General features: G+C 38.8%; 47 protein-coding genes, 4 tRNA genes, 4 rRNA genes and 1 pseudogene (1 of these 56 running past the window's edge). 28 read left to right on the top strand and 28 right to left on the bottom strand.

Annotated features, from left to right (window positions below; all coding sequences use genetic code 11):
* The 8 genes and pseudogenes from IW22_RS12035 to IW22_RS12000 all read right to left on the bottom strand — a co-directional run.
* Nucleotides 1-135 carry the beginning of an energy transducer TonB gene (locus tag IW22_RS12035; RefSeq protein WP_051891212.1) on the bottom strand. Its footprint begins 279 nt before the window's first position, so the window shows 135 of its 414 coding nt (coding positions 1-135); its start codon is at nucleotides 133-135; its stop codon lies beyond the left edge, outside the window.
* 9 nt (nucleotides 136-144) lie between these two features.
* On the bottom strand, nucleotides 145-630 hold the full coding sequence (locus IW22_RS12030) for an energy transducer TonB (protein ID WP_034726858.1): 486 nt from the start codon (nucleotides 628-630) through the stop codon (nucleotides 145-147).
* A gap of 116 nt (nucleotides 631-746) precedes the next feature.
* Complete coding sequence (locus IW22_RS12025) at nucleotides 747-1,991, bottom strand: MFS transporter (RefSeq protein ID WP_034726857.1); 1,245 nt, start codon at nucleotides 1,989-1,991, stop codon at nucleotides 747-749.
* Nucleotides 1,991-3,725 (bottom strand): annotated as a pseudogene (locus tag IW22_RS12020) (thiamine pyrophosphate-dependent enzyme). Before IW22_RS12020 ends, IW22_RS12025 begins: the two are co-directional and overlap by 1 nt.
* Nucleotides 3,726-4,057: 332 nt before the next feature.
* Nucleotides 4,058-5,257 carry a diaminopimelate decarboxylase gene (lysA, locus tag IW22_RS12015; protein ID WP_175548931.1) on the bottom strand — a complete coding sequence of 400 codons (1,200 nt, stop codon included), beginning with the start codon at nucleotides 5,255-5,257 and terminating at the stop codon, nucleotides 4,058-4,060.
* 236 nt (nucleotides 5,258-5,493) lie between these two features.
* Nucleotides 5,494-6,717 (bottom strand): PolC-type DNA polymerase III, encoded by a 1,224-nt coding sequence (locus tag IW22_RS12010; protein WP_034726855.1) that lies wholly within the window; start codon nucleotides 6,715-6,717, stop codon nucleotides 5,494-5,496.
* Entirely contained in the window at nucleotides 6,702-7,022 is a 321-nt protein-coding gene (locus tag IW22_RS12005) for a hypothetical protein (RefSeq protein WP_034726854.1), read from the bottom strand. The genes IW22_RS12010 and IW22_RS12005 overlap by 16 nt, the downstream gene beginning before the upstream one ends.
* Before the next feature lie 91 nt (nucleotides 7,023-7,113).
* The gene (locus tag IW22_RS12000; RefSeq protein WP_034726853.1) at nucleotides 7,114-8,640 is read right to left on the bottom strand and encodes a helicase HerA-like domain-containing protein; all 1,527 of its coding nucleotides are present in this window, start codon (nucleotides 8,638-8,640) and stop codon (nucleotides 7,114-7,116) included.
* Nucleotides 8,641-8,777: 137 nt separating this feature from the next.
* Here IW22_RS12000 and IW22_RS11995 point away from each other — a divergent pair, with 137 nt between their 5' ends.
* The 6 genes from IW22_RS11995 to IW22_RS11970 all read left to right on the top strand — a co-directional run bounded on the left by IW22_RS11995 (nucleotide 8,778) and on the right by IW22_RS11970 (nucleotide 13,963).
* Nucleotides 8,778-9,848, top strand: coding sequence for a hypothetical protein (locus IW22_RS11995; RefSeq protein ID WP_034726852.1), 1,071 nt, complete (start codon nucleotides 8,778-8,780; stop codon nucleotides 9,846-9,848).
* A gap of 114 nt (nucleotides 9,849-9,962) precedes the next feature.
* On the top strand, nucleotides 9,963-11,372 hold the full coding sequence (locus IW22_RS11990; protein ID WP_034726851.1) for an MBL fold metallo-hydrolase: 1,410 nt from the start codon (nucleotides 9,963-9,965) through the stop codon (nucleotides 11,370-11,372).
* 1 nt (nucleotide 11,373) lies between these two features.
* On the top strand, nucleotides 11,374-11,751 hold the full coding sequence (locus IW22_RS11985) for a rhodanese-like domain-containing protein (RefSeq protein ID WP_051891211.1): 378 nt from the start codon (nucleotides 11,374-11,376) through the stop codon (nucleotides 11,749-11,751).
* 61 nt (nucleotides 11,752-11,812) lie between these two features.
* The gene (locus IW22_RS11980) at nucleotides 11,813-12,112 is read left to right on the top strand and encodes a thioredoxin family protein (RefSeq protein ID WP_034726850.1); all 300 of its coding nucleotides are present in this window, start codon (nucleotides 11,813-11,815) and stop codon (nucleotides 12,110-12,112) included.
* Nucleotides 12,113-12,431: 319 nt separating this feature from the next.
* On the top strand, nucleotides 12,432-12,698 hold the full coding sequence (locus IW22_RS11975) for a helix-turn-helix transcriptional regulator (protein ID WP_034726849.1): 267 nt from the start codon (nucleotides 12,432-12,434) through the stop codon (nucleotides 12,696-12,698).
* Nucleotides 12,699-12,700: 2 nt separating this feature from the next.
* Complete coding sequence (locus IW22_RS11970; RefSeq protein WP_034726848.1) at nucleotides 12,701-13,963, top strand: type II toxin-antitoxin system HipA family toxin; 1,263 nt, start codon at nucleotides 12,701-12,703, stop codon at nucleotides 13,961-13,963.
* Between the two features lie 55 nt (nucleotides 13,964-14,018).
* On the opposite strand, the gene IW22_RS11965 is transcribed toward IW22_RS11970, so the two are convergent.
* Nucleotides 14,019-14,771: a nitrilase-related carbon-nitrogen hydrolase gene (locus IW22_RS11965; RefSeq protein WP_034726847.1), complete on the bottom strand. Its 753-nt coding sequence runs from the start codon at nucleotides 14,769-14,771 to the stop codon at nucleotides 14,019-14,021.
* Between the two features lie 106 nt (nucleotides 14,772-14,877).
* Between IW22_RS11965 and IW22_RS11960 the strand changes: the two genes are divergently transcribed.
* From IW22_RS11960 to IW22_RS11930, 7 genes are all read left to right on the top strand, one after another.
* Nucleotides 14,878-15,318 carry a DUF6646 family protein gene (locus IW22_RS11960; protein ID WP_034726846.1) on the top strand — a complete coding sequence of 147 codons (441 nt, stop codon included), beginning with the start codon at nucleotides 14,878-14,880 and terminating at the stop codon, nucleotides 15,316-15,318.
* Between the two features lie 103 nt (nucleotides 15,319-15,421).
* On the top strand, nucleotides 15,422-16,903 hold the full coding sequence (gene rseP / locus IW22_RS11955; protein ID WP_034726845.1) for an RIP metalloprotease RseP: 1,482 nt from the start codon (nucleotides 15,422-15,424) through the stop codon (nucleotides 16,901-16,903).
* Between the two features lie 81 nt (nucleotides 16,904-16,984).
* Nucleotides 16,985-17,061: transfer RNA gene (locus tag IW22_RS11950), tRNA-Asn, on the top strand.
* A gap of 117 nt (nucleotides 17,062-17,178) precedes the next feature.
* A complete protein-coding gene (locus tag IW22_RS11945; protein WP_034726844.1) occupies nucleotides 17,179-20,181 on the top strand; it encodes a S41 family peptidase in 3,003 nt (1,000 codons plus the stop codon).
* Between the two features lie 135 nt (nucleotides 20,182-20,316).
* A complete protein-coding gene (locus IW22_RS11940) occupies nucleotides 20,317-21,036 on the top strand; it encodes an AAA family ATPase (protein WP_034726843.1) in 720 nt (239 codons plus the stop codon).
* A 136-nt stretch (nucleotides 21,037-21,172) separates the two neighbouring features.
* Nucleotides 21,173-21,246: transfer RNA gene (locus IW22_RS11935), tRNA-Asn, on the top strand.
* 1,041 nt (nucleotides 21,247-22,287) lie between these two features.
* Nucleotides 22,288-24,816 carry a DUF5686 family protein gene (locus tag IW22_RS11930; protein WP_228384038.1) on the top strand — a complete coding sequence of 843 codons (2,529 nt, stop codon included), beginning with the start codon at nucleotides 22,288-22,290 and terminating at the stop codon, nucleotides 24,814-24,816.
* Between the two features lie 108 nt (nucleotides 24,817-24,924).
* On the opposite strand, the gene IW22_RS24400 is transcribed toward IW22_RS11930, so the two are convergent.
* The 5 genes from IW22_RS24400 to rplU all read right to left on the bottom strand — a co-directional run bounded on the left by IW22_RS24400 (nucleotide 24,925) and on the right by rplU (nucleotide 26,665).
* Nucleotides 24,925-25,092, bottom strand: coding sequence for a bacteriocin-like protein (locus IW22_RS24400; RefSeq protein WP_156122772.1), 168 nt, complete (start codon nucleotides 25,090-25,092; stop codon nucleotides 24,925-24,927).
* Nucleotides 25,093-25,245: 153 nt separating this feature from the next.
* Nucleotides 25,246-25,413 (bottom strand): bacteriocin-like protein, encoded by a 168-nt coding sequence (locus IW22_RS24395; protein ID WP_165571884.1) that lies wholly within the window; start codon nucleotides 25,411-25,413, stop codon nucleotides 25,246-25,248.
* Nucleotides 25,414-25,454: 41 nt separating this feature from the next.
* Nucleotides 25,455-25,619, bottom strand: a complete 165-nt coding sequence (locus IW22_RS24390) for a bacteriocin-like protein (protein WP_165571883.1) — start codon at nucleotides 25,617-25,619, stop codon at nucleotides 25,455-25,457.
* A 200-nt stretch (nucleotides 25,620-25,819) separates the two neighbouring features.
* A complete protein-coding gene (rpmA, locus tag IW22_RS11925; protein WP_034726841.1) occupies nucleotides 25,820-26,077 on the bottom strand; it encodes a 50S ribosomal protein L27 in 258 nt (85 codons plus the stop codon).
* 12 nt (nucleotides 26,078-26,089) lie between these two features.
* Nucleotides 26,090-26,665: a 50S ribosomal protein L21 gene (rplU, locus tag IW22_RS24010; protein ID WP_072925762.1), complete on the bottom strand. Its 576-nt coding sequence runs from the start codon at nucleotides 26,663-26,665 to the stop codon at nucleotides 26,090-26,092.
* A 370-nt stretch (nucleotides 26,666-27,035) separates the two neighbouring features.
* On the opposite strand from rplU, the gene IW22_RS11915 reads away from it, so the two are divergent.
* From IW22_RS11915 to IW22_RS11880, 8 genes are all read left to right on the top strand, one after another.
* Nucleotides 27,036-27,923, top strand: coding sequence for a metalloprotease (locus IW22_RS11915; RefSeq protein WP_034726840.1), 888 nt, complete (start codon nucleotides 27,036-27,038; stop codon nucleotides 27,921-27,923).
* 118 nt (nucleotides 27,924-28,041) lie between these two features.
* Nucleotides 28,042-29,130 carry an acyltransferase family protein gene (locus tag IW22_RS11910; RefSeq protein WP_034726839.1) on the top strand — a complete coding sequence of 363 codons (1,089 nt, stop codon included), beginning with the start codon at nucleotides 28,042-28,044 and terminating at the stop codon, nucleotides 29,128-29,130.
* Between the two features lie 75 nt (nucleotides 29,131-29,205).
* Nucleotides 29,206-29,784 carry a tRNA-(ms[2]io[6]A)-hydroxylase gene (locus IW22_RS11905; RefSeq protein WP_034726838.1) on the top strand — a complete coding sequence of 193 codons (579 nt, stop codon included), beginning with the start codon at nucleotides 29,206-29,208 and terminating at the stop codon, nucleotides 29,782-29,784.
* Nucleotides 29,785-29,807: 23 nt separating this feature from the next.
* Nucleotides 29,808-30,425, top strand: coding sequence for a DUF502 domain-containing protein (locus tag IW22_RS11900; protein WP_034726837.1), 618 nt, complete (start codon nucleotides 29,808-29,810; stop codon nucleotides 30,423-30,425).
* Nucleotides 30,426-30,516: 91 nt separating this feature from the next.
* Nucleotides 30,517-31,893, top strand: a complete 1,377-nt coding sequence (locus tag IW22_RS11895) for a tryptophanase (protein ID WP_034726836.1) — start codon at nucleotides 30,517-30,519, stop codon at nucleotides 31,891-31,893.
* 243 nt (nucleotides 31,894-32,136) lie between these two features.
* A complete protein-coding gene (locus IW22_RS11890; protein WP_034726835.1) occupies nucleotides 32,137-33,216 on the top strand; it encodes an FAD-dependent monooxygenase in 1,080 nt (359 codons plus the stop codon).
* 5 nt (nucleotides 33,217-33,221) lie between these two features.
* A complete protein-coding gene (locus IW22_RS11885) occupies nucleotides 33,222-34,379 on the top strand; it encodes a pyridoxal phosphate-dependent aminotransferase (protein ID WP_034726834.1) in 1,158 nt (385 codons plus the stop codon).
* Nucleotides 34,380-34,541: 162 nt separating this feature from the next.
* Entirely contained in the window at nucleotides 34,542-36,974 is a 2,433-nt protein-coding gene (locus IW22_RS11880) for a TonB-dependent receptor plug domain-containing protein (RefSeq protein WP_034726833.1), read from the top strand.
* Nucleotides 36,975-37,018: 44 nt separating this feature from the next.
* On the opposite strand, the gene IW22_RS11875 is transcribed toward IW22_RS11880, so the two are convergent.
* Complete coding sequence (locus IW22_RS11875; protein WP_034726832.1) at nucleotides 37,019-38,236, bottom strand: PQQ-dependent sugar dehydrogenase; 1,218 nt, start codon at nucleotides 38,234-38,236, stop codon at nucleotides 37,019-37,021.
* Between the two features lie 106 nt (nucleotides 38,237-38,342).
* Here IW22_RS11875 and IW22_RS11870 point away from each other — a divergent pair, with 106 nt between their 5' ends.
* The 3 genes from IW22_RS11870 to uvrB all read left to right on the top strand — a co-directional run bounded on the left by IW22_RS11870 (nucleotide 38,343) and on the right by uvrB (nucleotide 42,633).
* The gene (locus tag IW22_RS11870) at nucleotides 38,343-38,714 is read left to right on the top strand and encodes a BlaI/MecI/CopY family transcriptional regulator (RefSeq protein ID WP_034726831.1); all 372 of its coding nucleotides are present in this window, start codon (nucleotides 38,343-38,345) and stop codon (nucleotides 38,712-38,714) included.
* Nucleotides 38,715-38,716: 2 nt separating this feature from the next.
* On the top strand, nucleotides 38,717-40,489 hold the full coding sequence (locus tag IW22_RS11865; protein ID WP_034726830.1) for a M56 family metallopeptidase: 1,773 nt from the start codon (nucleotides 38,717-38,719) through the stop codon (nucleotides 40,487-40,489).
* 152 nt (nucleotides 40,490-40,641) lie between these two features.
* Nucleotides 40,642-42,633, top strand: coding sequence for an excinuclease ABC subunit UvrB (gene uvrB / locus IW22_RS11860; protein ID WP_034726829.1), 1,992 nt, complete (start codon nucleotides 40,642-40,644; stop codon nucleotides 42,631-42,633).
* 84 nt (nucleotides 42,634-42,717) lie between these two features.
* On the opposite strand, the gene IW22_RS11855 is transcribed toward uvrB, so the two are convergent.
* From IW22_RS11855 to IW22_RS11840, 4 genes are all read right to left on the bottom strand, one after another.
* A complete protein-coding gene (locus IW22_RS11855) occupies nucleotides 42,718-42,945 on the bottom strand; it encodes a DUF3820 family protein (RefSeq protein ID WP_072925780.1) in 228 nt (75 codons plus the stop codon).
* Between the two features lies 1 nt (nucleotide 42,946).
* On the bottom strand, nucleotides 42,947-44,038 hold the full coding sequence (locus IW22_RS11850) for an AI-2E family transporter (protein ID WP_034726828.1): 1,092 nt from the start codon (nucleotides 44,036-44,038) through the stop codon (nucleotides 42,947-42,949).
* Nucleotides 44,039-44,044: 6 nt separating this feature from the next.
* On the bottom strand, nucleotides 44,045-44,782 hold the full coding sequence (locus IW22_RS11845; protein ID WP_034726827.1) for a beta-carotene 15,15'-monooxygenase: 738 nt from the start codon (nucleotides 44,780-44,782) through the stop codon (nucleotides 44,045-44,047).
* 73 nt (nucleotides 44,783-44,855) lie between these two features.
* Nucleotides 44,856-45,578 carry a hypothetical protein gene (locus tag IW22_RS11840; protein ID WP_034726826.1) on the bottom strand — a complete coding sequence of 241 codons (723 nt, stop codon included), beginning with the start codon at nucleotides 45,576-45,578 and terminating at the stop codon, nucleotides 44,856-44,858.
* Between the two features lie 47 nt (nucleotides 45,579-45,625).
* On the opposite strand from IW22_RS11840, the gene IW22_RS11835 reads away from it, so the two are divergent.
* Nucleotides 45,626-46,603 (top strand): aminodeoxychorismate synthase component I, encoded by a 978-nt coding sequence (locus IW22_RS11835; protein ID WP_034726825.1) that lies wholly within the window; start codon nucleotides 45,626-45,628, stop codon nucleotides 46,601-46,603.
* Complete coding sequence (locus IW22_RS11830; protein WP_034726824.1) at nucleotides 46,587-47,213, top strand: aminotransferase class IV; 627 nt, start codon at nucleotides 46,587-46,589, stop codon at nucleotides 47,211-47,213. The genes IW22_RS11835 and IW22_RS11830 overlap by 17 nt, the downstream gene beginning before the upstream one ends.
* Here IW22_RS11830 and menD read toward each other — a convergent pair.
* Nucleotides 47,210-48,886 carry a 2-succinyl-5-enolpyruvyl-6-hydroxy-3-cyclohexene-1-carboxylic-acid synthase gene (gene menD / locus IW22_RS11825; protein WP_034726823.1) on the bottom strand — a complete coding sequence of 559 codons (1,677 nt, stop codon included), beginning with the start codon at nucleotides 48,884-48,886 and terminating at the stop codon, nucleotides 47,210-47,212. The genes IW22_RS11830 and menD overlap by 4 nt on opposite strands.
* 84 nt (nucleotides 48,887-48,970) lie before the next feature.
* On the opposite strand from menD, the gene IW22_RS11820 reads away from it, so the two are divergent.
* Nucleotides 48,971-49,921 (top strand): isopenicillin N synthase family dioxygenase, encoded by a 951-nt coding sequence (locus tag IW22_RS11820; RefSeq protein WP_034726822.1) that lies wholly within the window; start codon nucleotides 48,971-48,973, stop codon nucleotides 49,919-49,921.
* 98 nt (nucleotides 49,922-50,019) lie between these two features.
* On the opposite strand, the gene IW22_RS24255 is transcribed toward IW22_RS11820, so the two are convergent.
* Complete coding sequence (locus IW22_RS24255; protein ID WP_131401728.1) at nucleotides 50,020-50,208, bottom strand: bacteriocin-like protein; 189 nt, start codon at nucleotides 50,206-50,208, stop codon at nucleotides 50,020-50,022.
* Between the two features lie 178 nt (nucleotides 50,209-50,386).
* Nucleotides 50,387-50,659, bottom strand: a complete 273-nt coding sequence (locus tag IW22_RS11815) for a bacteriocin-like protein (RefSeq protein WP_034726821.1) — start codon at nucleotides 50,657-50,659, stop codon at nucleotides 50,387-50,389.
* Nucleotides 50,660-50,923: 264 nt separating this feature from the next.
* On the opposite strand from IW22_RS11815, the gene IW22_RS24385 reads away from it, so the two are divergent.
* Nucleotides 50,924-51,085 carry a bacteriocin-like protein gene (locus tag IW22_RS24385; RefSeq protein WP_165571882.1) on the top strand — a complete coding sequence of 54 codons (162 nt, stop codon included), beginning with the start codon at nucleotides 50,924-50,926 and terminating at the stop codon, nucleotides 51,083-51,085.
* Nucleotides 51,086-51,505: 420 nt separating this feature from the next.
* Here the strand turns inward: IW22_RS24385 and rrf (IW22_RS11810) are convergent.
* From rrf (IW22_RS11810) to rrf (IW22_RS11785), 6 genes are all read right to left on the bottom strand, one after another.
* Nucleotides 51,506-51,613 (bottom strand): 5S ribosomal RNA (gene rrf / locus IW22_RS11810).
* A gap of 171 nt (nucleotides 51,614-51,784) precedes the next feature.
* A 23S ribosomal RNA gene (locus IW22_RS11805) occupies nucleotides 51,785-54,551 on the bottom strand.
* A gap of 157 nt (nucleotides 54,552-54,708) precedes the next feature.
* Nucleotides 54,709-54,782, bottom strand: a tRNA-Ala gene (locus IW22_RS11800).
* 101 nt (nucleotides 54,783-54,883) lie between these two features.
* Nucleotides 54,884-54,957: transfer RNA gene (locus IW22_RS11795), tRNA-Ile, on the bottom strand.
* A 215-nt stretch (nucleotides 54,958-55,172) separates the two neighbouring features.
* A 16S ribosomal RNA gene (locus IW22_RS11790) occupies nucleotides 55,173-56,689 on the bottom strand.
* Between the two features lie 865 nt (nucleotides 56,690-57,554).
* Nucleotides 57,555-57,662: ribosomal RNA gene (gene rrf / locus IW22_RS11785) — 5S ribosomal RNA — on the bottom strand.
* The 16S, 23S and 5S rRNA genes sit together here with 2 tRNA genes alongside, the layout of an rRNA operon.
* Nucleotides 57,663-57,671: the final 9 nt, after the last annotated feature.

The following is a 57,671-nucleotide window of genomic DNA, read 5'->3' as shown; positions in this document are numbered from 1 at the left end:
CCGGAAAGCCTCATCACCACCCGGAAATTCTGCTTTCTGAGTATATGATGGTGTTATTTCAACCTGTTGAATTTGCTGAGAGAAACCTTTAATTCCGATGAACAGTAAAGGCAGTAATAAAAGGTATTTTTTCATGTAATAAGTTTAGAGATCTGTGGCTATGGAGGAGAAACTCATCTTAAGTTTGATTTGTGAAGAAACGGGCTGTCCGTTGCATGAAGCAGGAACCCAGCTTTTTTTGATACGTCTTACCACATATTTCATATCATCAAAAAAGTAAGCGCTGTTGGAAACTTTAGGGCTTCCTTCGATATTGGTTACTTTTCCGGTCTGATCTATGGTAAGGGTGAATGTAAAATCTCCGTTCAGAACATAAAAATCTGAATTCAGATAATCATACATGAATTTTCGCAGTGTTTCTTTGTAAACCGCGACACCTCCTTCAAATGCGGCAGGTTTAAAATCGTCACAGTTTTTCACGGCAACCTGTAAAAGAGGTTCCTTGATATCTATCTTCAATAAGTTTTTATTGATCTCCGTGATCGGATTATCATCTCTGTCTTCAACGTCTTGCTGTGCCAATGCAAAATTGGTAACAAGGAGTGCTATAAATAATGTAAAAGCTTTCATAGAACCGTATTCATTAGTTATTAATATTACTGTAACAAAGTTAATTATTTAAATGCTTTGTTAAAAAGAAAAACTTCAGGCTTTCACCTGAAGTTGATAAATTATTTAAATTTCTTTTAAGCATTCAAAGCTTGTTCCTGTGCCTTACTTCCCGTTTCTTTTAACATAAATGAAATCAAAACTGCCAGTACAATTCCTGTGATCCAGAATAATATGGAATACTGAAAATGCATATCCCCGGATGAAGCTTCCAGACTTTTCCCAAACCACATACTGAATAGCGGACTCACCAAGGTCGTTACTCCGAAAGTAATAAAATTAATAGCACCTGTAGCACTTCCTTTTACATAATCCGGATTGGCTTCTTTAATGATAGAATACGGAATCATTGCAGCTCCGGAGCCAAGCCCGAAAATAAACATACTGATCTTCGCCGGATACAGTTCAGGAAAGTAGATCAACTGCAGAAAGCTTACAATCATCAGTATTGCCCCGCCTATCAGAACGGGTTTTCTTCTTCCAATTTTATCTGTAATAAATCCTAAAAGCGGACATCCGAATACCCAGCCAAAAGCCACCATAGCACTGGTGATCGCGGCATCATGAAATACGAAGCCTTTGTCCTTTTCAAAGAAGGCAACACCCCAGGTCATGGCAAATATCGTCGTTGGCGCAAACAGAAGTCCGGAAATAATACCGCACAGCCAGGATTGAGGATTTTTGAAAACGATCTTATACGGTTCTAAATATCCTACTCTTTTAACCGCTTCTCCAGACTGCACCTCAGATTGTTTTTCGCCAGGAATGACCAAAAACAGACAGAATGCTGTAATTACGGTAATAATCCCTGACCAAAGCCAAAAAGTATCAATATTAATACCTTCCTCAACCCATGGTCCTACCACAAACTGTCCGGCAGTTCCGCCCAGCATTCCGATGCATTGTGTAAATCCGACAGCGGTTGCCAGGGATTTGGAAGAAAAACCTTTACTTGCCAGATAGACACATCCCGGAAATGCAAAAGCACATCCTGCTCCCTGAAGCAGTCTTCCTGCTACACCGCCTGAATAGGCAGATGCGAGAAAAAGCAGACAGCCGATTCCCAGAATTAAAGCTCCGGCAAAAAGAGATCTTTTCCCTCCGAATTTATCCAGAGCTATTCCTGCAATCAAACTACAGGTGGAATACGTATAGTAATAGGTTCCGATCAGACTGACCAGCTTCAGTTCTGTTGTACTGAAATTGCTGACCAATTCCGGGATCATCACTGCCGGTGCAGAACGGACCACATAGTCCAGAAAGTAAAACACCAGCCCGAATACCCAGGCAATAATATAAAATCTTTTTAAGGAGGCACTCATTACAGCAGTCCTTTAATATGTTTGTAATTGGTTTTCACCGTATCCAGAACTTCTTCCATTTTTCCACCCAACATGAGCTGAGCCATAGATTTCGTCATGCCCAATACCTGATCGAAATCTATTTTCGGAGGAAGAGCGAGTGCATTCGGATTGGTGAATATATTGAGAAGGTAAGGTCCGTTATAGGCCAGACATTCTTTTATAGCGTCTTCCACTTCTTCCGGCTTGTGAACATTTTTTCCGGGATAGCCCATCGCCTGTGCGACCATGGCAAAATCCGGATTGATCATATCGGTTTCATTATCCGGCATTCCGCCTACTTCCATTTCCAGTTTTACCATTCCGAGGGTTCTGTTATTGAAAACAATTAATTTGACCGGAAGTTTATATTGGAAGATCGTTGCCATATCTCCGAGAAGCATAGACAATCCGCCATCTCCGCACAGGGCAATTACTTCTCTGCCCGGATGAGCCAAAGAAGCTCCGATAGCCATCGGCATCGCATTGGCCATCGATCCGTGATTGAAAGATCCCAGCATTTTTCTTTCGCCGGTTCCTGTAATAAATCTGGCTCCCCAGACACAGCACATTCCTGTATCTACCGTAAAAATGGCGTCTTTTTTAGCCAGCTGATCTAAAGTATGCGCTACATATTCAGGCTGAATGGCATCTTCCTTTCCGGAATCTTTCACGTATGTAAGCTGATTTTCTTTAACTTTTTCATAAAATGCCAGCTGCTCATTCAGGAAGTGGATATCTGTTTTTTCTTCAAGTAACGGCAGCAAAGCTTTAATGGTTTCTTTGACATCTCCTGGCCAGTCCAAGTTCAAGTTTCGCTCTTCTACCCAGTCTTTCGGGGCTTTCGTCGATCTGAACAATTTTATTTTTTACCGGCATGAATTTCTGATACGGAAAATCGGTTCCCAACATGATCAGAAGATCGGCCTCGTGCATCGCATGATACGCGGATGGAAATCCCAGAAGGCCAGTAAGTCCAACTTCATTAGGATTATTAGGCTGAATGGCCATTTTCCCACGGAAAGAATACCCTACCGGAGCTTTTAAAAATTTTGACAACTCTACTACCTCAGCATTGGCTTCTCCTGCCCCGATTCCGCAATACAGCGTTACTTTTTTGCTTTCATTAATCAAAGCTGCCAGACGTTTCAGTTCGTCGTCTGAAGGTCTGATCACAGGGTTTGTTTTAAATATCTGGGTAGAAGTAGATCCTTCTTCGGCATCAAGCTCTGACACATCTCCCGGAAGTCCGATCACGGCTACTCCTTTTTTTGAAATGGCATGCTGGATTGCTGTCTGCAATGTTCTCTGTACCTGTTCAGGTCTGGTGATCATCTGATTGTAATGGCTGCAGTCATCAAACAGCTTTATGGTATTGGTTTCCTGGAAATAATCCATCCCCATTTCGTCGCTTGGAATCGTGGACGCGATAACCAGCATCGGAACATGCGATTTGTGCGCTTCATAGACTCCATTGATCAAATGAACGTGTCCCGGGCCACAGCTTCCTGCGCAAACCGCAAAACCATCGAGCTCAGCTTCTGCTGCAGCGGCGTAGGCACCTACTTCTTCATGTCTTACATGGATCCATTCGATGCTGCTTTTTTTCACGGCAATATTAAGATGATTAAGACTGTCGCCGGTTACTGCATAAATTCTTTTCACATTGGCATTTTCGAGCATTTCAACAATCTGCTCTGCTATGTTTTTAGCCATAATTACTATTTTTTGGTGGTTATTTTAGTTATAGAATACTGAAGAAAATATAGATGGGCAGGCATTTTAAGCATGAAAAAATCCTTACCTCTCTCAAATTTAGCTAATAAATTACAATTCTTAGGTTTCTATAGTATTAAAATTTCAACAGGTTTAAGAGAAATTAAAATTGGGAGGTTAATTGGTTGTCAGTTGCTGGTTGCTGGTTCATCCTTATTAAGTTGATGAGTTATTGTTTTATCTTCATCACTAAATTCTAATGTCTAGCTTCTAACTTCTAAAACAAAAGACTCCGCATTAATCTGCGGAGTCTTTGTTATTTATAGTTGATATTAAATTACTTCTATCTGATTTCTTAACAGATCTTCAAATTCATCTCTCTTACGGATTAGAAGTGCTTTTCCGTCTAAGAACAGCACCTCAGCCGGTTTTAATCTTGAATTGAAGTTTGAACTCATTTCAAAACCGTAAGCTCCTGCATTATGGAAAGCCAGAATATCCCCTTCTCTTACCTCATTCAGTTTTCTGTCCCAAGCAAAAGTATCGGTTTCGCAGATGTTTCCTACTACCGTATAGATTCTTTCTGCTCCTTTTGGATTAGAAAGGTTTTCGATCTTGTGATAAGAATCGTAGAACATCGGACGGATCAGGTGATTAAATCCTGAATTTACGCCTACAAATACAGTAGCTGTCGTTTGCTTAATGACATTAGCTTTTACTAAAAGATATCCGCTTTTTCCTACTAAGAATTTTCCCGGCTCAAACCATAATTCGAATTTTCTTCCTGTAGATTTTGTGAAATCGGATATTACTTTTTCTACCTTCTTACCTAATGTTCTCACGTCCGTTTCTTCTTCACTGTCCTGATAAGGAATTTTGAAACCGCTTCCCATATCCAGATATTTAAGATTTGGGAAATGCTCAGAAAGTTCCAGCATGATATCCAGTGCCTGAAGGAAAACGTCCGGATCTTTGATTTCGCTTCCTGTATGCATATGAAGGCCTTCCACATTAAGGTTGGTACTTTTCATCACTCTTTCGATATGACGAACCTGGTGGATAGAGATCCCGAACTTGCTATCGATATGTCCCGTTGAAATTTTATAGTTTCCGCCTGCGAAAATATGCGGATTGATTCTTACAAGGATGGGATATGTATTTCCGTACTTATTCCCGAACTGCTCAAGAATAGAAATATTATCTATGTTAATATGAACTCCGAAAGCCATTGCTTCTTCTATTTCAGCCAGGTCTACACAGTTGGGAGTAAACAGTATTTTCTCTTTCGGAAATCCTACTTTTAGTCCTAGTCTGACTTCATTAATAGATACACAATCCAAAGAAGCACCCAAGTTCTTGACGTACTTCAAAATGTTGATGTTGGTCAGCGCCTTTGCCGCATAAAAAAACTTGGTGTGTTTTAAAAAAGAAGATGTAAGTTTCTCATATTGAACTTTGATGGATTCAGCATCATAAACATACACCGGGGTGCCAAAATCATTGGCAATCTTTAATAATTCTTTTGAATTCATAATTTCATTTTAACATAAAAAAAGGCAGATTCTTAGATAAAGAGCCTGCCACATTGATTATTTTTATGCAAGACAAGTCTTTTAAATATTCCAAACCTTAGAGAACTTTACAGTTCCCTTCTTTCCAGTTTTAATTTGTTTAAAATGTTGCATTGCTTCTATTTATTTTTTACAAAAATACTATTTATTTTTTATTTCAGGAGAATTCATTTGAAACCGTCTTCTTTTGATAAAAATTATTTCGGTAATGGTAGTGTCTCAAAATCACCGCGAAGCAGCGCCAGTTGAAGATCATTATGCAGATCTGCAGAAGGCAACGGAAGATCAATTTTCAATTTCGCAAGCTTGCTCATCGTTTGAATCTGCGTAAACAGGTCGTAAAAACCATAAGACATGACTTTTCCGTTTTCAATAATCAGGAACATTTTTTCTCCTAATTTTTTTCCCTGTCCCAGCCATAATTCATTTCTTTTTCTGAAATCAATCTTTTTCATAAAAACATTGACGTCATTAAATTCTTCATTTAGACTGATAAACTGAACGGCTTTTGTACCCTGCGTAAATGATTTGAATTTTAGGATAGGCTTTTCGCCTTTATTGAGCTTATTTTTTTCAACAATGTATTTATTGTTTTTGAAATACAATCCGAACTGAAAGGCTTCTTTTTTCTTAATATTTTTGGAGTTCAGGATCAGCTTGGCAATAATATCTGAACCTGTAAGCTCATAATTGATCTGCTCAACCTCTCTCTGAATCTCTTCCCACCTCTTGGATTTGGAATTAAAGACTTTCTTTGAAAATTTATTGATATCCTGAACGTAATCCGATAAAATGATTTTTCCTGCTTCATTCTGGAAGTAGACAAAACCTTTTTCATTAGGAAGATCCTGAGTCAGGATTTTGATTTTATTAATGTAGGTCTTGGCATTGGTTTCGTCATGCTGCTTCTGAATGATTTCATTCTCTGTATCTTTTGAGATCAGCAGTTTGAACAGTTCCAATGTTGCTCTTGCATCACCATCTGCCCTGTGGTGATTCGTTAACGGAATTCCAAGCGATTTCACCAGTTTCCCCAATGAGTAACTTACCTCATCCGGGATCATTTTCTTCGCTAAAGGAATGGTATCTAAAGTACTGGTCTGAAAATCATACCCCAGCCTTTTGAAAGACTGACGCAGCATTCTGTAGTCAAAATCAATATTATGCCCTACGAGGATGGTATTCTGAGTGATCTCAATGACTCTTTTGGCTATTTCATGAAATTTAGGAGCGGTTTTGACCATTTTAGGCGTAATACTTGTCAGTTTCTGCACAAAAGGAGTAATATCGCTTTCAGGATTTACGAGAGATATAAACTGGTCAGTAATTTTCTGGCCATCGTACCTGTAGATGGCTATATCTATAATGCATTCATTTCTATAACCTGCACCATTACTTTCTATATCTATAATCGAATACATTGAATTGTAGTTATACTGCTATTTTTTTGATTAATATTAATAATTCCCGTCATCATCAGCCCGGAACATAAACTTATGAGCCTTAGTACATAACCCATGCCATCTGTCCATCTCAGCTGCAATTGTATCTGTTGCCTGTCTTTGATATCCACAAGAACACCGTAGAACATACACACAGACTGATCAACGAAAATTATTCCGCCAAATAACTGATACAGCCATTTTTTATCCACCAGTAAAGGCAGTCCTGCTAAAATAACAAAAAATATGTCAAAAAAAGTAAAACGGGCATTGATACTGTCCATTGCCAGCTTCAAAACTGCCGATCCGATCCAATAAAAAGCTGATACTCTTCTCTTAGCAGGATTATTTTTTTATAGAATTAATTTTAAAACCTTATCTCCTTCTTCCTCCCAATCCGAACATTCCCAGGATGGCTTTTGCCCCTTCACGCATCAAAGTGCTGGTAAAAGTTCTTCCTGCTTTACTTTGAAGCACCTGTTCAAACATTCCCGGCTCTTCTTTCACCGGCTTTGTCTTTTGGGTAGGTGCAGAATTTTGGGCTGCCTGCTCCATTCTGTTCGTTAATATTTCATATGCTGATTCTTTATCAACAGGCTGTTCGTATTTGGCCACCAAAGCAGAATTTCCGGTTAATTCTGAGATTTCCGCATCACTTAAAACATCCATTCTGGATTCCGGAGAAATCAGATAGGTGTGAACAAGCGGTGTAGGAATCCCTTTTTCATCCAAAGCGGTCACAAATGCTTCTCCGATTCCCAGATTCTGGATCAGGCTTGATGCATTATAAAACTCCGTTGTCGGATAGTTTTCAACAGCTTTCGTTATTTCTTTTTTATCTTTTGCTGTAAATCCTCTCAAAGCATGCTGAATCTTTAATCCCAGCTGAGACAAAACATTTTCAGGAACATCTCCCGGAATCTGAGTGATAAAATAAATCCCCACTCCTTTGGAACGGATCAATTTGACCATAGTTTCAATTTGTGAAAGCAATGCTTTTGAAGCTTCATCAAAAATCAGGTGGGCTTCGTCTATGAAAAGAACCAATTTCGGTTTCCCACTGTCTCCTTCTTCAGGAAAAGTCATATAAATTTCAGCAAAAAGCGACAGCATAAATGTAGAGAACAGTTGTGGTTTGCTTTGGATTTCAGCTACTCTTAAAATATTTACGACTCCTTTTCCATCTCTGGTTTCAAGAAGGTCATGAACATCAAAGCTTAATTCACCGAAGAAATCAGAAGCACCCTGCTGTTCAAGGGCAACGATAGATCTTAGAATCGTACCCAAAGAAGCCGAAGCGATAGAGCCATAGTTGGCCGCCAGTTCAGCTTTTCCCTGTGCATTGTCTGTTACGTACTGCAGAACTTTTTTTAAATCATTTAAATCAATTAATGGAAGACCTTTATCATCACAATATTTGAAAACAATAGACATAATACTCTGTTGAGTATCATTCAGTTCAAGAATTTTGCTTAATAAAACCGGTCCGAATTCTGTCACGGTCGCTCTAAGCTTTACCCCTTTTCCTCCGGAAATACTCATCAGTTCTACCGGAAAGGCTTGTGGATTGTAAGGAAGCTGCGTTTTAGCATACCTTTCTTCAATGATGGGATTCATCTGCCCCGCTTCTGCAATTCCAGAAAAATCTCCTTTAATATCTAAAACCAAAGAAGGAATTCCGGCGTGAGAAAGCTGTTCTGCAAAAACCTGAAGTGTTTTCGTCTTACCTGTTCCTGTAGCTCCTGCAATAAGTCCGTGTCGGTTGATTGTTTTCAAAGGAATCGTTACGTTTACGTCCGGGACAACTTCCCCGTCCAGCATTCCTTTTCCCAGTATAATGTGTTCTCCCTTTGGAGTATATCTTGAATTCAGTTCTTCAATAAATTGTGTTTTGTCTGCCATCTGATCTTTTTTTAACTTATAAATATAAAAGTTTTTGTAAAATATTCGGGTATTAAAGTCATATTACATGATTAAATTTAGTTTTAACTTGTACAAATAATACTTAATTTAGTATAAAAAAGTACAACTTATTTAATATGCAGCATCCCATTATGTTCAGGAAAAATTTACTGATTATTTTTTCTCTTGTATTCGCAACCGTTTTCTCCCAACAAAGGACACAGCCTGCCAAGTTATCGGCAAAAGGAGATTACACCCATGAATCAACCTCCACTATATTCCCGGCGTTATGGTCAGGATTTCAGCGGGAAGCGATCTACTCTTATGATCTTAAAAACAATCATGTGGCAGTAGGCTACGTTCAGCAAACAACGAAAAAAAATAAAACAACACTTACCCTCTATATTTATCCTAAAAAAGAAATTGATAATCAGCTGTTAAGAGATGAATTTTCTACCTACGAGTATGCTCTTAACCAAAATTCCAATAAAGGTACCGATCTCAAACCTTCATTCGGGAGCGCTTCCAACGAGCACCTGAAAGTTAATTATATGTATTCTATTTTTAATCATTCCATGGGGCAGCCTGATTTTTTTAAAGGGGTAAAATACACCGACAAAAAGTCTCTTCTCGCGATCTATGAATGTGGAGGCTGGGGCTTTAAGATCAGAATATCTAGTGATGATATGACCTCAGATCAGATCGCGGAATTAAAAGACAAAACCGAAAACTATTTCGGACTGCTGAATATTGCCTCTAAAAGACCTCTTCCGATAAGCAGAACTCCGGACATCGTTCTCTCTCCTGTGGTCAAAAGAGATTCTATGATGATTAATTCTACCATCACTGCTGCACAGGCAAAAATTGAATGGCTGGCTACTCATTTGGAAAAGAAAGAACTGCTCACAGGTTTCAATGATATGAATGTTGATTCTGAGGTATTTGCCATTGAAAAAATGATAGATTTTTATAAAAAACATGAAAAAGACTGGACAATGGACCAGGATACTAAAAAGTACTTTGATGAAATGATCCGAATAGCGGACAACGGAAAAATTAAAGATCATATTTACGAAAAATACAACAGGCTGATTAATTATGAGCAGGGTGCAGCTAGGAAAGACGAGTATATTCAGTTCAGGATAGACAAAAATATTTCAGAAGATACCAATCAGATTTTATATAAAATATTTTATAAATTAGAATAAATAACGGGTAAATAGATTTATTCTATCGTTATAGTTTCTGTATAATGACCTGTTTTAAAAATAAAACCCGATTTTTGTAGATTAATATCAATAACAAAATTGTTTATAAATAAGATGAAAGTTGAACAAATATATACAGGATGCCTGGCCCAGGGAGCATATTATATTGTATCAGAAAATGAAGCTGTGATTATTGATCCTTTGAGAGAGGTTAAACCTTATCTGGATCGTCTTGAGAAAGACCATGTAACTTTAAAATATATTTTCGAGACCCATTTCCACGCTGATTTCGTTTCAGGACATTTGGATCTAAGTAAAAAAACAGGAGCTCCTATTGTTTACGGACCTACCGCACAGCCTGCATTTGAGGCTATCATCGCTGAAGACAACCAGATCTTTGAGATCGGAAACATAAAAATCAAAGTACTGCATACTCCCGGACATACGATGGAGAGCACCACTTACCTTTTGATCGATGAGAACGGAACTGAAACCGCCATTTTCACCGGTGACACCCTGTTTTTAGGAGATGTCGGAAGACCGGACCTTGCACAGAAGGCAACCAATCTTACTCAGGAAGATCTTGCAGGAATTCTGTATGACAGTCTTCATACCAAAATTCTTCCACTGGATGACAGCATTACGGTTTATCCCGCACACGGTGCCGGTTCAGCTTGCGGAAAAAATATGCAGAAAGAAACCGTGGATATTCTGGGAAATCAGAAAAAAACCAATTATGCGCTTAATCAGCCGGACAAAGAATCATTTATCAGAGAAGTTCTTGACGGCCTTACCGCTCCACCGAAATATTTCGGAATGAATGTAGCGATGAACAAAGGCGGATATGAAAGCTTGGATGTAGTAATGAATAAAGGATTAAGTCCCATTGCTGCTGAAGATTTCGAGGATTTTGCTGAAGAAACAGGCGCATTGATTTTAGACACAAGAAGCCCTGCAGAATTTCATAAAGGATTTATTCCTAATTCTGTCAACATAGGCTTAAAAGGAGATTTCGCTCCGTGGGTTGGAAATATGATTGTAGATGTAAAACACCCTATTCTTCTTGTTGCCGATGAAGGAACTGAAGAAGAAGTGATTACCCGATTAAGCAGAGTCGGATTCGACCATGTGGTAGGATATTTAGACGGAAGCTTTGCAGCATGGAAATCTACCGGAAAAGAAACTGACGAAATTAAAAGGATAACTCCCGCTGAATTCGCTGAACATTTTACAGAAAATGTTAAAGTAATCGATGTAAGAAAACTGACTGAATATTCTGCTGAGCATGTTGACAATGCATTCAATAAGCCATTAGACACCATCAGCGATTGGGTAAAAACCATTGATGATTCTGAGCATTTCTTCCTGCACTGTGCCGGAGGATACAGAAGCATGATCGCAGCAAGCATCCTTAACGCACACGGAATCAGGAATTTTACTGAAATAGAAGGAGGCTTTAACGGCATCAAAAAAACAGAAAAATTACCGACTACAGATTTTGTTTGTCAGTCAAAAACATTATAGCATGCTAAAGGGAAGGTTCTTCGGATACATTCTGATTCCCGCTTTAGCGTTAACAGCCTGTAAAACAACAGATACAGCTGACTATCCGAAAGCAGACATCAAACAAATTGTTAACAATTCTGATGTCACACTGGTAGATGTAAGAATTCCGGAACAGTATGAAGCAGGAACCGCAAAAGGTGCTGTCAACATTCCTTTGGCTGAAATACAGAACAACATCAGTTCGCTGAAAGGCAAAAAGGTGGTTGTTTTCTGCAATAAAGGAATTCAGGCTGACCAGGCCATGGAAATCTTAAAGAAAAACGGCGTGGAAGCTTACGACGGCACCAGCTGGAAAAATGTAAAAGCTATTCAGGAAGAAACAACATCCGGAAAATAAAATACAATGAGCCATCAGGATTGATCTTATGAAGCCTGATGGTTTACAAAAAACCATAACTATGTCACAAAAATTTCAGGAAATCATCAATTCGGAAAGACCGGTACTTATTGATTTTTTTGCCACGTGGTGTCAGCCATGTAAAGTACAGTCATCCGTTTTAAATACTGTAAAGGAAAATATAGGCGAAGGAGCCAGAATCATCAAAGTAGATGTAGACCAATATCCGGCTTTGGCAGCTCAGTATGGAGTGAGAGGTGTTCCCACCCTTGCGGTCTTCAAAAATGGTGAACTCTTATGGAAAGAAAGCGGTGTCCACGATGTAAATTCACTTACGGAACTGCTTAAACAATATGCTTAATGAGGTTCAGGCTGAGGTTCAGGCTTAAAATCCTACTGCATGCAACGTTGAATCTTAAATTCCTTTAAGACACATAAGCCCTATTTTTCGCTTTCAAAATCAAGCGTTTTTCATAAAACTATCAGCAAAGAGAAAGTCCGTTGGATTACATCAGTTTTTTGTTTTCGGCTGTACATGAGCGTTTTTAATCCAATGAATAACCCTTACTAATTTTATCTAAATTTTTAAATACCTTCTCAACTTAACACTAACAATTTGCGCATTATAATAATCATTTAACTAAATAATAGCTATATTTGTTTATTATAACAAACATATCATGCTCGATTTTGTTACTATTAAAGACGTTAAAAACAGTATTGGAACCTGGTGCAGAGAGATGCGTAAAGCAGAAAGTCTTACAAAACAGGAATTAGCTGAAGAGCTGGGTCTTTCCAGATTCACCATTGCTAAACTTGAAAACGGGGAAAATCCCACGCTGGAAACGGTATTGAAAGTATTACAGCATTTTGATGAAATCAAATCAGTTAATCAATTCGTTACCGAAAAAATAGAAAACATTAAAGATCATCCTTCCATGTACTAGATATGGCTAAAAATCAAATTATATCTGTTCATTTTCAGGGTTTAGAAATTGGAAAAATTGGCTATGATGAAAATCAGCGCAAATCATCTTTTCAATATAATCCTGCTTTTTTGGAAAGAGACCTGTACAAAAGAATATTTCCATACATCATCAGGAGAAGTCCAAATGTTCAGGTTTTTTCAGAATTTGAAGGTGAATCTTTCCGGGGTTTGCCTCCAATGATAGCGGATTCTCTGCCCGATTATTTTGGAAATATTGTTTTTAAAGAATGGCTGGAAGCTACTCAAAAAGATTTTATCAATATCCCTCCGTTACAACAACTTACCTACATTGGCCAAAGAGGAATGGGCGCCCTGGAATTCGCTCCGGCCAAAGATATCAGATCGAATAGCTCAATAGATGTGGAGGAAATAGCTGAAGTAGTAAAAAAGGTTCTTGATATTAAAACATCTATTCGGGAAAAGGGATTGAGCGATTTGGCATTACTCAATATTTTCAAGATCGGAACTTCTGCAGGGGGTGCGAGACCCAAGATTTTAGTTTCAGAACATAAAAAAACAGGTCTTTTAGTAGCCGGTGATTTAGAAACGTCGATAGACTACCATCATTATCTGATAAAACTTTCAGTGGAAGAAAACAAGGGATATTCTAAGGAGAAAGTAGAATTTATTTACTACCAGATTGCCAAAACATTGGGAATTGAAATGATGGATTCTAAAATAATTGATGATAAACATTTTGCCACTTTACGTTTTGACCGTCAACACGGAGAGAAACAACATATTCTTACCGCTTCGGGAATGACTGGCTGGGATTTTAAAAAGCCGGAAAATTCATCATATGAGAACCTCTTCAGATTGTCTGTAGATCTCAGGCTTCCTCACAAAGATATTGAACAGCTTTTCAGGCGAATGGTTTTTAATCTTGTTTTTGCCAATAGTGATGATCATTTAAAAAATTTCTCTTTCATTTATACTACTGAAAAAGACCGTTGGAACCTCGCTCCTGCCTACGATTTAACTTATCCGCTTGATGCTTTAAAAAATTACACCAGAGTTTCCAGAGCAATGTCAGTTAACGGAAAAAGAAATGGCATTACCAGAAAAGATATTCTTACAATAGCAGATCAGTTCACTGTCAAAAATCCAGCGCCTATCATTGATGATATCGTTTCAGCAACAAGCCTTTTCAGACAGTTTTCCGAAGAGCAGGATATCCCGTCTAAAGTTATAGACAAGATTGAATCTGAATTTATCCGTATATAACTCAAATTATAATTTCATAGCTTATCATTTGGGTTATATACACCTTAACCTACGTCTATAATTCAATTGAAAACCGGTCTCTGTCGTTCAGAAACTGAAAGTGCTTCCGGAAATCTTTTAATTCTTCCATATTCAGCTCTGCGGAGATGATATTTCCGTTCTTTTGAGAAATTTCCGTTCCGTCGGCAAAAAAGCAGTGTGAGCTTTCCTGGTAAACAAGATTATTTCCGTCTGTTCCAATTCGATTTAAACCAAAAACAAAAGACAGGTTTTCTATGGCTCTTGCCTTTAAAAGATGCTCCCAGGCTCCTACTCTTTTTTCAGGCCAGTTGGCAATATACAAGATGGCATCGTAATCGTCATTATTTCTCGCAAAAACAGGAAAACGAAGATCATAGCACACCTGCAGCAGGATCCTGAATCCTTTATAATTCACAATCATTCTTTTATATCCCGGACTATACACTTTATCTTCTCCCGAAAAGGAAAAAAGGTGTCTTTTATCATAGAAAAAACCTTCAGAATCAGGTTGCACAAAGTACATTCTGTTGTAAAAATGTCCTCCTTGTTCTACAGGAGCACTCCCACAGAAGGCTGCATTTTTTTCTTTAGCCATTTTCTTCAGAAACTCCAGAGATTCTTCATTTCTGTCCGAAACTTCAGCCGCATCCATGCAGAAACCGGTAGAGAACATTTCAGGAAGCAGGAAAATATCAGCCTCTACTTCTTTAAAGTGTTCTTCGATCAGTTGAAAATTTTTGTCTTTATTTTTCCAGACAATATCTAAATTAAGTCCTGCTATTCTCATAAACTTTGTTAAATAACTTCAATAAAAATACGATTTTCCAATGATTTCGGTTCTATTTTTGATGAGGATATTTTTCATTATTATCATTTAATAAAAAGTAAAGTTTATGAAGAAATTGTTTTTTGTGTTGATGATCGCTTTTTTCGGAACGGCTGCCAACGCTCAGGCTTATACAGGAAAAGGGGACCAGAAAATTCAGCTGGGACTGAGTGCATGGGGTTATGGAACGGGAGTTACCGGAACTTATGACTATGGGCTGAACAAGCTTATATCAGTAGGTGCCGGTCTGAATGCGTATTTTGGTGACTATAAAGATAATGACAAAGACAACCGTGTTTTTGTATTCGGGAGACTGAATTTCCACCTTCAGGAAGCGCTTGATCTGCCTTCCAAGTGGGACATCTATCCCGGTGTAGACATAGGAGTGCTGGGTAAGGATTTTGGAATCGGGGCGCACATTGGAGCCCGTTACTTTTTCACAGAGAAAGTGGGCGTTTTTGCAGAAGTAGGCAACAACGGCAGTATCGGTGTTTCTTTCAATCTGTAATATCCGCTAAATATATGACAAAGCTTCTCATTTAGAGGGGCTTTTTTATTTGGCATAGTTTTGATAATTGTTACCTTTGCAAATTAAAATCTAAAATTTATTAATGGAATTAGCAATCAAGATTTTCCAGTTCATACTAAGTATTTCTATTTTAGTGGTTCTTCATGAGCTTGGACACTTTTTACCGGCAAAATGGTTTAAGACCAGAGCTGAGAAATTCTTCCTGTTTTTCGATCCATGGATTTCGATCTTTTCAATGAAGAAGATCAACGGAAAATGGCAGTATAAATTTCTTTCCAAAAACCTTCCGGATACAGAAACTATCGTGGTAGACGGAAAAGAGAAAGAAGTTCCTATCGATATATCAAAACTTCCTGACAACGACTGGAGAAAACATCCGGAACAGACGAAATACGGAATCGGATGGCTTCCTTTCGGTGGTTATGTGAAAATCGCCGGAATGATTGACGAAAGTATGGACACCGAGCAGATGAAAAAACCTGCAGAGCCATGGGAATTCAGATCAAAACCGGCCTGGCAGAGACTGATCATTATGCTTGGAGGGGTTACGGTTAACTTTTTTCTGGCGTGGATCATTTTCGGATGTCTTTCGTATTTCAACGGGGAAACCTCTTTTGATACGACAAGAGTAGAGGCGCCGATGCATTATACCAGTATTGCAAAAGCAATGGGCTTTGAGGATGGTGATAAGATCTTAAAAGTAGACGGGAAAGTTCAGAACAACCTGGATAAACTGTCTTTAGATATTTTACTAAGCGATCAGGTAACCGTTTTAAGAAAAGGCCAGGATGTTACTTTTAACACGAATGACGATGGAAAAGCACTGGCTTTCAAAGACGAAAACCCAAGAGCATTCCTTACACCTAGATATGCACCGGTAATTGACACCATCGTGAATCCTAAAACTGCTGAGGCAGGTTTAAAAATAGGAGATCAGGTGGCTTCGGTAAACGGTCAGAAAATCAGTTATTATGACGAGCTGCAAGGTGTTGTTGTAAAAAATGCTGGAAAGACTATTAATATGGAGGTAATAAGAGCTGGCGCAGTACAGCCTTTAAGCCTTGAGGTTTCTAAGGAGGGTACTTTAGGGATCGCTTCTTATAAGCAGCTTCAGAAATATGCCAATACGCAGCATTTCACTTTCGTGCAGTCTATCGGAAGAGGATTTACGAGAAGTATTGAAAGCTTAACGTATCAGGTGAAGCAGTTTAAACTGGTATTCAACAAAAAAGTTCAGGGATATAAGAAAGTGGGAGGTCCGTTAGCGATCATCAAGAATATGCCGGTAGAGAAGTCGAAAGACGGATCGGTATCGGTGAACTGGAGCATGTTCTGGAGTTTTACCGCGATGTTCTCTGTATGGTTGGCATTCCTTAACCTGATTCCTATCCCGGGTCTTGACGGTGGTCACGTATTATTTACGCTATGGGAAGTGATTACGGGGAAACCTGTACCTCAGAAAGTCTTGGAAAACGCACAAATGATCGGGGTTATCTTCCTGTTAGGATTGATGGTACTGATCTTCGGAAGCGACATTTTCAAAGCAGTGACCGGCAGTTTATAATTTTTTTGAATTTTTTTCTAAAAAATATTTGTAAGGTATAAATATTCGTCCTATATTTGCACCACTTAAAACAAAGGACATTCCTCCTTAGCTCAGTTGGTTAGAGCATCTGACTGTTAATCAGAGGGTCGCTGGTTCGAGCCCAGCAGGAGGAGCCAACAAGACTTACAGAAATGTAGGTCTTTTTTTTGCTTTAAACTTTTCAGATTTGATAAATCAATTATATCTTAGCATTTAATTAACAGTACGATAGGGTATAAATATCAAATTTCTTCATGAAAAAACTTTATATTTCATTATTAACAGCCTTTTCCATCATTCAGATTTCAGCGCAGGAAAAATCTTACTTCTTATCAAGTCCTTCACTTAGCCCTGACGGAACAACAGCTTACTTTGCTTATGACGGAGACATTTGGAAAGTAGACTCTAATGGTGGAAATGCTTCAAGAATTACCGCTTTAGACGGAGAAGAAATTAATCCGCGTATTTCTCCCGACGGAAAATGGCTGGCATTCAGCTCCAATCAGTATGGAAATTATGATGTTTATGCAATGCCTGCAGAAGGTGGAACTATTAAACAACTCACCTTCCATACCGGAAAAGATGAAATAGAAAACTGGGGATGGGACAGCAAAACGCTTTATTTTACATCAAACAGGAATAATAATTTTGGTAGTTTTAAAACGACCATTGAGGGAAAAACTCCACAAAAGCTTTTTAACAACTACTTTAACAACACCAGTGGACTCGCCGAAACTCCTGCGGGAGAATATCTTTTCACCAGTTCTTCAGAAGCCGTCAATCAGACACACCGCAAGCGTTACAAAGGAGAAAATAACCCTGATATCTTAGCGTACAACCCACAGAGCAACGCTTTCAAACAATACACGAATTACGAAGGAAAAGATTTTAATCCAAGTGTCGATAAAAATGGTGTCATTTATTTTATCTCTGATGAGAATAACAATGAATACAACCTTTATCAACTTGAAAACGGTAAAAAGGCACCGCTGACTCAATTTGACACTTCTATCAAAAAACCGTTTGTTTCCGCAAGCGGATCCAAAGTCATATTCGAAAAGGATTATCAGCTCTATATTTATGACGTTGCCACAAAAAGCACAAAAGCTTTGAACGTCAGCCTGAATACCAATAAAACACTGGAAAAAGAGCAAAATTTCGGTGTGGAAAACAACATTTCCTATTACGATGTTTCACCGGATGGTAAAAAGATGGCTTTTGTAAGCCGCGGCGTTCTGTTCGTTTCTGACATTGAAGGAAAATTCACCCAACAAATTTCCAATGGAAAAGAGCGTGTCATGGAAGTAAAATGGCTGAAAAACAATCGTACCTTACTTTTTAGCCAGACGGATAAAGGCTATCAGAACTGGTTCAGTATTGCTGCGGACGGAAAGGACCAACCTAAACAATTGACCCAAGATTTACGCAACAATCGCAGCATCACCTTAAATCATGATCTGACAAAGGCGGTTTACTTAAGCGGCCGCGATGAAGTAAGAATAATGGATACGAAAAGCTTCAACTCCACCACGATTGTAAAAGATGAAATCTGGGCTTTCCAAAATTCCAGACCTTCTTTTTCTCCTAACAGCGAATATGTACTATTCTCCGCAAAAAGGAATTTCGAGCTGGATATTTTCATTTACAACATCAAAAAGAACCAGACCATAAACCTTACCAATACAGGCGTTTCAGAGGAAGATCCGTTCTGGTCTCCTAATGGTAAATATATTTATTTCAGCAGCGACAGAACCAATCCGTCCTACCCTTTAGGCATGCAGAAATCCAACATTTACCGCATGGCCCTGGATTGGTTTGATGAGCCTTATAAATCTGAAAAATTCGACAAACTTTTCATTGAAGAGAAAAAAGGCAAAAAATCCTCCGATACAGCTAAAGACGATAAAGATAAAAAAGACGAAGGCAAGGAGAAAAAGAAAGAGAAAGAACTCGTTATAAAGGAACTCAAAGTCAATCCGGAAAATACGCTGGAAAGGATAGAATTGGTTACCGACAGATACGGATATCAGGACGATCCTATCGTTTTTGCTGATGACAAGAAAGAGATTTTACTGTTTAATTCCAATCAGGATAATGGAAAAAAACAGCTGTTCAAAAAAGTTTTTACTGATTTTGAGCCCGCAAAATCTGAGAAAGTCTTCGATAAAGACGCTTCTAATATCACCCGAATTGAAAAAAATCTTTTTGCTTTAATAGAAGGGAATATTTACAAAATGACCCTTGAAGCATTAAAGCCGGAAAAAATTAATATTCAATATACTTTTGATAAGGATCTGGCTTCCGAATTCACCCAAATGTATGATGAAGCTTGGACAGGAGTTGATGAAAATTTCTATGATGAAAACTTTCACGGTATCAACTGGAAAGCAAAGAAGGAACAGTATGCCAAATATCTTCCGTATGTAAACAACAGAAACGATCTGCGAATTTTATTGAATGATCTTTTGGGTGAACTTAATTCTTCACACACCGGGTTTTCTTCATCCGGAAAAGAGGAAACCAGATATCTAAACTATTTTACAAGCCCGAAAAAGCAGGAGGAGCTCATTCTTACTTTCAGCCGTAACGGGAAAAATATAACAACAAAAGTACACCCGATTGCCAATACAGATCTAAAAGGACTCCTTTATGATGACTGGATATTCAACAACCGTCAACGTGTGAATAAGCTTAGCGACAACCGTATTGCTTATTCTTACATGAAAAATATGACCACTGACGAACTGGACCGCTTCCTGCTGGATATGGTAGAACAGGAAAACAGGAAAGATGCCGTCATCCTTGATCTAAGATACAACACCGGCGGAAATGTTCATGATAAAGTATTGAATTTTCTGGCTCAGAAGCCTTATCTCCAGTGGAAATACCGTGAAGGAAAAATGACCACGCAACCCAACTTTGCTCCTGCCGGGAAGCCTATTGTTTTGCTGATTAATGAAGCCTCATTAAGCGATGCTGAATTGACTGCAGCCGGCTTTAAAGCACTGAAACTGGGGAAAATCATCGGCCAGGATACGTATCGCTGGATTATCTTCACTTCAGGAAAAAGCCTGGTTGACGGCTCTTATTACAGGCTGCCTTCGTGGGGAACCTATACCCTTGACGGGCAAAATCTTGAAAAAACAGGTGTAAAACCGGACATTTACATTAAAAACACGTTCATTGACCGCCAAAAGGACAATGACCCGCAATTGGAACGGGCTGTTCAGGAAATACTGAAAGACTTAAAGAAATAGAAAACCAGGAATCAGGTTGTGGATTGCACAGACCGTAAATGAGATTCTATAAAAAATAGAGGCTGTCTTTTGAATTGCCTCTATTTTTTTGCATATATTTTGCATGATAAAGAATCATTTAATCAAATAAACATCATGCCTTATCTGTCCAGGATTTATTTAAAAGACGAACATCCTAAAGATTATCCTTTTAATCTTCCTTTTCTGAGCAACGGCTTAGATCTGAAACTTAAAAGCAATGTCACCTTCTTTGTGGGAGAAAACGGAATTGGCAAATCCACTCTGATGGAGGCTATTGCAGAAAAGTGTGACTTTAATGCAGCGGGAGGCAGCCGGAACCACCGGTATGATTTCCACAAAACCGAATCCGGCCTCTCAGATTATCTTACTCTTTCCTGGAAAACCAAGACCGCTCAGGGATTTTTCATGCGAGCCGAGAGTTTTTTCAACTTCGCCACCTATATTGATGAAGTCGCTAAGGAAGATGCAAGAGTTCTGGACGCCTATGGAGGCAAATCTCTGCATCAACAATCGCATGGCGAGGCATTCCTGTCATTATTCCACAATCACTTCCAGAATGGGCTTTATATTCTTGATGAGCCTGAGTCTGCCCTTTCGCCTCAAAGACAGCTTTCATTATTATCTATCATTCACAAACTGGAGAAGGCCGGAAAAGCTCAATTCATTATTTCAACCCATTCACCGATTCTGATGTGTTATCCCGGCGCAGAAATTTATTTATTAGATGATCAAATTCAATCGATCCATTACAAAGAAACCGAGCATTATCAACTAACAAAGAATTTTTTAGAATCTCCGGAGCACTATTTCCGGCATTTATTTGAAGATTATTAGAGTTAAATAAAAAAGAGTTGAAATATTTCTAGCTGAAATTCAACATTTTTGGTTAAAATTGACGGTAAATTGGGGATAAAATTTGCCTGATATTAATATTCCTTTTATATTTGCAGCACCTTAAACAGAGGAAAATTCCTCCTTAGCTCAGTTGGTTAGAGCATCTGACTGTTAATCAGAGGGTCGCTGGTTCGAGCCCAGCAGGAGGAGCAAAAAGACTTACAGAAATGTAGGTCTTTTTTTATGCCCTGAATTCAAACAACCTATCATTATTAAGGATCAATTTCAAAACTTAGGGAGTCGGCTTTTTTAAACATTAAGAAATTAAGATCTTAAACGATGGGTGCTTAAAGAACTTAAAAAAAATCAATTTATTGATTTCTTCATTCATAACAATAAGCATACTTCTTAAATCCTTAATGTTTAAATTAAGAAATAAACTAAAGTTTATTGAGGTTAAAGAAATTAAGGTCAATTTTAAACAGATTGTAATTATTTTACTTCCCAAGTTTGAGATTAATCTATCATTAACGAGTCTCAAAAATTGAAACGTAAACGAAAATTTACTGCTCTCGTTGATTATACGAAAGCATAAATCCGCATCATCTGATTAATCTGCGTGAGATATTTAACCCTCCCACTCCTTTCATGAGAATCAATAAAATTAATTCCTTCGTTGCTTCCTTTATAAACCTGCTCTAAAAACATCCCCATTTCTCTACTTTTCCACAAAACAGCAAAAACGTTAGTTATTTTTTCTTATTTACAACAACTATGAAATCTACAATCCAGAATCCATATTTGTGGAAAAACATTTCATACTTGAAATAATCAGCTGAAAATAAAAACTTTATCATTGTTAATAACCTGTGGAAAAACTATTAAGAAGATATGAGTACATCATGGAGAACACCTTACAAATCCGTGGAAAAAATGTTAATAGCATGTCAGAAACCTGTGAAAAGTCCATTAATAAACGATTTAAAAATGTTGAGTTCCTGTGGAAAAAATGTGAATAGCGGGAATTAACCCCATCTGTTAATCCTTATTTTACATTTTTCAGATCAGGCTTCAATAGTGTTTATTTTGTTATGAAATACATTCCTATTAAGTAATTAATTGTCACAATCTTTTACTGTTATTTTCGTTACATTTGTAGTTTTGTGATTTTTCATAGAAAACGTTAAAAAATATGATCTTTTTTAAATAAACAGCACGCTTTTTGTTTGTGCTAATTGCCTGAAGAACCAAATGATGTTAAATAACAACTCTAAATATTATAACCTTTTTTTCCTGCTTTTTATATCCACTCTTACGTATGCCCAAAACACAGCAAACGGTAGAATTACAGATGCGAAAACGAACAAGGAAATTACGGGTGTAGATATATTTATCAATGACCATACTGAACCTCTCCTGAAGACCACTTTGGGAAGTTTTACAGTTCAATCTGACAGTCTTATTACTAAACTAAAATTTTCGAAAAAGAACTATTCCTCAGAAACAGTTACAGTTACTCCGGAAAATGCTCAAAATATTTTTGTGAAGCTTTCACAGGAAAAGGTAAGCAGCATTGATGAGATTGTGATCCATAACGAAAAACCTAAATATAAAAATAAGAAGGAAAACCCTGCTTACGCGATTATGCAGGAGGTATGGAAAAGAAAAAGGAATAACGGTTTAGAGAAATTTGACACGTATACTTACAAAGAATACGAAAAGATTCAGTTTGACGCCAATAATCTGGACAGCGCTTTCATGAGCAAAAAGATTTTCAATAAACTGGATTTCATCTTTGAATATGCAGATTCTACAGCCAGCGGAAAAATAGGACTTCCCATTTTCCTGAATGAATCTATTTATGAAAACTTTGGAGAAAACAAACCCGGGAAAAAGACCAAAAGACTACTGGTCGCTCAGAAAACCTCAGGATTTCAGGACAATCAGGTGATCACTATCACTGCCAAAAACCTTTACAGAGATATTAATATTTACGATAATACCTTAAATTATTTTGACATCGGGTTTCCGAGTCCTGTAGGTTCAAACGGTTTCAGCACTTACGATTATAATTTAACGGACACCATCTCCATCCATGGGGAAAATGCTTATAAGATCAGATACCAGCCAAAAAGAAAAGAAGTTCTGGCTTTCCAGGGCTATCTCTATATAGACACAGACAGTTATGCGGTTTTGGGTGCGACTTTAAAATCCACACAGAAAATCAATGTCAACTTTATCAACAGTATTTCCACAGAGCTGGAATATGACAATCCGGACGAAAATACATTCCTTCCGAAAAAATTTATCACAGAGATAGAACTTACTCCTTTTGCAAAAAAGAGAACTTCGAAAAGTATTATTGCAAAACGATCGGTGGACTATTCACAATATGAATTCAACAAACCTATTGACGATAAAACCTTTAACCGAAAAGCAGAAGAATACGACGCAAAATTTGTGGATAAAGATGATGCCTATTGGGTAAAAGCAAGACCGGATTCATTATCCAAAGCTGAGCAGGGAGTCTATGAGATGCTTGACAGACTACAGCAGACCCCAAAATTCAACCGTATTGTAAAACTTTACGAAACGCTTGCATCAGGATATTACAACGCTTTTAAAGGCATTGACATCGGTCCTATCTTTTCAATTTACGGTAAGAACGAAGTAGAAGGTGACAGAATAAGATTGGGAGCAAGAACTTATTTCGGGCAAAATGACCCGTGGAGAGTTCAGTTTTACACTGCCTACGGATTCAAGGATCAGCAGGTCAAATACGGCGCTGAAGCACGCTATATGTTTAACAGGGTCAACAGATTCATGATCGGAGCAGGAACCAAAAGAGATATTGAGCAGTTGGGAGTACAACTTACTACTGATGACGGAATTATGGCGCGTACTTTTGCCTCTTCTACCCTTTTTGCAAGAGGAGAAAATGCATCTTTAAGTTCCATCAACAAGACAAACATTTTCGCTTCTATTGAGCCATGGAAAAACTTCCAGATTAGAGTGGACGGAACTTTACAGAGCATCAAATCTGCCAATCCTGAGAAATTCAGCCTGATGTATTTCCGTGATGGTGATTTACGTAAAACACTTAATGACTCTCACGTCACCCTTAGTTTAATCGCAAGACCAGGTGCAAAATTCTCACAAACCGGAGTAGACCGCTACGAGCACGGTACATTGGCCCCAACCATCATATTGAAATATACACGTGGAATTGAAGGCCTTTTTAATGGAGACTTTAATTATAACAGACTTCAGTTTATGTTCTATAAACCTGTACTGATCGGAAGCTGGGGTAAAACCCTTGTAAGTTTTGAGGCAGGAAAAACTTTTGATACCGTTCCATTGGGACTTCAGAACGTGATTCCAGGAAACCAGTCTTATAACCTCGCACAGAATACTTTTGCACAGCTTAATTACTATGAATTTGTAGCCGATACCTATACAACGCTTCATCTTGAGCACCATTTCAATGGAAAGATACTTTCGTACATTCCATTGATCAAAAAACTGAAACTGAGAGAAATTGCGTTTATCAGAAGTGCCTACGGAACTTTAAGCGATGCTTCTAAAGCCATCAACGTAGACGGATTTAAATATTCCGCGCCAAGCGAACAGATCTATTTTGAATACGGATTCGGAATTGAAAACATCGGAATCGGAAACCTTAGGATATTCAGGGTTGATTTTAACTGGAGAGGAAATTACCTTGACAGACCTGATATCTCCACATTTGGAGTAAAAGCCGGATTCCAGGTAGGATTTTAAAATATAAAATGGGCTGTTTCACTTGTGAGACAGTCCATTTATTTTGGTTTCAACTATAATTGATCTATTAAAAAAGCCTCATGATACAAGCTTTATTATTAGGGTATTTTAGCAAACTTCGCAAAAATCAATAACCATATTCATACATTTTCTCTTTTGCTGATCAGTCCACTGGCACCATTCCGCACACCATGTTGCCGGAACCGGACAATCTGAACCACGTCCACCATTAATGTTTTTTAAATCTCTTTTTGCTAATTTTCTTAAGTTTTTCATAGGGTATTGCTTTAATTTACTGTTTAGTTTTATTCGTAATTTTCAGATAAAAAATTCGTTATAATTAAATATTAGCGAAATATTTTACCATTAGATAAATAAAAGGTCTCCAGCTAAAACCGGAGACCTCCTTTTTCAATAACTTTATTTATGTTAACATCCGCATGGATCTGGATCCATAACCATGTTAGGACATCTAAGTCTCTGCTGCGGCGTCCATGAGCACCATTCTCCGCAGGTAGTTGCAGGCGGCGGGCAAGCCAAAGCACCTCCTTCTATTGTTCTCAATTGTTTTTTAGATAATTTTCTTAGATTTTTCATAATAGTTTTGTTTTAAATTGGTTGTGATTTTTGAAAAAGGATTAGCAGTCACAAGGCATATCAAGTACAGCATTTAAGCAATGTGCCTTTTGCCACGCACTCCATGAGCACCATTCTGAGCACCAGCTGGCCATAGGAGGACATCTTTCTGCACCTCCGTTGATGTCCTTCAGATTTCTCTTCGTCAATTTTTTCAGATTTTTCATAGTAATTTGTTTTAATTTGTTGGCCTACTCTATACGCTTTTCGGCATCCGCAAATGATTTGTTATTTGATAGTTAACAAATATATAAATATTTCACAATAATTGGAATATTAACGAAAATATTTTTACATTCGGCGCATATAGACATAAAAAAACCTCAGCAAATGCCGAGGTTTAGTTTTTTATAAAACGCTTAAATGATTATGCGTTTGCTTCTACAGATACAAAAGATCTGTTGTTTGCTTTCTTTCTGAAAACTACTTTACCGTCTACTAGTGCAAACAAAGTATGGTCTTTACCCATTCCCACGTTTTCACCTGGGTGGTGCTGAGTACCTCTCTGTCTGATAATAATATTTCCGGCAATAGCTTCTTGTCCACCGAAAATCTTCACACCTAATCTCTTAGAGTGAGACTCTCTACCGTTCTTGGAACTACCGACTCCTTTCTTGTGTGCCATTTTATTACTGGATTATTTGTTAAGTGCTTTAAATGTATCAATATTCTTAACGATAGCAGCATCTACTTCTTCGTGAGTAAGAATAGTTTTTTCTAATTCAACTTTAACTGCTTTACCTAAAGTAATTAAAGTTTCTCTGTTTTCTTTAGACTGAGACAAGTTGTTTTTCTTCAAGTGATAGTTCAGCTCGTGATCTTCACTAAAGTTAACAGTTGCGTTGTCTGAAAGAACTTCAGCTTTCACAGTTTCTTTTTTAGCAGCTTTCTTAGAACCTCCTTCAAAACCAGTAATACCAGTGATTTTAATTTGAGTTAAAGATTGTCTGTGACCGTTCTTAACTTGGTAACCTTTTCTTCTTTTCTTCTTGAAAACGATTACTTTATCAGCTTTTACGTGGTCTAGGATCTCTGCATCTACAGTGATTCCGCTTACAGCTGGGGCGCCAACAGTGATTGAACCGTTTACAGTAAGAAGAATTTTATCAAAAGAAACTTTGTCTCCTTTTTCTCCTTTCAAACGGTTTACAAACAACTTCTGGTCTTGCTCAACTTTATATTGAAGCCCTGCTATTTCTACAATTGCAAACATTGTTTATAAATTTTTAGTTATTTCGAGGTGCAAATATATGAATAAATTTCTAAATAGCTTGCAATCAGATCTGTATTTTTTAATAAAAACATTTAGGGTCTTTTGAAAAATTTCATCCACTAGAATATCCATTGGCAGACGAGCCCTTAAGAGGACCTTACTTTGTACAAACAGTTCATAATTACAGTTATTTCAATACTAAAATTAAAATTAGCTGATAAATTTCTATACAAAATTGCTATTTGGTTTATTTTTTTATCAAAAACATTACAAAAACATAAATTCACTATGGTTTGAATAATTTTTAACATCAAAGTGCTGATAATTAAAAGATAATTTTATACCTTCGTTATCACCAAAAATATTTTATATGAAAAGAAACTTCAAATTCTGCCTGTTGGCGGGAGCCATTGCCGCTTTCTCACTGTCAGCGTGCCGTGATGACAAAATGGAGGAATCCGTTCTTCCTGAATCTCAATCTGCAAGCGCCAAGCTTGAACAACCGGGAGACCTTGAAAAGAGTTGCTCCTACGTAGACCAATACTGGAGCTCATCTGCAGTTCTTAAAACCACCCTTTCCAATTCTACAGACACCAACTTCATGAATGCTCAAATGACTAAGATTGCAAGTCTTTGGGGAAGAAGTAACCCAACGCTTCGTTTTGTAGATGATCCATCCAATTTCAATTCCACTTACAATGCAATCTCGTATTCTACAGGGAAAATTTATTACGGTTACGCAATTTACGCGGATGCCAAAAACAAAGGCGGAGACATTGTCAATGCCATGATCCTTGCTCATGAATACGGCCACCAGCTACAATATATCTTTAATCTTCCTACAGTAAATGAATCCACAGCAAGACCGAATGAACTGGAAGCAGACGGTTTCGCAGGATATTACCTAAGAAGACCAAATGGGTACAACAAAACGAATTTCGCAGAAATTGCTGCTGCCTATGAATTCGCACAGAGCATCGGAGATTACCAGACTACGAGCGCCAATCACCACGGAACTCCTCCACAAAGAAGATCTGCGGTACGTTTAGGTTTCCTTTTAGGACAGTATGATCTTAACGCAGCTAATTTCGATTATAACTTCTTCTATTATTATCAAGGTGTATTAAACGGAACATATAAAATGGGCAAGAACTCTGTAAATCCGGAGATCGATGCTTATATGAGCCAGTACATGGATGAACTTAGAAAAATCCAGACCGGAGAAATTTCTGCAGAAGAATTTAAACAACTTAAATAATAAACATTCATTTTTAGCATATTTAACAAAAGGAGGCAGGCAGCGATGTCCTGTCTCTTTTCATTTTTATGAATAAATCTCCTAAAGTTTATTTACTTTTGAACCATATCCTACAACAATGAACAGAGACCTCTACATTGATTTTGCCAAGGGAATGGCAACACTTTCCATCATATTCATCCATACCGCTTTCTGGTCGGGACAGTTTTATATTCCGACAGAGGTCAGGGTATTTTCTCTGGTATTTGATGTTGCCCTTTTTTATGCTTTAAGCGGAATAACTTCCGGATCGAATGTAGAAAAGACATTCTACAGACTCTTAAAACTTCAGATCACCTATATGATCTTTGTGACCTTCCTGTTCTTTATGGATTACTTTTTCAAGTTTTTCGGACTAACTTTCTTTTCCCTGGAATGGCTGCAGAGTTTCTATTCAACCTTCGGATCAAAATACGCTACGACCGGCGTTTCTGATATCCCTCAATGGCAAAACCTTGGAAACTGGTACTTACACCAATACACCAACGCGGACACTTTCCCGGTAGTCATGGGAAGTTTCTGGTATCTGAAAGTCTATTTTATTCTGGCTGTTTTTGGAGTTTTGATCTTAAGATTTTTCCCAAAACATGTCAACTGGTTCATAGGACTGTGCATTGCCCTTACATTATTATTCAATATTTTTCCGGAAATATATCCGGCTGGCCAGGTGGGATATGTTGCTTTTTATCTAGCCATCTTTTTAATTGCCAACAGAATGCGGGGGAAACAAATTCCGGTTAAAATGATTCCTGTGCTATACGCAATCGTTGCCGCAGCTTTGATCTGGATGTTCTGGTATTACGGAAGTGAAATATTTTACAAAATCAACAAAAATAAATTTCCACCAAAAATTCCTTATATCATTTGGTCATTGTTTTCTCTGACCACCTTATTTGTTCTTTACAACAGATTAAAAATCACAAAAGAAAACTTCGTCACCCATATCGGGAAGAATGCCATCTTTTTTTACTTTGCCCAAGGACTAAGTTCATCGCTGGTGTATTTCATTGTCGTTGCTTTAAAGGAAAATATGCCCTGGTGGACACTGATGATCCTTATTTATATCATTAATATTATTCTTGCCTTCATTATCGCTGCAGGATTGAAAAAAATAGACGATTTAGGATGGAAAATTTTAGAGTTTTTAAGGCAAAAAACGGCTTCTTAACAGTTTAACAGCCAATTTGAAATAAAATAATCTTTATTATCGCAATTTATTTTAATTTTACAAAAAATTCAAAACATGTTTAAGTTGAAACTTCCTACCGATCCAAGGTGGGCAAATATTGCAGAAGGAAACATAGGAGAAATTTTAACGGATCATGCGTGGTGCGAGCAGAAAGCCACAACCAATGCCATCAGTTTAATCAATATGCTCCCAGAACACCCGGAAATCGTCACTGAACTGATTGCCATTGCGCAGGAAGAACTTGATCATTTCAGCCAGGTGCACGAAATTATCAAGAAGAGAGGATACGTTTTCGGAAAAGCGAGAAAAGATGATTACGTCAATGAGCTGGCTAAGTTTGTTGTTCAGGGAAGCAGAGAAGACTTAATTGTTGACAAACTCCTTTTTGCTGCCATGATCGAAGCAAGAAGCTGTGAAAGATTCAAAGTGCTTACGGAGAACATCAAAGACGAAGAGCTTAAAACTTTTTATAAAGAACTCATGATCTCGGAAGCCAATCATTATACCACTTTTATTGGTTTCGCAAGACAGCTGGGCGACATCGAAAAGGTAAACAAACGTTGGGAAGAATGGCTGGAATACGAAGCTAAAATCATTCAATCTTACGGAAACAAAGAAACCATTCACGGCTAAAATAAAAAAGTAAAAAATCCACGTTGAAAAAACCGACCTTCGAAAATATTGCCAATTTTTTCCTGAAAAACTTCTTTCAGGGACTGGTTATTATTGGTCCCATCGGGCTTACCATTTTTGTGATCTGGTATATTGTAAGTGCTATTGACAATATCATTCCATCCGTCGCAAAGGAAATCCCGGGTCTGGTTTTCGTTTCAACCATCCTGATGACTGCGATCCTGGGCTATCTGGGAAATAAATTCGTAGTTGGAAGGTTCTTTTTTGACACCATGGACAGCCTGCTGGAGAAAACTCCGGGGGTGAAACATATCTATACGCCTACAAAAGACGTCATGTCTTCATTTGTAGGAGACAAAAAGAAATTCAACGATCCTGTCTGGGTAAAAACCAATGAAAATCCGGAAATCTGGAGAATCGGTTTTCTTACCCAAAAAGAGATGTCGGACGTTGACAAGCACAATTACGTTGCGGTATATCTGCCCCATTCCTATGCTATTTCAGGATGGGTAATTGTTACTGAAGAAAAAAACATCAAACCTGTAGTGGGAATGACTGCGGCTTCTGCCATGAAGTTTGCCGTAAGCGGCGGTGTAGCCGGGTTCCATTCTGACGACAATATATTTAAAGCTCCGGAGTAATTTCTTCTGCTCCATTTAAATATACATTGATGAATTTGAAATTTTTTCAAACAAATTTTCTTTAAAAACAATCCAAAAAATATTTTAACGCATGAAATTACCGTACGCGGAACCATTCCGTATCAAAATGGTGGAGGAAATCCGCCAGTCTACAAGAGAGGAAAGAGAGCAGTGGCTTAAAGAGGCCAATTACAATCTTTTCAACCTGAAATCATCACAGGTGTTCATCGATCTTCTTACCGATTCAGGAACAGGTGCTATGTCCGACAGACAGTGGGGTGCATTGATGACCGGAGATGAAAGCTACGCAGGATCCCGTTCTTTCGAACAGCTTCAGAATACCGTTGAGAAAATCACCGGATTTAAATATTTATTGCCTACACACCAGGGAAGAGCTGCAGAAAACGTTCTTTTCTCAGTTTTGGTAAAAGAAGGCAACGTAGTTCCCGGAAACTCTCATTTCGATACTACCAAAGGGCACATCGAGTTCAGAAAAGCACATGCTGTGGACTGTACCATCGACGAAGCTTTTGACATCAATGATCTTCATCCGTTTAAAGGAAACATCAATCTTGAAAAACTGGAAGAAATCTATAAAAGCCATCCAAAAGAAAACATTCCTTTCTGCTTAATCACCATTACCTGTAATTCTTCAGGAGGACAGCCTGTTTCTCTAGAAAATATGAAAGCGGTAAGAGAACTTTCCAACCGTTATGGAATTCCAGTTTTCTTTGATTCTGCAAGATTCGCTGAAAATGCTTATTTCATCAAAAAAAGAGAAAAAGGCCAGGAAAACAGAAGCATCAAGGAAATCTGTAAAGAAATCTTCTCATACGGAGACGGAATGACGATGAGCTCTAAGAAAGACGGATTGGTGAATATCGGAGGATTTATTGCTTTAAACAGCGAGGAAACCTTCAGAAAAGCATCTAATTTCACCATTATCTACGAAGGTTTCATCACGTATGGTGGTATGGCCGGCAGAGATATGGCTGCATTAGCGGTTGGACTTGACGAGGCTACAGAATTCGCTTACCTTGAAAGCAGAATTTCTCAGGTGGAATATCTTGGAAACAAACTGATTGAGTATGGAATTCCGGTACAGAAACCTATCGGAGGACACGCTGTTTTCATCGATTCTCTAAATTTCCTTCCCAACGTATCAAGAGCAGAATACCCAGCACAGACTTTAGGACTTGAGATTTACAAGGAAGCCGGAATCAGAACGGTAGAGATCGGTACTTTACTGGCAGACAGAGATCCTGAAACCAGAGAAAACCGTTATCCGAAACTGGAACTGGTACGCCTTGCCATTCCAAGAAGAACCTACACGAATAACCACATGGATTATATCGCGGCAGGGATCAAAAACGTTTATGAAAGACGTGATGAAATCTCCAAGGGATACAAAATAACCTGGGAACCAGATTTACTACGACATTTCACAGTACAACTTGAAGAAGCATAAAACAAAACCGGGATTTATTTCCCGGTTTTTTGATGTATTTAGTTGGGTTAAAAATATATTAGTCCCTCTTTTTCAGAAACATAGCACATTTTATACATTTCGGTTTATTCCCAAACAGTTTTAAATCATATTCAATTATTTTTTTCAATTAGTGAGTGTTTTTAATTTACATTTGCACTTATCAAAATAATAGTTTACATGATGTAAGCTAAAACACTAACTGAAAAATTCCACTATTCCGAAATGAACAAAATTGCTGTCGTGGGCGCCGGCATCTCCGGCTTAAGCATAGCGAATTACCTAGAAAAAAACCAACTGGATTACCATATTTATGAGAGAAGAAAAAAAGATGATCTTACAGGCCACGGCTTTCTCCTTCCCAAGGAGGGAATAGAATATCTTTCACAGATTGTTGATCCTTCTGAGCTTTTCAAACAGGGTAATTTTTTAAAGAAATACATCCGGTATTCACACAAAGGAAAAATACTGGCAGAAAAAGATCTTCATGACGTTTTCGTGATTTCGAGAAGCTCTCTGATCAAGATTCTTGCCCGGAATATTCCAACTGAAAAAATCACGTATGAGGAAACAGTTACCCCTTGCACTATTCAAAAAGGGAAGCTGAAAAAGCAGGACGGAACTTATATCGATTCTGATCTGGCAATTGTTTCAGACGGTTCCAAAAGCCGTATCAGAAGAGAAACGTTCAAAGATGAAACGATGAAAACCGTTCAGGAAAATGAAATCGTCAATATCATCCACTGCAAAGACATCGCAGCCCGTTTAGAGAGTAATTTCATGAAATACCACCATGAAGACGGCGGATTAACGTTTGGCATCCTTAAACTTTCGGAAGATACAGTCTTATGGTACTCCCAGCTTGATAACGAAAAATATAAGATCAGTGAAACGTCTTCTGTTGAGAGCCTTAGAAATTATATGTTTGATATTTTTGACGATTGGGATCCTATGGTTTCATCCATCGTAAAAGGATCGAATTATGAAAATGTACATTTGTGGCGTGTCTATGAACTGGAAACACTTAATCCTTTTTATAAAGACAATATTGTTTTCATCGGTGATGCAGCCCATCCGCTTATCCCTTTTACAAGTCAGGGCGTCACCTCAGCATTAAAGGATTCTTATACCCTTACCCAATATTTAACATCAGAAGAAAACATCACTGATGCTTTCAGAAAATATGAAGCTGAAAGAAAACCGGAAATAGAAATCCACATCAGAAACGGAAGAATTCTGCTCGACCAGTTTCTAAAACCTCTTGACCAGCAAACCGAAAATATTTTACCCATATCATATAAATAGAGACCATGTTTAGCAATAACGATATCAATTTTGAAGCACTAAAAAGAAAAGCCTACAACGGAAGATGGGCAGCCATAGAAGAAGGTATTATCCCACTTACAGCAGCAGATCCTGACTTCAGGACCGCCCTGGAAATCGAGCAGGGAATCATAGAATATATCAAAGACGGCTACCTCAGCTACGGACCTTTCTCCGGACTTCCTGAGTTCAAAAAAAATGTTGCAGAGCATTTTAATACAGATAAGCATGGAAATTTTTCACCTGAAAATATACTGGCCATCAACAGTGCCGCCCAGGGAATGTTCCTGATCGCGTCCTATGTTTTAAAACCCGGAGACGAAGCTATTATCTTAGATCCAGTGGATTTTCTGTTCAAAAGATCCGTGGAAGCAGCAGGCGGAACGGTGAAATTATGTCCTGTAGATCACACAACGGGAGCTATTGATTTCGAGAAAATGGTTCAGCAGATTAATCCGAAAACCAAACTGATCAGCATCTGCAATCCCCACAATCCACTTGGAAAAGTATATTCTAAAGAAGTCCTGAAAAAGGTTTCTGAAATTGCTTCGGCCCATGATCTTTGGGTGATGAGCGATGAAATATGGAGTGATATTATTTATGACAATAAAGACTTTCACACCTATTCATCCGTTTCAGAGGAGGCCAAGAAGAAAAGTTTTACCGTTTATGGCTTTTCAAAATCATTTGGAATTGCAGGCTTGAGAATCGGGGCTGTTTTGTGTAATGATCAGGATATTTTGGATGATTTTACAGAGAAATCAAATTTTAATTCGACCATAGAAGGAGTTTCTACCCTGTCACAGATTGCAGCAAGTGTCGCCCTGGAAAGAGCAAAGCCATGGTACAAGGAATTTCTGAGTCATTTGCAGAACAATAGAGATCTTGCCTTTGACATTCTGACCCGTTCAGAAATCTTAAGTCCTAACTTACCGGAAGCCACTTTCGTCCTGTTTCCAAAGATTAAAAACAATCTGACCAGTGATGAATTCACCCAACATGTCCTGCAGCACGGGAAAGTTGCGGTTGTTCCCGGCTCCGAACGATGGTTTGGAAAAGGGGCGGAAGGTCATATCCGGATTTGTTTTTCCACTTCTCAGGAAATTTTGGAAGAAGGTCTCGATCGAATTATTAGAAGCTTTTAAGGTTAAAAAAATTCTTTGTTTTTAGTTAAATAATTAATATTTTTCTTAATTTAAACAAAATCAACGTTCATTTAAATAATTCATACACAATACTTCATTTTCACATTGATTTGAGAATAAATTTCAATATTTTTGAAACAATCACCAAATCCGATATGAAATATGAAAATAATATACACAAGTGTTCTTTTTTTAGGGACTGTATCGATGTTTTATTCGCAAAACACCAATGATACTATTTCCAAAGAATCCAGAATAGACGAGATTTCCGTTACCGGAAGCCGTAATAAAAAAAGAACCGTTACCAATACCCCTGTTCCTGTTGACGTTATTGATATCAAGCAAGTAAGCCAGTCGACAGGGCAGATAGAGGTAAACCAACTTCTTCAGTTCAGTGCACCTTCATTTAACTCCAATAAACAATCGGGCTCAGATGGAGCTGATGCAGTAGATCCCGCCACCCTTCGTGGACTAGGGCCGGATCAGACGCTTCTCTTACTCAATGGAAAAAGATACCACCAATCATCACTGATCAATCTCTTCGGCACAAAAGGCCGTGGAAATACAGGATCAGACATGAATACAATCCCAATTGGAGCCATAAAAAGAATTGAAGTGCTGCGCGACGGAGCTTCGGCTCAATATGGTTCTGATGCGATTGCCGGGGTGATCAACGTTATTCTTAATGACCGGAATCACGGCTTTGAAGGGAATGCTTTTTACGGAATGAACCTGTTTAAAAGTCCGGGAGATAAAGATGTCGTATCTGAACGTAAAATAGACGGAACCACCTTCAATTTCAATGGAAACCTGGGAACAAAAATCGGGAACAAAGGAGGTTTTGGAAACTTCACAGTAGAATTTGTCAATAAAGAACGTACCATACGAAATGCTAACCCGGAAAAATATTCGTCTCCAAGAGAAAAGTTCGGAGATGCAAAGTCCCAGAATATTTATTTCTTCGGAAATGTAGAGCTTCCGTTATCTGACGGTTTGAAGTTTTATTCCCGTCAAGGATTTTCTCATCGTAAAACCAATGCTTATGCGTGGACAAGATCTGCAGATGCAGACGGAAATATTCCGGAAGTTTATCCAAATGGATTCAATCCGATGCAGAACACCAGCATTACAGATTTTACTTTTGACAATGGACTAAAATTTAAAGTCGCTGACTGGGATGTAGATTTTTACAACGCTTTCGGAAGCAATAGATTTACTTATGACATTGATAATACCATCAATGCTACTTTAGGAATACAATCACCGAGAGGTTTTAATGCCGGAGGTCACTCTCTTCTTCAGAATACAACAGGATTTAATGCCTCCAAACCATTTAAAGTGCTGGAAGGATTAAACGTAGCCTTCGGATCTGAATTCAGGTATGAACAGTTTGAAATCATTAAAGGAGAAGAAGCATCTTACGCGATGTATGATATCAATGGAAATATTGTTACCCCCAATACCCCTCAAGGTTTACTCGTAACCAATCCGATTTCGGGAGATGTACGTCCCGGCGGTTCACAGGGTTTTCCAGGTTATTCACAAGCAGTCGACAAAAACAGGAATAATTTTGCCGCTTATGTAGACACTGAACTTGACATTACTAAGAAGTGGATGATCAGTGTGGCAGGAAGATTTGAAAACTACAGTGATTTCGGAAGTACACTGAATGGAAAATTTGCCACACGATATGCTTTCACGCCTCAGTTTGCATTCAGAGGTTCGGTTTCAACGGGATTCAGAGCGCCTTCTTTAGCACAGAAATATTACAGTCTTCAGTTTACCAATTTCCAGGGAGGAAATCTGGTGACTATTCAATTGGCATCTAATGACAGCGATCTGGCTAAAACGGTGGGAATTCCACAGTTAAAACAGGAAACTTCATTAAACGGAAGTGCCGGATTTACTTTTAATACCGGAAAATTCACCGCAACTGTAGACGGATATTATATTAAAGTAAAAGACAGAATCGTATTGACCGGTAACTTTTCACAAGACGATGACGCGATAGGCGGAATTCTGGCTGAAAATCATATTGACCAGGCCCAGTTCTTCACCAATGCTATTGACACCAGAACGAAGGGAGTAGATGTTATTTTAAGCTACAATGAAAATATTGGTTCGGGAAGACTGACGGCTACTTTAGCCGGAAACTATAATGAAATGGAGATTACCAAAGTCAATACATCAGATAAACTGCAGGGAAAAGAAGAGGTCTATCTTAGCCCAAGAGAAAGAGCATTCATCTTAGCTTCAGCTCCGAAAACAAAGATCAATCTGAATTTAAACTATAAAATTGATAAGTTCAACGCCAATCTTCAGCTGGTAAGATTTGACAAAGTAAAACTAATAGGCTACGGCGGTGCAGATGACTACCAACTTTATGGCGCAAAAGTAACCACCGATATCTCTTTCGGTTACGAGTTCTCAAAGAATTTCAACTTAACCATTGGAAGTAAGAACTTATTTAATCGATATCCTACCCTACAAACCGCTGCTGTAGACGGCAATACAGAGTCCGGAGGGATTTTCGATCCTGTACAGATGGGCTTTGCAGGAAGACAGGCTTTCGCAAGACTAAACTTTAAGTTTTAAATAAAAAACATTAAAAATCTCCAGAAATATATCTGGAGATTTTTTTATTTTTTAGAAATTTTATACAGTTTTCCGCTATCGGTTACAGCATAAAGATTACCATCCATTCCATCCAGAACATCTCTGAAACGTTCCTTCTGATCAGCAAGAAGGCGCTCCTCGCCTACTACTTTATTATCTTTCATCACGATTCTGTTAATGTGCTCACCGCTCAGACATCCAATGATTAGGTTTCCCTTCCATTCTTCTATATTTCCGGTGTAAAAAGTGACTCCACTTGGAGAAATTACAGGATCCCAATAATATACAGGTTGCTCTGTTCCAGCTTTTTGAGTGATCCCACTTCCAACTTTTGCTCCGGAATATTCAATTCCATAAGTTACGTCTCCCCAACCGTAATTCTTTCCGGGCTGTATCAGATTGATTTCATCTCCGCCTCTTGGTCCCATTTCCACGTCCCAAAGTGTTCCGTTCGGATCTATAGCCATACCCTGGGGGTTTCTTACACCATATGCATAAATTTCAGGCTTATATCCAGGTTTCCCAATAAACGGATTTCCGGGAGCAGGTTTTCCATCTTTGGTAATTTTCAATATTTTGCCTAAATAATTATCTGTTTTCTGAGCATAAACCCGGGTTTCTTTGTCAGATCTTTCTCCCGTACTTACAAATAAGTTTCCGTCTTTGTCAAAAGCCAGCCTGCTTCCATAATGCTTATCCCCATCGTAAGAAGGCTCCGCACGGAAAATAACTTTTACCTCAGAAATATTTTTCAGGTCTGCTGAAAGTTTTCCTTTGGCTACCGAAGTCAGATTTCCCTCTCCAAATGGCTCTGAAAAGCTAAAATAAATGATGTTATTGGATTTGAAATCAGGATCAAGAGCTACATCCAGCATTCCGCCCTGTCCTTTTGCATCTACTTTTGGAAATCCTTCGATTTTAGAAACCTGTTTCCCATCTGTAGAAACGACGTTCATATGACCGTTTTTATCGGTTATCAGAAACTTGCCGTCCGGAAGGTTGATGATTCCCCAAGGTCTTCCCAGATCTTTATTCAGAACTTCCACTTTATAGGCAGCTGATGTTTTTACTGCTTTAATTCTGGTCTGTCCTTTAAAAGCCGGTTGGTAGTCAGTATTCGGTTTCTCAGTTTCCACACTGCCGTCGTTTCCTGTCTTCTGGGCGCTGGCAGTGTTCTTATTACACGAAGATAAAAACAAAAACACACTGAGCGCCGGTACATAAATATGATTGAATTTCATAGAGTTGTGATTAGTGGTTAAAAGATAAATAGAAAAATAATGCCATAAAAATTTGTGAGTATAAATTTTTATTCTACATTTGTAGAACAAATTACAACATTGTAGAATGAAAGATATAAAATTAACCGGTTCCGAGAAAAATCTTATGGAAATCCTTTGGGAAAAGAAACATATTTTCATGAAAGATATTCTTGATGCCTATCCGGAACCCAAACCCGCCGCAACTACCATCGCCACGCTGCTGAAAAGGATGCAGAACAAAGACCTGGTAGGATACAAACTATATGGAAATTCCCGCGAATACTATCCAAAAGTAGAAAAAGGGGAATATTTCAACGAGGAAATGACCTCCATGATTGACCGTTTTTTCAATAGCTCAGTGACTCAGTTCGCTTCGTTTTTTACTTCCAATGCAAAATTCAGTCAAAAGCAGCTGAAAGAACTCCGTGATATTATAGATGAACAGATAAAAGAATAAAAATGCTGACCATTATTCTAAAAATCATTCTGTGTTCTTCTATATTCATTGCTGTCTATTATCTCTTTTTAGAAAAAGAGAAGATGTATCGGTTCAACAGGTTCTACTTACTGTCTTCCCTGGTTCTTTCTTACGTGATTCCGTTTATAACAATCACAGTACAGCAGCCAAGACCTGAGAATAAGCCTGAGATCATCTTTGAAGAAACAGCCCAGCAGATCATATACACTCAACCTGTGCAGGAAAGTTTTGACTGGATGAATGTATTGTGGATCATCTATGGAATTGTCACACTTTTCTTCCTGATAAAAAGCATCTTGTCTATTCGGGCAGTTAAAAGACTACAAGGGGAAAAACATCTGTATCAGAATCACAGAGTAGTTATAACGAAAGAAAATCTTGCGCCTTTCAGCTTTTGGAATACGATTTATTTAGGCGAAGATTATATAAAAGATAATACAATCGATCCTAGAATCTTTCTTCATGAGAAGAGTCATCTGGATCAGAAGCACAGTATCGATCTTATCTTAATGGATCTCTTAAAGATTTTCACATGGTTCAATCCGGTTTTATTTCTTTATAAAAAAGCGATTATGACCAATCATGAATTTCTGGCAGATGAAGCTGTTCTGAAAAGCAGATACAACGTAAAAGACTATCAAAGCTTAATCCTTGAGGAGATTATAGCCGGACAAAATTTACACCTAACCCATTCATTTAATTTTAACAACACCAAAAAACGATTTATTATGATGACCGCAAAAAAATCAAAATTCATTGTATTGAAAAAAGCAGCCGGCCTTACAGCTCTTGTTGCAGCTGCAGCTTTATTTGCAGAACGAACGTATGTTATTGAGCCTGTTTTGACAGCAGAAACTCAAAAAGTAAGCAGTATAGCAACAGGCCATTCATCAACAACCGATCCTTATAAGGAATTCAAGAGTATTTTAAGTAAATATTCCGATCTTTTAAATAGTGGAAAATATGCAGAATTCTCTAAAAAGATCTCTGACAGTGATAAGAAAAGACTGGAAGAACTTTATTCCCAACTAACTGATGCACAAAAGAGTGAACAAAAAATCACATTCTTCAATACTCCTGACTTAATAAAAAGAATTCCTACTGATAATGAGCTGAAATCATTCCTGGATAAAAGCAATTACGCGGTGTGGATTGATTCTAAAAAGGTAGATAACAGCAGCCTGAACAGCTACAAAACATCTGACTTTGCCAGTATTATCATCAGTGGAGTTGCTAAGAACGCAAGAACAGCAAAAAATCCTCAGCCTTATCAGGTGAGTTTAATGACCCATGATTATTTCGAGAAAAAGAAGGAAGAAAAACCTCATACGGCAATGGGAATTAAAAAGGAAAGTATCAAAGAGATTACAGATGTCATTCCTCTTAAAGAAACAACACAGACAGATAATAATGAAGGTAAAAACACAAATATCAGCACCAACACCAATCAAAATTCTACTGAAGCAGAATATCCGGGCGGAAAAGCCGCTTTAAGAAAAAAAATAGGTATGACAGTAGACACAAGCCAGTTCAGTTCTAAAAATGGAACACTCAGTTCAACGGTTTATATTCATATTGACGAGACCGGAAAAGGAACAAAAGTAACAGGATCAGGTAATAATGAGGTATTTACCAACGAAATTATCAAAACCGCTGAGCTCATCAACAATGAAACCGTATGGAAGCCCGCCACTAAAGATGGAAAAGCAGTAGCTTCCATCTACAAACTGCCGGCAACCATGACTTTTCAGTAAGATCAATTTATAAGAGCGCTACTATTTCAGCGCTCTTTTTATTTTGTATACATTCCAAAAAGGTGAAAATTTTACTAACAAAATATTCATCTTCAAATACTTTATGAAGGCTAAAAATTTCTTTCGTATTTTTGTTGTATACATCATTTCCTATGAACTTTAATCTTCAATCAGAATATAAACCTACCGGCGACCAGCCACAAGCTATTGAAAAACTTACCAAAGGAATAGAAATTGGTGAGAAGTATCAAACCCTGCTGGGTGTAACAGGGTCCGGGAAAACTTTTACCGTTGCCAATCTTGTGCAAAATGTGCAAAGACCAACGATTGTCATGGCTCACAACAAGACATTGGCCGCACAGCTTTTCATGGAATTTAAAGAATTCTTTCCTGATAATGCTGTAGAATATTTTGTCAGTTATTACGACTATTACCAACCGGAAGCATACATTGCCACCACCGGAACCTATATCGAAAAAGATCTGAGCATCAACGAGGAGGTTGAGAAACTTCGTCTTTCTGCCATTGCAAGTTTACTGTCCGGAAGACGGGACGTTTTAATTGTTGCCTCCGTATCCTGTATTTATGGTGTGGGAAACCCTGCAGAGTTTCACAAGTCATTAATATCAATTTCTACCGGAGAAAAGGTGACGAGAACCGCTTTTCTTCACTCTTTAGTTAATGCTTTGTATTCAAGAACCTTAAGTGACTTTCAAAGAGGTACATTCCGGGTAAAGGGAGATGTGATAGATGTATTTCCTGCCTATGCAGATAATGCGGTCAGGATTCAGTTTTATGGTGATGAGATTGAAAAAATCCAGAGTTTTGATCCGGTTTCAGGAAATGTTACGGCTAATTTTGACCAAATTCAGATCTATCCTGCTAACCTTTTTGTTACTTCAAAAGAAACATTGAACGGCGCCATAAAAAACATTCAGGATGACATGGTAAAGCAGGTAGATTTCTTTAGCGAAATAGGAAAGCCGTTGGAAGCAAAGAGATTACAAGAAAGAACCGAGCTCGATCTGGAGATGATCAAAGAGCTTGGATATTGCTCCGGAATTGAAAATTATTCACGTTACTTAGATGGCAGACTTCCCGGGTCAAGACCGTTCTGTTTATTGGATTATTTTCCGAAAGATTATTTAATGATTATTGACGAAAGCCATGTTACGGTACCTCAGGTACATGCGATGTATGGTGGCGATAGAAGCCGAAAAGAAGCTTTGGTAGAATATGGATTCCGACTTCCTGCTGCGATGGACAACAGACCATTGAAATTTGAAGAATATGAATCAATTCAAAATCAGGTTATTTATGTTTCTGCAACGCCCGCTGATTATGAACTGGAGAAAACCGGCGGAGAATATATAGAGCAAATTATTCGTCCGACTGGTCTTCTGGATCCTCTCATTGAGATAAGGCCCAGCTTAAACCAGATCGATGATTTGATGGAAGAAATCCGGAAAAGAGCAGATCTAGACGAAAGGGTTCTGGTAACGACACTTACGAAAAAAATGGCTGAGGAGCTGACCAAATACTTTATGAAGTTCGGGATAAGAACAAGATATATCCACTCAGATGTAGAAACACTGGAACGTATTCAGATTATGCATGATCTGCGTGTGGGCCTTTTCGACGTATTAATTGGTGTCAATTTATTGAGAGAAGGTCTGGATCTACCTGAAGTTTCCTTAGTAGCCATATTAGACGCAGACAAAGAAGGAATGCTGAGAAGCAGAAGATCAATGATTCAGACGGTGGGTCGTGCTGCGAGAAACCTTAACGGAAAAGCTATTTTATATGCTGATAAAATGACAAAATCTATGCAGGCGACGATAGACGAAACCAACTACCGTCGTGAAAAGCAGATCAAGTATAACACAGACAATAATAAGGTTCCTACTGCTTTAAATAAAAAAATCTCTGAAAATCTTGTGGGAAGAAGCAAGGATTTCCCTGATCCAAAATATACCCAAAAAGAGATCCTTCAGAAAGCAGCCGAAACCAAAGCTAACTATGGAGACGCAGACATTGAAAAAATGATCGGTGTAAAACAGAAAGAAATGGAAGCCGCGGCTAAAAATTTAGATTTTATAAAAGCAGCTAAGCTTAGGGATGAGATTGCTGCGTTGAGAGAATAATTTATTTTACTAAAACGGTTTGGGGGCGGCATCGAAGATGCCGCCCCCAAATTTATATATTCAATCTTCGGAAAAACTCAGTGTTTATCTTAAAGAAGCTCTGATCGGAATCAGAAGTTCCATCAGCCCATTCAGTTTAATTTCATAAACGGTGGCAAGCTGCATTCCCAGTTTCCCTGGAGGCATTCCTTTCCTGTTAAACCATTCAAGATAGCTTACAGGAAGATCGGCAAGCACTGTTCCCTTGTATTTTCCGAAAGGCATCTTCATGATGCAGATCTCTTTTAATATTTCTGAATTGACTCCTTCCACTTTATACGATTAAATTAACTTTATTTCCCTGATCATTATCTTTATCCGGCAGTTCAAGCTCTGGCGGCGTATCTTCATCTGAAAATTCATTCCTGTACACCTGAATAAGCAATAAGGTAAATGAAATTAGGATCGGTCCGAAAATAAGTCCCATAAAACCAAATAAATTCATCCCCATAATAATTCCGAAAACGGTATTCAGCGGATGGATATTTTCCAGTTTTTTCAGGAGCGTAAAACGAAGCAGATTATCCGTAAGACCTACAACGATCAAACAGTAAGCTGCAAGACCTAGTCCCTGGCCCGTATTTCCTTCTGCAATCATAAAGATACAGACCGGAACATAAACAATAGCAGCCCCTACAACCGGAACCATGGAAGCAGCAGCCGTTAAAGCAAAAAGAAGAACCGGACTGGGTGCTCCAAAGATGAAATACCCTATAAGTGCCACAACCCCCTGCCCTAATGCTACCACCGGAATCCCAATGGCATTGGCCATAATCAGTTTTCTAAGCTTTTCGCCGATCAAAGAAATATTCGCTCTCTTCAGCGGAGCAGACGAACTCAGAATTCTCTCGAACAACCTTGGACTGGCCAGCATAAAATAAAGAATAAAATACATGGACATCACCACCGTAAGGGTATTGAATGTCCCGCTTAGCGCTGATGTGGAAACTCTTCCGGCAGAACTCTTTAGTTTATCCATATTTTCTTTGCTGAGAAAATCAAAGTTTGTTTTTGAGTAAACATAGGAATGAATTTTATCCAGAAACACATTGAATTTGGCCATATACGCCTGGGCATTTCCTAATTTCTCGATCAGAAGGTCCGCAATAAAATAGATAGGAAGAATAAGGATGACAAGACTCGCCAGCATCAGCACAAGCGCTGCAAGCCAGGGTTTCCACTTTCTCTGTTCCTGCAGGTAGAAATTGTATCTTCTGCAGACCACATAAATCGTGATGGCCCCAAGTACCGACGGTATGAATAGCGAAAGGTTAAAGCAGATTAACCCGGCCAGAACCAAAATAATGGCCAGCAGAGCGACCTGTTTTATCGCAACGCTACTTATCTGTTTATCCTTATTGATCATTTATAATTATTTTTTAAATTCAATCTGTCTTGGCTTGCCTAAAAAAGCACAGTATGCAGAATACATTACAATCATCATGAACGGAGCGGTTACAAGAATACCGATACCACACAGAATAATTCCTGCAAAAGAGATTAACGCTCCCAATACTGTCACTCCAAGAAACGTTCCATAATTTTCTTTTGCAATATTGAAAGACTTTCCTAAAGCTTCGGTTGCTGATGCATTTTCAAATAATAAGATGGGATAACCCAGTAAAAGAAATGGATAAACAAAAATAATAGGGAAGAAACACAATGACATCGCAACAGTGGAAATAATCCCTGAAATAACAGCATAGATCAGAATATTTACAAAGTTCTGCTTGTATCCAATGAACAAATCAGCAAAATCGATCTGGCTTTTGGTATTGTACTTATTAACAATGTAGATCAAACCTACATACAAAGGAGCCAGCAAAAGCCCCAATAGACCTGATAATGAAAGGTACAGTGAAAATCCCGGAACATTCCAGTAGCTGAAGTTGGAATAATCGCCGCCGGCATCTTTCATCTCCTCCATCATGGAAGCAGAATTGAACCCGGTAAGAAACTGGATCGCAAAACCTGCTATCATGTAAATTACCATCGCTACGATTCCGTAAAGGAAAACTCCTTTAAACATTTCAAAGGAATGCGAAATGATGGATCCCGTATCTCTGTTTGGAACGGACCCCTGTTGGTCAAATTCGTTAAATTCTGACATAGTTTAATATTTAATGATTTTTACCAAAATTAACTTTTTTTGGCAGAAAAACATAATTAAACCTTTTTAAAATTTAGCTTTTTTCAGAGAAAACTGTTTTGTACAAAGAATAAATCATAGCATTCCAGAAAGGAAATGTAAACAGACCTCCAATAAAAAATAAGGTGAAACCGATATATTTAAAGAAAACAGCCACTATAGTGCATACCAATATCTCCAGGAAATATCTTCTCAAAGCCTGAACACTCAATGAAATAGCTTCAAAAATCCTTTTATTGTTAAAAAACATTAGCGGAGCCACGAAGACTGTGACAAAAACCCAGACAATAGCGAGAATAATAGTCTGAAGGGTGTACACATAAACAAATGACCAGAAAATATAATAACCGATGTATTTGAAAAAATTAAATCCATTGTAGCCTACAAGAAGATCTCCTAATTCCAGCTTTTCGTTCAGATCAATTTTTCTGTAAATCTGGAAAAAACCTACGTTCAGGGGATAAAGGAAGATGGATGTCCCCATAATTGCCCACGAGAAATACTGAAATCCTGGCGTGGACTGCATTTTTACAACCTGTGCAGAATAGGCTTCCAAACCGTCTTTTGCATATTTTGCAGCTTCTGCATATTGTCCTAAAATTCCATATCTCCCATCAAAGAAGAAAAGCACGGTGAAAAAAATTCCAAAATAAAAGATTGAAAATACTAACTGAAAGAAAAGTGTCTTGTTCCAATAGAAAAAAGCCTGCTTCAATATAAAATCTATTCCCGGTTTCTGTGGATATTTACTCTGCATCAAAAAAATTTTACACAAAAGTAATCATCATTAATTATTTTTGCAGGATGTTTTCAATGAATCATCAAAAATTTCTGGAAATGGACGAACTTTCCCTTCAGAAGGTGCCGTTCTTTTTCATGATCGATTTCCTTGCGGAAAATGTACAGGTATATAAAGAAAATGAAATTAGTAAATCAGGTTTGTTGATTGATTTTCAAAGCTTTTCAAACTCAGAACAGGCGCACGATCTTAACAAAAAGATTGAATGGAAACCGCTTCCTGAATCTCTGGAAAGTTTTAAATATGGATTTGACAAAGTCCAGAAAAATATTCGCCTCGGAAATTCTTATCTTACGAATTATACCAGAAAAACGGAAGTTCAGACGAATTTAAGCCTTGATGAAATTTTTTATCATTCAATTGCGAAGTACAAAGTGTATTCTAAAGATTTTTTTGTATTTTTTTCTCCTGAAACTTTTGTAAAGATTATAGACGGCAAAATTTTAACGTATCCAATGAAAGGCACTATTGATGCATCTTTGGAAAATGCGGCCGAAGTTTTGAAAAACGATAAAAAAGAAAAGGCAGAGCATTATACAGTCGTTGATCTTTTGAGAAACGATCTCAGTATGGTGGCCAACGATGTGAAAGTGGATCAGTTCCAGCATATAGATCTCATCAGAACGCAGCAGAAAGACCTGTATGCGATGAGTTCTGAAATTTCGGGAACGGTAAAACCTGAATTTGCAGGAAAGATCGGAAGCCTAATGAAAAAACTGCTTCCCGCCGGATCCATTCTTGGGGCTCCAAAGCCTAAAACGCTGGAAATAATCTTAGAAGCAGAAGGATACGACAGAGGATATTATACCGGAGTATGCGGCTGGTTTGATGGTGAAAACCTGGACAGTTGCGTCATGATACGCTTTATTGAAAAAGAGGGAGATAAGCTTTATTTCAAAAGTGGTGGCGGTATAACACACATGAGCAGGTTAGAAGACGAATATCAGGAAATGAAAAATAAAATCTATGTCCCAATTCATTGAAAGCATAAAAGTAGAAGATAAGGAGATTTTCCTTTTAGACCTACATCAAAAACGTGTCAACCAGACATTTGCCCATTTCGGAAAGGAAGGGTCTATTGATCTGGGGAAGATCTTCAAAAACCTTGAACATGACGAAGACGGCTTGTTTAAGCTGAGACTTTCCTATGATCTTGATAAAAGAATCCGTACCCAGATGATTCCATACGCCATTCCTGAAATACAGAGCTTTCAGCTGGTGGAAAACAACAGCTTCGACTATTCTTTCAAATTTGAGGACCGTAAGGAGCTGGAGAAAATGAAGATGAAATCTAAAGCTGAGGAAATCATTATTGTCAAAAACAATCATATCACCGATACCTCTTTTTCAAACATTCTTTTCCTTAAAGGTAAGGATTGGTTCACCCCGAATACCTATCTTCTGAACGGAGTACAGAGACAGAACCTGTTGAAACACAAGAAGATAAAAGAAACGGAAATCATCCTTCAGAACATTAAGCAGTTTTCTCATTTCCAACTGATTAATGCCCTGAATGATTTTGATGATATGTTTATTTACCCGATCGACAGAATTAACAATCTGCCGGGGAATGAAGAATATCTGGATCTTTAATTTCCTTTCATAAATTCGAAGTAGGCCTTCTGAACATCTGCGCTGTTTTTCCCATAAGTATTTACTTCCAGGATTTTCGGCTGCAGATCAGGCTTGAAGAAATTCTCCAGAACTCTGTCCAATGTAGGCTCATCTTCCACTTTAATGTAGGAGAATCCGAAATGTTTGGCTAAATGTTCAGCATGTTTGCGGTGTTTGGTCGCGATAAATTCATCCAGCGTATTTGGATTGGCATTTCCGGGTCCCGGAATGATCTTAAAGATATTTCCTTCCCCGTTGTTGAAAATGATAATCCTTACAAATGGTGGAATATATTGGTTCCAAAGTCCGTTGATATCATAGAAGAACCCTAAATCTCCGGTAATAAGCAACGTGGGGTTTGCATTTTTAATAGCAAAGCCCATCGCCGTAGAGGTTGAACCGTCTATCCCGCTGGTTCCTCTGTTGCAATAGATTTTTCTTTTCCCGAAATCAAACAGCTGTGCATATCTGATCGCTGAAGAATTACTGAAATGGATATTATAGTTTTCAGGAATGGTTTGCGAAGCTTTATTAAAGAAATAAAAATCTGAAAATTCAGCTTTATTCAGGAACAATTCGTGTTTCGCATCTTTTTTATCCCTTAAAACATCCCAAAGATTAAAATAAGGTCTCGGTTCGAGATTAATGAACTTCAAGAGTTTGGAAAAGAAAACTTCAGGCTTCACCTCGACTTTCTCCGTCAGAGAAAAATAGGTATCCGGCTGCCATACTTCATCCAGATGCCAGTGCTGTTTTGGGCGTGCATTTCTCAGAAATTGTTTTACTTTCTTGGAAACGACGTTCTGCCCTACTGTGATCAGAAGATCCGGAGCATAGGTCTTGTAATCTTCCTCAGTAAAATTAAAGATATAACGGTCGATATGTCTGAAAAACTTTTCGTGATAAAGATTGGAATTGGCTTCACTCAATACAACCACAGAATGGTTTTTTACCAGTTGCGTCAATTGATTTTCCAGTTCCGGGCTATAATCTCTGGTTCCAACCAAAAGCATGATCCTTTGAGACGTATGCCAGTCTGCAATTAAGTTAGACGGAATCTCGTATTCCTTATGTCTGATCGTTTTTTCAACGGTCGGGAAAGAAGGAAGTTCTGAAACCAACTCATACAGTGGTTCCTCTAAAGGAATATTAATATGTACCGGTCCCTGCTTTTCAAAACAGAGCTCGATTGCTTTTTTAATAATATCAAAATTAATGTCTTCCGCATTCTCCTTGCTGTCTTCTATAAGCTGGAAGTCACCGTAAGAATGCTGATGAAAAATATCTTTCTGTCTGATGGTCTGCCCGTCAAAAATATCTACAAAATCTGTCGGTCTGTCGGCTGTCAGGATCAAAAGCGGAACATTCTGGTAAAAAGCTTCAGTCACCGCAGGGTAATAATTGGCCACGGCAGAACCGCTGGTACAAGTTATCGCCACAGGTTTTTTCTCACTTATTGCCATTCCTATTCCTACAAAAGCTGCGCTTCTTTCATCTACAATACTATAACAGTTGAAGGCATCAATTTCTGAAAGATGAATCGCCAGAGGTGCATTTCTGGATCCCGGGGAAATGATGACATCTGAAATTCCGTACTGCTGAAGAAGATGGGCAAGTATCTGAATACTTCTCTTAGAAGAATATTTTTTCATACAGCAAATTTAACGGATAAATACCTATTTTAAAATCATTTCAATCAAAAAATATGTAATTTTGTAATTCGTAAATTTCTAAAAATGGATAAAATACCTAGTGTAGACCTGCGTGATTTCCTTTCGGACAACCCGGAACGCAAACAGAAATTTGTAAATGAAATCGGAAAAGCTTATGAAGAAATTGGTTTTGTAGCCTTAAAAGGCCATTTTCTTGATGACAAACTAGTAGATGAACTCTATGGAGAGGTTAAAAACTTTTTTGACCAGCCTGTAGAAACGAAGCAGAAGTATGAAATTCCAGGAATCGGTGGCCAGAGAGGTTACGTAGGATTCGGTAAAGAAACCGCCAAAGGTTTCAAAAAAGGTGATTTAAAAGAATTTTGGCATTTCGGACAGTATGTATCTGATGATTCAAAGTACAAATCAGAGTATCCGGACAACGTCATCGTTGATGAACTTCCGAAATTCAATGAAGTAGGAAAAGAAGCCTACCAGATGCTTGAAAAAACAGGCCAGTCTGTATTAAGAGCTTTGGCTATCTATCTTGGTCTGGATGAATTTTATTTTGATGATAAAATCGCAGAAGGAAATTCTATTTTGAGACCTATCCACTATCCACCCATCACTCAGGAACCAGATGACGCAGTAAGAGCTGCTGCTCACGGTGACATTAACCTGATTACCCTTTTAATGGGATCTCAGGGGAAAGGCTTACAGGTTCAGAACCACAACGGAGACTGGATCGATGCTATTGCAGAACCGGATGAATTGGTGATCAATGTCGGAGATATGCTATCAAGACATACCAACAACAAATTGAAATCTACCATTCACAGAGTGGTTAACCCGCCTAGAGAATTATGGGGGACTTCAAGGTACTCAATCCCGTTTTTTATGCATCCCGTAAGCGGAATGTCGTTAAATGCTCTTGAAAACTGTGTTGACGAAAAAAATCCTAAGTTATATGAAGATACAACGGCGGGAGAATTTTTACATGAAAGACTTATTGAATTAGGACTTATCAAAAAGTAACATAAAAAAGTCAATAATTGATCTGTATTTTGGTTATCAGCCTAGTGCTGGCAACCTTCAGATTAATTATTGACTTTCATTTTTATCGTGGAAGCTGGTTAAAAACCAAGCCCGCAAGACATTCTCTCACAGGAAAGACTACAACTGTTAAAACGGTAGCATCCTGTTCCCATACTATTCAGTTCTGCACAGGGATCTTCGAAAGTATCTCTTATTTCAAAACAATTTCTTGATCCTCCACTGATGTCTTTCAGGTCTTTTCGATCAATTTTCTTTAGATTCTTCATAATTATAGTTTGTATTAATTACTGGAGACATCGGAAACCGTTAAAACAGTTTGAAAAGCTATATTCTAACGGTTATTTTAAGTTTAGACATCCCAACCATCAAAATAGCTGTAAAGCTGTTTAAAATTGTTCTTTATAACTTCTCTCTTTTATCTTCAGGCTTCATTACTTTGTAAAATTATCCAGTTATACAATAAAACTCCGGACATGGAGTGGTCTGCGTAACAGTTCCCCACGGGCAAATGCATGTATAGGTATCACCACCTTGTCCAGGGCCTCCACCACCAGTTCCAGGATCTACATACGGTACACATCTACCCCCTGAGCAGATATGTCCTGCCGAACATCCTCCGGTTCCGGGTCCTTCGCCTTCAAAACAGAAAGATGGAGTTAAGTCTCCGGCAGAAATTTTCTTTTGATCCACACGGGAAAGTTTTTTTAAATTTTTCATAGTTCTTTGTTTTTGATGTTTCCTACTCTATAAGCTTTTCGGATTTCGCTTTGATTTATCTAAAATTAAATATTTTTAATTAATAACCAAAGATTTAACCTAATTTATTCACTATATGATGAAATTTTATGTATCAACTTCTCATTTATATTGACTAATATTTATAGTCTCATAAAATTTAATACTAAAACCTACCACATTTTATTTTAGTTAATAATATTTTAATTATCTTTACTTTACTATCAAATTTTTAATTAAAACAATATGAAAAATCTAAAAAAACTAGACAAAGGCCAATTAAAAAGCATCTCCGGTGCAGGAGCAATTAAACTTCCTGAACCTGAATTCTGTATGTATTACTGCAACGGTACCGTAGTTTGTGCAACTTGCAGTGATGACTTCAAATGCCCGGACAACACTATGTAAGATTGAAAAATCAGAAAGAATAAGAAAACCGCCCTTTTAGAGCGGTTTTTTGTTTTTCTATATCTTTATCCATTCTCTTGAATAAAGCCTCTTAATAAGGCTTGAGAATTACAAATAAAGCTAATTTCCCTTTTAATTGGATACAATCTCGCGCAGATCTGACAGATTAAGCGGATTCAGTTTTATTATGGGAAAAGATACAATACAAGAAAAGCGTTCGTCTATAAATTTTGGCTAAAGCTTTTTCCGATGGATATATAAATGATAAGTGATGTTCTGTAGTAGTAGTAGTTTCTGCTCCCTCATTACTCATTACTCATTACTCATTACTCATTACTTATGTTTGGTTTGGGTATTGGTTGGTATTGGTATACAACAAAAAAAAGTCTCACACATTGCTGTATGAGACTTTTAAATAAAAACTGGCGGCGGCCTACTCTCCCGCTTTCGCAGTACCATCGGCGCTGGTGGGCTTAACTTCTGTGTTCGGAATGGGAACAGGTGAGCCCCACCGCTAAAACCACCCTAAAGAAGGTATATATTGTAGAATGTCGGATGTATCTTGTACAATGTATTTACATTATACTTGGTACAGCCTACATTTTACAAGTTTTAATTCGATAAAAACATTCACAAAGACAAAACCTTTACTGCGCATAGAAGGCTTAGATAATTAATTATACTTACTGAATAACCATAGGCTATAAATCTACGGGTAATTAGTACTACTTGGCTATGACATTACTGCCTTTACACCTATAGCCTATCAACGTCGTCATCTCCAACGACCCTTAAAAGATGTCTCATCTTGAGGCGAGTTTCGCACTTATATGCTTTCAGTGCTTATCTCTTCCAAACGTAGCTACTCAGCGGTGCTCCTGGCGGAACAACTGATACACCAGAGGTTTGTTCAATTCGGTCCTCTCGTACTAGAATCAAGCCCTCTCAAACATCTAACGCCCGCAATAGATAGAGACCGAACTGTCTCACGACGTTCTGAACCCAGCTCGCGTGCCACTTTAATGGGCGAACAGCCCAACCCTTGGGACCTTCTCCAGCCCCAGGATGTGACGAGCCGACATCGAGGTGCCGAACCTCCCCGTCGATGTGAGCTCTTGGGGGAGACTAGCCTGTTATCCCCGGAGTACCTTTTATCCTATGAGCGATGGCCCTTCCATACGGAACCACCGGATCACTATGTCCTGCTTTCGCACCTGATCGACTTGTTGGTCTCACAGTCAAGCACCCTTATGCCATTACACTCTACGCACGGTTACCAAGCGTGCTGAGGGTACCTTTGAAAGCCTCCGTTACTCTTTTGGAGGCGACCACCCCAGTCAAACTACCCACCACGCAATGTCCTTCCATACAGAAGTTAGGCTCCAAGTAAGTAAAGGGTGGTATTTCAACGTTGGCTCCACGAACACTAGCGTGCCCGCTTCAAAGCCTCCCACCTATCCTACACATTACTTACTCAAAGTCAATACGAAGTTATAGTAAAGGTTCACAGGGTCTTTTCGTCCCATTGCGGGTACTCGGCATCTTCACCGAGACTACAATTTCACAGAGCTCATGGTTGAGACAGTGCCCAGATCGTTACACCATTCGTGCAGGTCGGAACTTACCCGACAAGGAATTTCGCTACCTTAGGACCGTTATAGTTACGGCCGCCGTTTACTGGGGCTTCAGTTAATGCCTTCGGTTTAACCCTAAGCACCTTCCTTAACCTTCCAGCACCGGGCAGGTGTCAGACCCTATACTGCATCTTTCGATTTTGCAGAGTCCTGTGTTTTTGATAAACAGTCGCCTGGGCCTCTTTACTGCGGCCAGCATTGCTGCTGGCGTCTCTTCTCCCGAAGTTACGAGACTATTTTGCCTAGTTCCTTAACCATGATTCACTCTAGCACCTTAGGATTCTCTCCTCGACTACCTGTGTCGGTTTTGGTACGGGTTGCTTCACTTCGGCTTTTCTTGGAAGCACTTTCCCTACAACAACTTCGCCCGAAGGCTAGGTCTTGACTATTCCGTCAGTCTCCAGTAAGTACGGCACTCCGTCCCCTTTTTAGTGTGAGCAAGTATGGGAATATTAACCCATTGTCCATCCACTACCCCTTTCGGGTTCGCGTTAGGTCCCGACTAACCCTCAGCTGATTAGCATGGCTGAGGAAACCTTAGTCTTTCGGTGAGCGGGTTTCTCGCCCGCTTTATCGTTACTTATGCCTACATTTTCTTTTCTATCCGCTCCACAATACCTCACGATACTGCTTCGGCGCAAATAGAATGCTCTCCTACCAGATGTATCCCTAAGATACAAATCCATAGCTTCGGTAATATGTTTATGCCCGATTATTATCCATGCCGGACCGCTCGACTAGTGAGCTGTTACGCACTCTTTAAATGAATGGCTGCTTCCAAGCCAACATCCTAGCTGTCAATGCAGTCCAACCGCGTTGCTTCAACTTAACATATATTTGGGGACCTTAGCTGTTGGTCTGGGTTCTTTCCCTCTCGGACATGGACCTTAGCACCCATGCCCTCACTGCCGACCATCATTTATTAGCATTCGGAGTTTGTCAGGAATTGGTAGGCGATGAAACCCCCGCATCCAATCAGTAGCTCTACCTCTAATAAACTGTAAATCGACGCTGCACCTAAATGCATTTCGGAGAGTACGAGCTATCTCCCAGTTTGATTGGCCTTTCACCCCTACCCACAGGTCATCCGAAGACTTTTCAACGTCAACCGGTTCGGTCCTCCACTCTGTGTTACCAGAGCTTCAACCTGCCCATGGGTAGATCACAAGGTTTCGCGTCTAATCCTGCTAACTAAGCGCCCTATTCAGACTCGCTTTCGCTCCGGCTCCGGACCTTAAGTCCTTAACCTCGCTAGCAAAATTAACTCGTAGGCTCATTATGCAAAAGGCACGCCGTCACCCAACTTGTGGGCTCCGACCGCTTGTAGGCGTACGGTTTCAGGTTCTATTTCACCCTTCTATTCGAAGTGCTTTTCACCTTTCCTTCACAGTACTTGTTCACTATCGGTCTTTCAGGAGTATTTAGCCTTGGAGGATGGTCCCCCCATATTCAGACAGGATTTCACGTGTCCCGCCCTACTCATTTATCACTTAAATATGCCTTTCATATACGGGGCTATCACCCTCTATGGCTGTTCTTTCCAGAACATTCTATTAAACATATAAAAGCTTTTGGGCTAATCCGCTTTCGCTCGCCGCTACTTACGGAATCTCTTCGATTTCTTTTCCTCCGGGTACTTAGATGTTTCAGTTCTCCGGGTTTGCTCTCCAAATAAATTTGGAGTGACTGGTCTTCAACCAGACGGGTTGCCCCATTCGGACATCTGCGGATCAATTCGTGTGTGCCGATCCCCGCAGCTTTTCGCAGCTTACCGCGTCCTTCTTCGCCTCTGAAAGCCTAGGCATCCGCCATACGCCCTTAACGATTTCTTTCCTATTTATTGGTTACTCAAGCGCTCTATGCGCTCGGTTTTCTCTTTGTGATATTTTTACCGTTAATGTCAATGATCTTAATGTCTTCTTTTCAGCTTGATGAACGAATATTGTTATTGGCTCTATTCGTAACTTTTAAATCAAACTTCCAAAACTGTGGAGAATAAGGGAGTCGAACCCTTGACCTCCTGCGTGCAAGGCAGGCGCTCTAGCCAGCTGAGCTAATTCCCCCTCTAGCTGAAGATGTACTTTGTATAATGTAAAATGTATAATGTATGAAAGTATCATACATTGTACAACCTACTTTGTACTTGTTACATCCCTTTAATTAGTAGTCTCGGGCAGGCTCGAACTGCCGACCTCTACATTATCAGTGTAGCGCTCTAACCAGCTGAGCTACGAGACTATGTGATAAATGAGTAATGGGTAATGAGTGATCAGTAATATTTGCATATACCTTAAACTCCCTTCATACTCTATCGCTCGTTCCCGTTTACTAATTTCTAGTGGGTTTTGTATTTTTATAATATATAGCAACCAAATAAAAAACTAAAGCTTACTTTAAGCAGAATCAATGTACATTACTGTACTAATTTTGTTTATCGTCTTTAAGACGCTCTAAAATGAGATGTTCCAGCCGCACCTTCCGGTACGGCTACCTTGTTACGACTTAGCCCTAGTTACCTGTTTTACCCTAGGCAGCTCCTGTTACGGTCACCGACTTCAGGTACCCCAGACTTCCATGGCTTGACGGGCGGTGTGTACAAGGCCCGGGAACGTATTCACCGCGCCATGGCTGATGCGCGATTACTAGCGATTCCAGCTTCATAGAGTCGAGTTGCAGACTCCAATCCGAACTGAGACCAGCTTTCGAGATTCGCATCCAGTCGCCTGGTAGCTGCCCTCTGTACTGGCCATTGTATTACGTGTGTGGCCCAAGGCGTAAGGGCCGTGATGATTTGACGTCATCCCCACCTTCCTCTCTACTTGCGTAGGCAGTCTCACTAGAGTCCCCAACTGAATGATGGCAACTAGTGACAGGGGTTGCGCTCGTTGCAGGACTTAACCTAACACCTCACGGCACGAGCTGACGACAACCATGCAGCACCTTGAAAAATGTCCGAAGAAAAGTCTATTTCTAAACCTGTCATTTCCCATTTAAGCCTTGGTAAGGTTCCTCGCGTATCATCGAATTAAACCACATAATCCACCGCTTGTGCGGGCCCCCGTCAATTCCTTTGAGTTTCAGACTTGCGTCCGTACTCCCCAGGTGGCTAACTTATCACTTTCGCTTAGTCTCTGAATCCGAAAACCCAAAAACGAGTTAGCATCGTTTACGGCGTGGACTACCAGGGTATCTAATCCTGTTCGCTCCCCACGCTTTCGTCCATCAGCGTCAGTTGTTGCTTAGTAACCTGCCTTCGCAATTGGTGTTCTAAGTAATATCTATGCATTTCACCGCTACACTACTTATTCCAGCTACTTCAACAACACTCAAGACCTGCAGTATCAATGGCAGTTTCACAGTTAAGCTGTGAGATTTCACCACTGACTTACAGATCCGCCTACGGACCCTTTAAACCCAATAAATCCGGATAACGCTTGCACCCTCCGTATTACCGCGGCTGCTGGCACGGAGTTAGCCGGTGCTTATTCGTATAGTACCTTCAGCTTTCCACACGTGGAAAGGTTTATCCCTATACAAAAGAAGTTTACAACCCATAGGGCCGTCGTCCTTCACGCGGGATGGCTGGATCAGGCTCTCACCCATTGTCCAATATTCCTCACTGCTGCCTCCCGTAGGAGTCTGGTCCGTGTCTCAGTACCAGTGTGGGGGATCACCCTCTCAGGCCCCCTAAAGATCGTAGACTTGGTGAGCCGTTACCTCACCAACTATCTAATCTTGCGCGTGCCCATCTTTATCCACCGGAGTTTTCAATTTTAAGTGATGCCACTCAAAATATTATGGGGTATTAATCTTCCTTTCGAAAGGCTATCCCCCTGATAAAGGCAGGTTGCACACGTGTTCCGCACCCGTGCGCCGCTCTCAGTCTCCCGAAGGAAACCTACCGCTCGGCTTGCATGTGTTAGGCCTCCCGCTAGCGTTCATCCTGAGCCAGGATCAAACTCTCCATTGTATGTTTTTCCTGACCCGCTCAAAGTTTTTTATTACGCTTTAGTTTTTTCTTACTTGGTTGTATATTGTATGTCAATGATCTTTTTTCTTTCCGCAATATATAAAGAAGCTTTTCTGTCGTTCTGTTCCTTATTTGCGGTTGCAAAAGTAATTATTTATTTTTAATCGACCAAATGTTTTTGGAGAAAAATTTAAAGTCTTTTAAGTAACCTTAACCCCTCCTAAACCTCAATCTTTACTCGCTTCTGCTCCCCGTTTAACCGGACTGCAAAGATACAAACTTTTTTAAATCCCACAACCTTTATTTCTAAAAATTTTAAAAGATTTTCGTCTGCTTCCTAAAGCTCGTGTAAATAGTTAATGCTTATCGAAAAGCTCTTCTGTGCTACTGATACACTTTCGTTTTTCAGTGGGGCAAAGATAACAACTTATTCAAACGCAATGCAAGTTTATTTAACATAAAGTTTACAATACATTCACAATGGGGATAACTATCATTTTAAATCATTAATTAATAGATCATTATAAGAATAGTGCAGTTATCCACAATGAGGGAAGATAAATCATTGTCAAGATTTAAAACTAAAAAATCCGGTACACTTCTGTACAGGACTTTGCTTATTGCTTATGGCTTATGGCTTATGGCTTATGGCTTATGTAAAGATAAATGATGATTGATAAGTGATATTGGATAGTAGTAGTAGTAGTAGTAGTAGTAGTAGTTTCTGCTCCCTCATTACTCATTGCTTATTGCTTATTGCTTATGGCCAAGGTAATTGATATAGCTATAGCTATGGTTGGGATGGGTAGATGGGTATACAACAAAAAAAAGTCTCACACATTGCTGTATGAGACTTTTAAATAAAAACTGGCGGCGGCCTACTCTCCCGCTTTCGCAGTACCATCGGCGCTGGTGGGCTTAACTTCTGTGTTCGGAATGGGAACAGGTGAGCCCCACCGCTAAAACCACCCTAAAGAAGGTA

The sequence above is a fragment of the Chryseobacterium sp. JM1 genome (genome assembly GCF_000737715.1).
In the GTDB taxonomy this organism is placed as follows: Bacteria; Bacteroidota; Bacteroidia; order Flavobacteriales; family Weeksellaceae; genus Chryseobacterium.
This window is presented reverse-complemented; position numbering and strand designations above follow the sequence as displayed.

Coding starts and splice junctions, on each gene's coding strand:
- IW22_RS11845 (WP_034726827.1), bottom strand. CDS start 44,782: ATGTCAGAATTTAACGAATTTGACCAACAGGGGTCCGTTCCAAACAGA.
- IW22_RS11890 (WP_034726835.1), top strand. CDS start 32,137: ATGAACAAAATTGCTGTCGTGGGCGCCGGCATCTCCGGCTTAAGCATA.
- menD (WP_034726823.1), bottom strand. CDS start 48,886: ATGAAAAAATATTCTTCTAAGAGAAGTATTCAGATACTTGCCCATCTT.
- IW22_RS24255 (WP_131401728.1), bottom strand. CDS start 50,208: ATGAAGAATCTAAAGAAAATTGATCGAAAAGACCTGAAAGACATCAGT.
- IW22_RS12025 (WP_034726857.1), bottom strand. CDS start 1,991: ATGAGTGCCTCCTTAAAAAGATTTTATATTATTGCCTGGGTATTCGGG.
- IW22_RS11875 (WP_034726832.1), bottom strand. CDS start 38,236: ATGAAATTCAATCATATTTATGTACCGGCGCTCAGTGTGTTTTTGTTT.
- IW22_RS12030 (WP_034726858.1), bottom strand. CDS start 630: ATGAAAGCTTTTACATTATTTATAGCACTCCTTGTTACCAATTTTGCA.
- IW22_RS11820 (WP_034726822.1), top strand. CDS start 48,971: ATGGATAAAATACCTAGTGTAGACCTGCGTGATTTCCTTTCGGACAAC.
- IW22_RS11910 (WP_034726839.1), top strand. CDS start 28,042: ATGAACAGAGACCTCTACATTGATTTTGCCAAGGGAATGGCAACACTT.
- IW22_RS11850 (WP_034726828.1), bottom strand. CDS start 44,038: ATGATCAATAAGGATAAACAGATAAGTAGCGTTGCGATAAAACAGGTC.
- IW22_RS11945 (WP_034726844.1), top strand. CDS start 17,179: ATGAAAAAACTTTATATTTCATTATTAACAGCCTTTTCCATCATTCAG.
- lysA (WP_175548931.1), bottom strand. CDS start 5,257: ATGAATTCAAAAGAATTATTAAAGATTGCCAATGATTTTGGCACCCCG.
- IW22_RS12010 (WP_034726855.1), bottom strand. CDS start 6,717: ATGTATTCGATTATAGATATAGAAAGTAATGGTGCAGGTTATAGAAAT.
- IW22_RS11930 (WP_228384038.1), top strand. CDS start 22,288: ATGATGTTAAATAACAACTCTAAATATTATAACCTTTTTTTCCTGCTT.
- IW22_RS11985 (WP_051891211.1), top strand. CDS start 11,374: ATGCTAAAGGGAAGGTTCTTCGGATACATTCTGATTCCCGCTTTAGCG.
- IW22_RS11990 (WP_034726851.1), top strand. CDS start 9,963: ATGAAAGTTGAACAAATATATACAGGATGCCTGGCCCAGGGAGCATAT.
- IW22_RS24390 (WP_165571883.1), bottom strand. CDS start 25,619: ATGAAAAATCTGAAAAAATTGACGAAGAGAAATCTGAAGGACATCAAC.
- IW22_RS24385 (WP_165571882.1), top strand. CDS start 50,924: ATGAAAAATCTAAAAAAACTAGACAAAGGCCAATTAAAAAGCATCTCC.
- IW22_RS12005 (WP_034726854.1), bottom strand. CDS start 7,022: ATGGACAGTATCAATGCCCGTTTTACTTTTTTTGACATATTTTTTGTT.
- IW22_RS11835 (WP_034726825.1), top strand. CDS start 45,626: ATGTTTTCAATGAATCATCAAAAATTTCTGGAAATGGACGAACTTTCC.
- rplU (WP_072925762.1), bottom strand. CDS start 26,665: ATGTTTGCAATTGTAGAAATAGCAGGGCTTCAATATAAAGTTGAGCAA.
- IW22_RS11970 (WP_034726848.1), top strand. CDS start 12,701: ATGGCTAAAAATCAAATTATATCTGTTCATTTTCAGGGTTTAGAAATT.
- IW22_RS11940 (WP_034726843.1), top strand. CDS start 20,317: ATGCCTTATCTGTCCAGGATTTATTTAAAAGACGAACATCCTAAAGAT.
- IW22_RS11885 (WP_034726834.1), top strand. CDS start 33,222: ATGTTTAGCAATAACGATATCAATTTTGAAGCACTAAAAAGAAAAGCC.
- IW22_RS12000 (WP_034726853.1), bottom strand. CDS start 8,640: ATGGCAGACAAAACACAATTTATTGAAGAACTGAATTCAAGATATACT.
- IW22_RS11905 (WP_034726838.1), top strand. CDS start 29,206: ATGTTTAAGTTGAAACTTCCTACCGATCCAAGGTGGGCAAATATTGCA.
- IW22_RS11830 (WP_034726824.1), top strand. CDS start 46,587: ATGTCCCAATTCATTGAAAGCATAAAAGTAGAAGATAAGGAGATTTTC.
- IW22_RS11975 (WP_034726849.1), top strand. CDS start 12,432: ATGCTCGATTTTGTTACTATTAAAGACGTTAAAAACAGTATTGGAACC.
- rpmA (WP_034726841.1), bottom strand. CDS start 26,077: ATGGCACACAAGAAAGGAGTCGGTAGTTCCAAGAACGGTAGAGAGTCT.
- IW22_RS11965 (WP_034726847.1), bottom strand. CDS start 14,771: ATGAGAATAGCAGGACTTAATTTAGATATTGTCTGGAAAAATAAAGAC.
- IW22_RS11865 (WP_034726830.1), top strand. CDS start 38,717: ATGCTGACCATTATTCTAAAAATCATTCTGTGTTCTTCTATATTCATT.
- IW22_RS24395 (WP_165571884.1), bottom strand. CDS start 25,413: ATGAAAAATCTAAGAAAATTATCTAAAAAACAATTGAGAACAATAGAA.
- uvrB (WP_034726829.1), top strand. CDS start 40,642: ATGAACTTTAATCTTCAATCAGAATATAAACCTACCGGCGACCAGCCA.
- IW22_RS11915 (WP_034726840.1), top strand. CDS start 27,036: ATGAAAAGAAACTTCAAATTCTGCCTGTTGGCGGGAGCCATTGCCGCT.
- IW22_RS11840 (WP_034726826.1), bottom strand. CDS start 45,578: ATGCAGAGTAAATATCCACAGAAACCGGGAATAGATTTTATATTGAAG.
- IW22_RS11960 (WP_034726846.1), top strand. CDS start 14,878: ATGAAGAAATTGTTTTTTGTGTTGATGATCGCTTTTTTCGGAACGGCT.
- IW22_RS24400 (WP_156122772.1), bottom strand. CDS start 25,092: ATGAAAAACTTAAGAAAATTAGCAAAAAGAGATTTAAAAAACATTAAT.
- IW22_RS11995 (WP_034726852.1), top strand. CDS start 8,778: ATGCAGCATCCCATTATGTTCAGGAAAAATTTACTGATTATTTTTTCT.
- IW22_RS11815 (WP_034726821.1), bottom strand. CDS start 50,659: ATGAAAAATTTAAAAAAACTTTCCCGTGTGGATCAAAAGAAAATTTCT.
- rseP (WP_034726845.1), top strand. CDS start 15,422: ATGGAATTAGCAATCAAGATTTTCCAGTTCATACTAAGTATTTCTATT.
- IW22_RS11980 (WP_034726850.1), top strand. CDS start 11,813: ATGTCACAAAAATTTCAGGAAATCATCAATTCGGAAAGACCGGTACTT.
- IW22_RS11880 (WP_034726833.1), top strand. CDS start 34,542: ATGAAAATAATATACACAAGTGTTCTTTTTTTAGGGACTGTATCGATG.
- IW22_RS11895 (WP_034726836.1), top strand. CDS start 30,517: ATGAAATTACCGTACGCGGAACCATTCCGTATCAAAATGGTGGAGGAA.
- IW22_RS11870 (WP_034726831.1), top strand. CDS start 38,343: ATGAAAGATATAAAATTAACCGGTTCCGAGAAAAATCTTATGGAAATC.